The following is a 55587-nucleotide window of genomic DNA, read 5'->3' as shown; positions in this document are numbered from 1 at the left end:
CCCGGCGGCGACGCCTATTATGCCTTTGCGCTGAAAAGCCAGACGACCACCAGCCAGACCGCCGAGGAGATCCATCGCACCGGCTGGGAACAGAACCGCGCCATCGCCGCCGAAATGGACGCCATCCTGCGCGCCCAGGGGATGACCAGGGGCAGCGTCGGGGAACGGACCGCGGCGCTGACCGCCGACCCGCGGTTTCTGAAGCCCGACAGCGATGCCGGCCGCGCCGCGGTGCTGGCCTATTGCCAGGGCCGCATCGATGCGATCCGGCCGCTATTGCCCAAGGTTTCGAAGCTCGGGCTGAAGGCCGATGTGCTGGTCAAGCGGGTCCCGGTCGACATCCAGGATGGTGCCGCTCTGGGTTACATGAACTTTGCCAGTGCCGACGGGAAGCGCCCGGCGATCTATTACATCAACCTGAAGAACATGGGGGATTGGCCGACCTGGACGCTGGCGTCGCTGACCGCGCACGAGGCGATTCCCGGCCATGCCTGGCAGGGCGCCTATCTCGCCGAACATCCCGATATCGTGTCGCCGGTGGCGCAACTGGTCGGGTTCAACGCCTTTGTCGAAGGCTGGGCGCTGTATGCCGAACAGCTGGTCGACGAGTTCGGGCTTTATGCCGATGATCCCTATGGCCGGCTCGGCTATCTGCAGGCGCAGCGCTTCCGCGCGGTGCGGCTGATCGTCGATACCGGGCTGCACGCGATGAAGTGGAGCCGCGACAAGGCGATCGACACGATGGTCGCCGAAACCGGCCGGTCGCGCGCCGCCGTGACCAGCGAGATCGACCGCTATTGCGCCTCGCCCGGCCAGGCCTGTGGCTACAAGATCGGCCACAACGAGATCATCAAGCAGCGCATCCGCGCCAAGGCGGCGCTGGGGCCGAAATGGGATGTCCGCGACTTCAACGACGCGCTGGTGGAAACCGGCGGCGTGCCGCTGGCAGCGCTGCCGGGGGTGGTCGACCGGATGATCGTGAAGGTGCGGGGCTGACCCCGGCGGGTCAGACGAAGCTGTACGGGTCCACATCGACCACGACGCGGACATTGCCCGGCACCGGCACGCTGCCGAGCCAGTCGCGCAGGATGCGCTGCAGCGCCAGCGTCCGCGTCGCCTGGACCAGCAGCCGCTGGCGGTGGCGGCCGCGCAGCATGGCGAGCGGGGCGGCGGCGGGGCCGAGGACGCTGAGGCCTTCCGCCGCCGGTGCCGCTGCGCCGATGGCGCGCGCTGCCGCCAGCGCAGCGCCGGCGTCTTCGGACGAGACGATGATCGCGGCCAGCCGGCCGAACGGCGGCAGGCCGAGGTCGCGCCGGGTTTCGGTTTCGGCGGCGTAGAAGGCCCGCGGGTCGCCGGCGACCAGCGCCTGCATCACCCGCGCCTGCGGCTGGTGGGTCTGGATCAGCACGCGCCCGGGTTTCGCGCCGCGCCCGGCGCGGCCGGCGACCTGCGCAACCTGCTGGAAGGTGCGTTCGCCGGCGCGCAGGTCCCCGCCGGACAGGCCGAGGTCGGCATCGACGACGCCCACCAGGGTCAGTTCGGGAAAGTGATAGCCCTTGGTGACCATTTGCGTGCCGATCAGCACGTCGATCTCGCGCGCTTCCACCGCCGCCACCAGCGCCGCCGCGCGCGCCGGCGAATTGATCGTGTCCGATGTCACCAGCGCGACGTGGGCGGCGGGCCAGAGCCGGCCGACTTCCTCCGCAATGCGTTCCACGCCGGGGCCGCACGCCACCAGCGAATCGGCGTCGCCGCAGGCCGGGCACGCCGGCGGCACCGGCGTCACATGCCCGCAATGGTGGCAGGCCAGCCGCCGCGACAGGCGGTGTTCGACCATCCAGGCGGTGCAATTGGGGCATTGGATACGCTCGCCGCAGGTCCGGCACAGGGTCAGCGGGGCATAGCCGCGCCGGTTGAGGAACAGCAGCGCCTGTTCGCCCTTTTCCAGCGTCGCGGTGACGGCGGCGACCAGCGGCGGGCTGAGCCAATGGCCGCGCGCCGGCGGAAAGCGGCGCAGATCGACGGCAGCGATGTCGGGCATCCGGGCGCCGCCGAAGCGCGCCGGCAGCAGCAGATGGCGGTAGGTGCCGCGCGCCGCCTGCACCTGGGTTTCGATCGCCGGGGTGGCGGTGGCGAGGACCACCGTGGCGGCTTCCTCGCGCGCCCGCATCACGGCGACGTCGCGGGCGTGGTAATGGACGCCTTCTTCCTGCTTGAAGCTGGTTTCATGGGCTTCATCGACAATGGTGACGCGGAGATCCTTGAAAGGCAGGAACAAGGCCGAGCGGGCGCCGACGACGACCCGGGCGCGGCCGTCGGCAATCGCGGACCAGGCGGCGCGGCGCTCGCTGGCCTTGAGATCCGAATGCCAGGACACCGGCGCGCAGCCGAAGCGTGCCGCGAACCGCGCCAGCCAGGGCGCCGTCAGCGCGATTTCGGGGACCAGCACCAGCGCCTGGCCGCCGCTGCGCAGCGCCGCCGCGACCGCTTCGAAATAGACCTCGGTCTTGCCCGACCCGGTGACGCCTTCCAGCAGAAAGGGCGCAAAGCCGCCCGCCGTTACCGCGTCGGCAATGCTGCCGGCGGCGGCAGCCTGCGCGGCCTCCAGCAGCGGTGGGGCGAAACCGGGGTCGGGAACGGCAATCGGCCGGTCGGCGCCGACGACCACCGGCAGCAGCGTGCCGGCCTTGACCAGCCCGCGGATGACCGCGTCCGACACGCCGGCGATGCGCGTGAGGTCGCGGACGCTGCCCTGGCGATCGGCAAGCTTTTCGAGCGCCCGGGCGCGTTCGGGCGTCAGCCGTGTGGGCGCGTCGCCGCCGGCGCGATATTCGGTGGTTTCGCGGTCCCCCAGAAACGCCACCGACGGCCAGACCATGCGGATGACCCCGGCGAGCGGGGCGACATAATAGTCCGCCACCCATTCGCACAGACGGCGCAACGGTTCGGCGATCGGCGGCAGGTCGAGCCGTGCCGCGACCGGACGCAGGCGCTTAGGCTCGACGTCGCGGCCGTGCAGCCGGCCGGCGTCCCAGACGACGCCGGTGATGGTGCGCGGGCCGAGCGGAACGGTCACGGCATCCCCCGGGCCGAGGTCGAGCCCCGGCGGCACGGCATAGTCGAGCGCGCCCAGCCCGTGCTGGAAGACGACGACGCGAACGGAGGCGGTGGTCACCGGGGTGACTTAGGGGTCCGACGCCGCTTTCGCCACCGCTTTGCCAGCGCCCGCCCGCGTGCTAACGCCGCCGCAACAACGGAGCCGACCCCATGATCCCCCGCTATTCCCGCCCCGAGATGGTTGCCATCTGGGAACCCGAAGCCCGTTTCCAGATCTGGTTCGAGATCGAGGCGCACGCCATGGATGCGCTGGTCGAATTGGGCGTCGTGCCTGCCGATGCAGCGAAAGCCGTATGGGAGCGCGGCAAGTTCGAGGTCGCGCGCATCGACGAGATCGAGCGCGAAACGCGCCACGACGTCATCGCCTTCCTGACCAACCTTGCCGAACATGTCGGGCCGGAGGCGCGCTTCGTCCACCAGGGCATGACCAGTTCCGATGTGCTCGACACCTGCCTCAGCGTGCAGCTGGCCCGCGCCGCCGACATCCTGATCGCCGATACCGATGCCCTGCTCGCCGCGATCAAGCGCCGCGCGCTGGAGCACAAGCACACGCCGACGATGGGGCGCAGCCATGGCATCCATGCCGAACCGACGACCTTCGGGTTGAAGCTGGCACAGGCCTATGCCGAGTTCCGCCGCTGCCGGGCGCGGCTGGTGATGGCGCGCGAGGAAATCGCCACGGCGGCGATTTCGGGGGCGGTCGGCACCTTTGCCAACATCGATCCCGCCGTGGAAGCGCATGTCGCCAAGGCGATGGGGCTGGCGATCGAGCCGGTTTCCACCCAGGTCATCCCGCGCGACCGCCATGCGATGTTCTTTGCGACCCTGGGCGTCGTCGCCGGTTCCGTGGAGCGGCTGGCGACCGAGATCCGCCATCTGCAGCGCACCGAGGTCCTGGAGGCGGAAGAATATTTCGCGCCCGGGCAGAAGGGCAGCAGCGCCATGCCGCACAAGCGCAACCCGGTGCTGACCGAAAACCTGACCGGCCTCGCGCGGCTGGTGCGCGGTTATGTGACCCCGGCACTGGAAAATGTCGCGCTGTGGCATGAGCGCGATATTTCGCACTCGTCGGTCGAACGGATGATCGGCCCCGATGCGACGATCACGCTCGATTTCGCGCTGCACCGGCTGACCGGTGTCATCGACAAGCTGCTGATCTACCCCGATCGCATGCTGAAGAACCTCAACAAGATGGGCGGGCTGATCCATTCGCAGCGGATCCTGCTGGCGCTGACCCAGGCCGGGGCATCACGCGAGGACAGCTATCGGCTGGTCCAGCGCAACGCCATGAAGGTATGGGAATCGGACGGCCAGCTGCAGTTGTTCGACCTGCTGGTGGCGGACCCCGAAGTGACGGCGCTGCTGCCCCGCGACCAGCTCGAACCGCTGTTCGACCTTGGCTATCATCTGAAGCATGTCGACACGATTTTCGACCGGGTCTTCGACTGAGGTCGCGGTCAGCCCGTCCGGCAGGCGCCGGACGCAACCGCCGACGCCAGCACCGCCTTCAGGATCGCCTCCGACCGGCGCTGGCCATAGCCATGGCCATAGGCCGCGGAGGTGATGGCGACGACCAGATCGCAACGCGGCACGACATAGATCTTGTTGCCGCCGTTTCCGGACGCGAAGGAGACCGGGATCATGGTGCCGGCGATATCCTGCGTCTTGCGATACCAGAAATAGCCATAGGCATCCGCAAACGGGTCGTCGGCGGTGATGTCGACCCGTGGTGCCAGCATCGCCTCCACCCAGCGGGCGCTGACGATCTGCCGGCCGTTGGCCCGCCCGCCGTTGCGGACCATTTCGCCGATGCCCGCCATCCCGCGCGTGGTCAGCCACAGATTGCCCTGGCCCTTGGTCATGCCGGCGGCGTCGGCATCCCAGCGCCACGCGGTGATGCCGAGCGGCGTGAACAGCCGCTGCCCGGCGAGGTGGCGCATCGACTCACCGCTGGCCTTGGCGACCACCACGCCGGCCGTATAGGCCGTCGCCGAATTGTAGCGATAGCGGCTGCCGGGCGGGTCGGCTTTCGGAACCGCGAGGAGGAACGCCAGCGGGTCGGGGGCTGCGTCCATCCGGTCCTCGTTGCCGGGCGAGGCGGGATCCTCGTCGAATGCTGCGAGACCCGATTGCATTGTCAGCACGTTGCGCAGCGGCACGGCCCCGACGGGATGACCCGCGGATTGCGGCCAATAGGTTTCCACCGCATCGTCGACCGAAGCAATGGCATGGCGATCGACTGCAATGCCGACCATCAGCGCCGTCACGCTTTTGCCGGCGGATCGGATGTCGTGCAGCGCATCGGGGTCGGCGCCATTGTAATAGCGCTCGGCAACGCGGCGTCCGCGGTGCAACACCACGACGCCGCGCAGATCGGCATGGGCATCGCGATCCCATGTCGCCAATGCCGGTGCGAACGCGGCCGCCTGCGCCGACGTCGTGGTGCCGATCATCGCCAGTGCGGCGATGGCGGCCAGCGGTGCTGCCATTCGCATCAACGTGGCGGCGCCACCGCTGCCGGCAGGTCGCGGCCGACCTTCTGATAGGCGGCCTTCACATCGCCCCGGGCCTTCAGGGCGCGCATGCCGGCGCGGTAGCGGGTGTCGCGCGGGTTCGGGCGGTCGGTGATGAGGAAGGGTTGCAGGTTGAACAGCATCGCGGTGCGGTCGGCGGGGTCTTCGAGCCGCTTGATGATCGCGGCGGCGGCGTCATCCATGCGGCCAAGGCAGATGAGCGCGGCGAGCGTGGCTTCGCCATTGCCGTCGGGCTTGGCCAGGATGTCGGCCGCCGCTGTCACCGCGTCGGCCTTGCGGTCGAGGTCGGCGAGGGCGCAGGTCCGCGCCTGGGCGAGATAGAGCCGGCCGAAGTCGCTCGCCGCCGGGATTTTCGACGTTGCGGCGTCGGCGAGTTCCAGCGCCAGCTTCGGTCGGCCCAGGCTTTGTGCCAGCAGCGTTTCGCTGATGATCGTGCCGGTCAGGCCCGGCCGGCCCGCGATCGGCGTGGCGTTGAGCGCCGCGAGTCGGGCCAGTGCCTTGTCGACCTGACCCGCATCGCCGAGCAGTTCGGCGTGAAGATTGACCAGCCAGATTTCGCGGTCGGTCAGCGCCGCCAGCGCCTCGGGCGTCGTCGCCACATCGGCGACTGCCATCGCTTCGGGCTCGCGCGAGGCGATGTTGAGCGCTTCGGCATAGCCCAGCCGCGCAATCAGCGAATTGGGGGCGGCATCGAAGCGCGCCTTGGCGGCAGCGACATAGGCGGCGTCGGCGGTGTCGGCGCCGGGGCCGAGCCGGGCCTCGATCTCGGGCCAGAGTTTCTGGAACCGCCGGTCGATGCCCAGCCGGACGAGCACCACCGGGCTGAGGATCGACGCCACGATCGGCCGGGCGTCTTCGAGCCGATCGCGCGCCGCCAGCGCCGTCGCCAGCCGCAGCCGCAGCCAGTCGAGATCGGCAATCGTCGTGTCGGGCGGCGACCAGTTGGCAGCGACCAGCGCGTAATCGAGCTCGAACCCGCGGTCGCCGCCGGCCTTGCTCGCGTCCTGCGCGGCGCGCAGCACTTCGGTCACCACCTCGGTCGGCAACAGGCTGAGCCCCTTGGAATCGGTGGCGGCGATCAGCAGCAGCGTGTCGCCGGCGCCCTTGGGGTCGCCATCGAAGGCGCGCAGCAGGAACAGCTGGCGCAGCAGCAGCATGGTCGGTGCCGGCGTGTTGGCGACACTCGCCTCGATCGCCTGCCGCGCTTCCCGAACCTTGTTCTGCCGCGCCAGGGCAAAGCTGCGCAGCCCTTCGATCTGGCCGCGCTCGACCGGCAATTCGGAGGCGGCGCGCATCGCGTCGAGGATGACCAGCGCCTCGTCGGACTTGTTGGCATCGACAAGCGCGGCCGCCGCGGCGAGCTGCTTCTGGATGCTCGGCGGTTCCACCGGCGCCGCGGCCAGCAGCAGGGCAGCGAGCGGAGCCAACAGCGCCCTGGATTTTCCAATCTTCATCCGGCCATGGTAGCGGCAGATCGACGGCTGACAACAATCCATGGCCGCGCCGCGACGATTTGGGGAGAGCGATGATGGACCGGAAGGTGGAGTTTTTCTTCGATTGCAGCAGCCCCTGGACCTATCTGGGGTTCGAAACCCTGGTCGCTGCGGCGCGCGCGGACGGGTTCGGCGTCTGTTTCCGGCCATTCCTGGTGGGCGGCGTGTTCAACACCGTCAACACGTCGGTGTATGAAATGCGCGCGGCGGCGGCCAACCCCAAGACCGCCTATTTCTGGAAGGACCTCAACGACTGGATCACCCGGTCGGGCCTGGCCATCACATGGCCGCCGAGCATCTTCCCGATCAACAGCGCCCGCGCCATGCGCGCCTGCCTGGTTGCCGCCGACGCCGGCGCCTGCGAGGCCTTTGCGCGGCGGGTGTTCCAGCTTTACTGGGGGGAGGACCGCGACATTGCCGACCCGGCGGTGCTGGCCGAGGCGTGCGCTGCCGCCGGCCTCGACGCAGCGGCGACGCTGGAGGCTGCCGATTCGCCCGAGCTCAAGGCGCGGCTGCGCGCCAATACCGACGAAGTCATCGCCCGCGGCGGCTTCGGCACGCCGACCTTCTTCGTCGGCGGCAGCGACATGTATTTCGGGCAGGACCGGATCGTGCTGGTGCGCGCCGCAATGGCACGAGAGGGGGCAAAGGCTGGGGCGCGGGCGGAGTCGCGCTGACCGTCAGCCGGGAAGGGCGGCGATCGGGACGGGCGCGGCATGGCCCGGATTGACGATGCAAAGGCCAAGCGCGGCGCCGAAGACGAGGCCGGTGAGGACGCGCCAGAACCAGTAGTCGACCCGGGCGCGCATCAGCGCATCAGCAGGTCGCCGGGGCAACAAGCGGGGCGGTGGCATCGGTTCCATTTCCCATCTCCCATCCCCGCCGAACGTTCACGTTGTCGTCAGCATGGCCGAGCCGGCGATGGCCACCGAATCAATGTTTCTATCGGGTGCCGAAGTCCGGCTTGGGCCGCGGCGCACGGCGCTGCCTTGCGCATGACAAGACGTCGCCGCGGCGCTAGACTGGCGGAGACTTCAGGAGACCCGCCCGATGCTGAAAGCCCTTGGTGCCGCGATCATTCTCAGCCTGGCGATGCCGGTGGCGGCGCAGAGCGTCTATGGCGGCGGCGGCGCGGAATGTTCGGCCTGGACGGCCAATTTGCGCAAGCGCTGGCCGCACCTGGTCGATACCGACTGGCTGATGGGTTATCTCAGCGGCGTCAACCGCGGCCGCGGGCCGGGGGCGCGGCTGATGGTCGAAGCCGATGTCGCCAGTGCCACCGGCTTCGTGTCGCAGTTCTGCGCCGCCAACCCGCAGCGGCCGATCTTCGAAGCCGCCGACGCGCTGATCGCCCAGCTGGAGGGCGCGCCGCGCTGATGTGGCGGCAGCACGTTCAGCCTTCCGCCGCGATCCGCCGCAGCGCCTTTTCGAAGACGGCCACCGGCTGTCCGCCGGTAATGAGATATTTGCCGTCGATGACGACGGCCGGGACGGCGGCGATGCCCTGTTCGCGCCAGTGGCGTTCGTCCGCCCGGACCTCGGCGATATAGGCGCCCGACGTCAGCACGGCGCGCGCGGAATCGCCGTCCAGCCCTGCGGCGACGGCCGCTGCCACCAGCACATCGGGGTCGGCGAGGCTCTGCTGGTCGGTGAAATGGGTGGTGAACAGCGCTATCTTCAATTCGGCCTGCCGCCCCTCCAGCCCCGCCCAGTGCAGCAGCCGGTGGGCGTCGAAGCTGTTCCAGATCCGGCTGTCAGGGCCGCCGTTGATGGTGAAGCCGAATTCGGCGGCGCTGTCGCGGATGTGGTTGCGGGACCCCTTCACCCGCACGGGGTCGGCGCCGTATTTGCGCGCCAGATGCGCGCGGACATTCTCGCCGGCGAGGGGCATGTCGGGGTTGAGCTCGAACGGCTGGAAATGAACCTCGGCGGTCAGCACGTCGGCGGCGTTGGCGATGGCGGTTTGCAGCGACTTCAGCCCGACGACGCACCAGGGGCAGACGACGTCCGAGACAAAATCGATCCGCACCGCCCTGGTCATGCCCGTCTCCCCTGCGGCGAGCTTAGACGCTGTCGTTGGCGCCGACAAATCGTGTTGCATAGCGGCTGGTGATGCGATCGACCGGCATGATGACGAAAACGTCGACGGTGTTGAACTGGTGGTCGATGAAGCCGCCGTCGCCGACCATGGCGCCGACGCGCAGATAGCCCTTGATCAGGGGCGGCAAGGCGCGGGCGGCGGCGCGGCTGTCGATGGAGGCAGCGGGCAGCCGGTCCATCGGCACATGATGTGCCGGCAGCGCCGTGGCGCGCAGCTCCGCCGGCGCCAGATGGTGGTGGTAGAGATACGACAGTTCGGCGGTGTGGAGCACCGGATCGGCGCCGTGAAGCGACGCGCAGCCGAACATGTGGCCGATATTGTGGGTCTGGAGATAGGCGGCGATGCCGCGCCACAACAGCGAGATGGTGGCGTTGTTGCGCCACGCCGGTGCCACGCAGCTGCGCCCGAGCTCGAGCAGCTGGCCGCCGCTGGCCGAATGGGCGATCAGCCGCGACAGGTCATATTCGCCTGCCGAATAAAAGCCGCGATGCGCCGCCGCCACATCCTGGCGCAGCAGGCGATAGGTGCCGACGACGTGCGGGCGTGCCCCGGACACATTGGCGAGCCCATGATCGACGACGAGCAGGTGATCGCAGATCGCGTCATAATCATCGATGTCGCGGCGCGCCCTGGCCATTGCCGCGGTCGGTTCGGCGCCCATCTCCTCGTAGAAGATCTGGTAGCGCAGCGCCTGCGCGGCAGCGATTTCCGCCGGTGACACGGCCAGTCGCACATCGAGCTGGCCGACGCGGTGGATGAAGGGGGCCGCCGCCAGCAGATCGGGGGCAATGGCGGTGGCACGGCCGATGGCAAGACCCATGATCTTCACTCCCCCACTGGCACGCGCGGCACCAACGCACGCCCCATAGCGCGCGATTGTGACAGCGCCGGTGACGCCATATGTCAGGCAGATGACGCCGGCCGGTCGGGAATCGCGTCGTCCACAAGCCCGCTGCGCATCATGTAGACGAAGATGAGGATGCCGGGCAGCGCCAGCAGCGTCGTCAGCAGGTAGAAATTCACAAAGCCCATGGTTTCGACGAGCGCGCCCGACGTCGTGCCGGTGACGAAGCGCCCGGCGATCGACGATGCCGCCGACAGCAGCGCGAACTGGGTCGCGGTGAAGCGCAGGTCGCACAGTGCCGACAGATAGGCGACGACGGCGACGCCGCCGATGCCGCTGGTGAAGTTTTCAAAGCCGATTGCCGCTGCCATGCCGAAATTGGAATGGCCCGCCGCCGCAAGCGCGGCAAAGCTGAGGTTGGAAACCGCCATCAGCACCAGGCTGAGCAGCACCGCCGCCTTCATGCCGAGCCGGGTGAAGACGATGCCGCCGACAAAGACCCCGACCAGATAGGCGACCAGCCCCAGCTGTACGTCGTAAAACGCGATTTCGGGCTTGGTGAAGCCCAGGTCGTTGAACAGCAGCCGGAAGGTCAGATTGGCCATGGTGTCGCCGATCTTGTGGAACAGGATGAACAGCAGCGCCAGCACGGCGCCATCGCGGCGCAGGAAATCGGCCAGCGGCGCGATGACGGCGTCCTGCACCGCCGCCCATCCGGTCAGCAGGGCGCCGGGCGCTGGCGGGCGGCGCGGTTCGCCGAGCAGCAGCCCGGCGATGATCGCCGGCAGCGCGAACAGCGTGGCGGCGACATAGGCAAAGCTCCAGCCCCGGCTTTCGGCAAGCAGCAGCACGATGGCGCCGGCAGCGCTGGAACCGATGCGCCAGCCATATTGCGACATGCCCGACCCCACGCCCAATTGTTCCTGGCTGAGGTTTTCGATGCGGAAGGCGTCGATGACGATGTCGTAGGTGGCGCCGAAGAACGCCACTGTCAGCGTTGCGGCCACGACCATGCCCAGCCCCGCCTGCGGGTCGGCCAGCCCCAGCCACGCGACCGACGCCATGACGCAAAGGCCGATGACGAGCAGCCAGGCGCGGCGCTGGCCGATGCGATCGGCGAGCAGCGGCAACCGCACCCGATCAATCACCGGTGCCCACAGGAATTTGAAATTGTAGAGGAGGAACGCCAGGGCAAAGGCGGTGACCGCCTTCTTGTCGATGCCGGCTTCGGCCAGCCGCGTCGACAGTGTCGACGCGATCATCGCGAACGGAAAGCCCGAGGAAATGCCCAGCGCCAGCGCGCCGAGCGGCCCCGGTTCGAAATAGGGCCGGACAGCGGGCGGCAAGAGATGGCGCAAGCCGGCAAGGCCGCGCCGCAACGGGGCGCGCCAGTCAGGGGAAACGGCGTCTGTCATCGCGGCACCATAGCGGCGGTGCGGGGCGTGTCCATCGTGCAGCCCGCAGCGCCCGGCTGTGACCGATCGGCAACAATCGCGGTTATAAGCGCCGTCGCGCCGGCGTCGGTGCGGCAGTGACTTCGCGCCGCGAATTCAATGTGTAGCATGGCATCGGGGCGCGGCGGGGTGACGCCGCGCGAAGGGGGAAATCTCGAATGAAGCTTGCTGCCAATATCCTGCTGGCCACGACCGCACTGATCGCTGCCGCGCCTGCCCTGGCCGCCGCGAGCCCGGCGCTGAAGGCCGAAGTCGCCGCCGGCGTCGATGCCCGCGCCAAGCTGGCGCAGGTCATGGTCGACCAGGTCTTCAGCTATGCCGAGCCCGGCTTCCAGGAGGTCAAGACGTCGGAATATCTGACCGACATCCTGGAAAAGAACGGTTTCAAGGTGACGCGCGGCGTCGCCGGCATTCCCACCGCCTTCACCGCCACCTGGGGCGAAGGCGGGCCGCTGATCGCGCTGGGCAGCGACGTCGACGGGTTGCTCGGCCTGTCGCAATATCCGGGCGTCGCCAAGATCACGCCGATGGTGGAAGGCGCGCCGGGGCATGGCGAGGGCCATAACAGCGGCATGCCGCTGGTTGTCGTGGCGGCGCTGGCGCTGAAGGACACGATGCAGAAGAACGGCATCAAGGGCCGGCTGATGCTGTGGCCCGGCGTCGCCGAGGAACTGGTCGCGACCAAGGCCTATTATGTCCGCGCCGGGATGTTCAAGGACGTCGATGCGTCGATCTTCGTCCATGTCGGCAAGGACCTCAGCACCTCATGGGGCCCGGCCGGCAACAACGGCCTGGTCAGCGTCGAATATACGTTCAAGGGCAAGACCGCCCATGCCGCCGGCCAGCCCTGGGACGGCCGCAGCGCGCTCGACGGTGTCGAGATCATGGATGCCGCCTGGAATTTCCGCCGCGAACATCTGCCGATCACCCAGCGGTCGCATTATGTCATCACCAACGGCGGCAACCAGCCCAACATCGTCCCCGGCACCGCCTCGGTCTGGTATTATTTCCGCGAAAGCAGCTTCAAGGCGATCCGCGAGCTTTACGAGATCGGCAACACCATCTCCGAAGGCGCGGCGATGGCGACCGGCACGACTGTCAGCCGCAAGGTGCTGGGCTATGCCGCGCCCAATTTCGGCAACAAGCCGATGGCGGAGGCGGCGCAGGCCAACATGCTGCGCGTCGGCATGCCGAAATGGACCGCCGCCGACCAGGGCTTTGCCAAGGCGATGCAGACCGCCAACGGCATAAAGGTCGAGCCGCTGGCGACCACGGTCAAGCCGCTGTCCACGCCCGAGCTGCGCGGCGCGCCGACCGGCGGCGGGTCGGACGATATCGGCGACATCATGTGGACGGTGCCGACGATCACCATCCGCTATCCGTCGAACATCCCCAATGCCATCGGCCATAATGTCCAGTCGGCGATCGCCATGGCCACCCCCATTGCGCACAAGGGCGTGGTGGTGGGCGCCAAGGCGGTGGCGATGACGGTGCTCGACCTGATGATGACGCCCAAGCTCGTCGCCGATGCCAAGACCTATTTCAAGGATGTCCAGCTGAAGACCGACAAATATGACCCGGTGCTGGCCAAGGGCGACAGTCCGGCGATCTGGCTCAACGCCGACGCCATGACGCGGATGCGGCCGCAGATGGAAAAATTCTATTACGACCCGGCCAAGCACGACACCTATCTGGACCAGCTCGGCATCGATTATGAAAAGGCCGCGGGGGTGAAGAAATAGGCGCCGCGGCTCACGCAAGCGCCAGCTTGCCGGCGGCTGCCATCGGCCTAAGCTGACGGCCATGGATATCCATGTGCCATTTCGCCAGCCGACGCCGGGGCAACGGGCGCTGGCGCAGGCGATCCCGGCCGCGGCGCAGCGGCCGGCGCCGGCGCTGACCAGCACCATTGCCGCCAGCGCCTATACCTGCCCCGATCGCTTCGCCCGGGAGCGTGACCGGCTGTTCCACGCCATGCCGGTCGTCCTCGGCCCGTCGGCGCTGCTGCCGGGGCCGAATACCAGCGTTCCGCACGATGGTTTCGGCATCCCGCTGCTCCTTGCCCGCGACGGCAAGGGTGTGGCCCGGGTGTTCATGAACGTCTGCCGCCATCGCGGCACGCGGCTGGTCGAAGGCTGTGCGCTGGCGCACGGCCCGGTGCTGGTCTGCCCCTATCACGCCTGGAGCTATGGCCTCGATGGCCGGCTGAAGGGGCTGCCGCGTCCGGAAACCTTTCCGGGCCTCGACAAGGGCGCACATGGTCTTGTCGAACTGCCTAGCGTCGAGGCCGGCGGGCTGATCTGGGCCGGGCTCGATCGCGGCCGCAGCTATGATTTCGGGCTGGCGCAAGGCCCGCTGGCGGACGATTTCGACGCGCTCGATTTTGCCGGCCAGCATCTTTACGCGCGGGCCAGCCACGATGTCGCTGCCAATTGGAAGCTGATCGTCGACGCCTTCAGCGAAAGCTATCACGTCGTCCGCCTCCACGCCGCCACCATCGCGCCGTATTTCCAGGATGGCGTGACGGCGGGGGACCTGATCGGCCCGCACAGCCGTTCGCTGGTGGCGCGGCTGACGGCGCTGGATGGCGACATCGACATTGGCAGCATGGCCGAGCTGCGCCGCACGATGACCTTTGCCTATACGCTGGCACCGGCGACGATCATCGTCGCGTCGCCCGATTACATCAACATCATGACGCTGATGCCGCGTGCGGTGAATCGCACGATCGTCGATGATTTCATGCTGATCCCGGCGCCCCCGGCGACGCCCAAGGCGGAAGCGCATTGGGCGAAAAGCTGGAAGCTGCTCGACCAGGGCGTGTTTGCCGGCGAAGACTTCCGCGCCGCCACGCTCGGCCAGCAAGGGCTTGAATCGGGTGCTGTCGACCATGTCCTGCTCGGCGGGCTGGAGCAGGGGGTGAAACGCTTCCACGACACCGTCGATGCCCTGATCGCCTGATCCGCGTCGCGGCGGCGCACCACGTCACATTACCTCGTAATATTTCCCTGCCAGGCTGTAATTTGTGCGACACTTCACATGCGCCGGTGCGTTGCCATCGGCACTGCCCGACATCGTCCAAGCTGGAGTTCCCCTTGCGCCTCGAAGTCACGTCACGCCTGGCCTTTGAATTTCCCGAACCCACTGATACCATTGCCGTCATCCAAGCGGCGCACGCCACGGGACAGTTCATCGAGCGCGAGCATCTGGGCTTGCCCAACGGCGTCCGGCTGGCCGAATCGACCGATCCGGTCAGCGGCGGCAGGCTGCTGCGCGGTTGCCTTTCGGGCAGTGTCGAGATCGAATATCGCGCCACCATCCGCATATCGCCGCGGCTGACGCTGCCGGCCAATCTGACCGTCGCGCCCTGGTCGCAGCTGCCGGTGGCGGTGCTGCCCTATCTCCTGCCCAGCCGCTATTGCCCGGTCGACCAGTTCCTGCGCTTCGCCTCGCGCGAGTTCGGCCATATCAGCCCCGGCGGCGCGCGCGTGCTGGCGATCCTCGACTGGATCCACAGCAATGTCGATTATGTCCACGGCGTTTCCAACGGCACCACCAGCGCTGCCAACACCTTCATCGATCGCGCCGGCGTCTGCCGCGATTTCACCCACCTCGGCATGACCCTGTGCCGGGCGTCGGGCGTGCCGGCGCGCGCCGTCGCCGCCTATGCGCTGGCGCTCGATCCGCCGGATTTCCATGCCGTTTTCGAAGTGTTTCTCGATGGCGGCTGGTGGCTGGTCGACCCGACCCGGCTGGCCCCTGTGGCGGGCATGGTCCGCATCGCCCATGGCCGCGACGCCGCGGACATCGCCTTCCTGACAACCGCCGGTGCCGTGACCCAGACCGGGATGATGGTCAGCGTGGTCGATCTCGATGCCCCCCGGACCGACACACCCCTTGATAAACCGCCTTATAATCCTAACACAGTAGAGGAAGCGGCGCTGACCTGATAAAAGGCGCTGCCCCTGCTGGAAGGATGACGATGGCCGATAATCTGGCGCCGACCGAAACTGCGATCAAGCTCGAACCCCCGGTGGCAGTGGCCGCCATTGCCCCGGCGCGCGCGGCCGGGCTGGTGCCGCTGAAGGACGATCAGAAGACCGCGCTCGATACGCGGGTCGATGCCTTTATCGACGAACTTGTCGCCACCGACGCTGCCAGCCCCGAATTCGGCAAGAAGGTCGATGCCCTCGCCAATCTGGGCGCCAAGGAGATTGCCACGGCCGCCGGCCAGTCGAACCGCTTTCTTGATCGGCCGGCGCGGGCGATGAACAAGGATGACGGCATCGGCGCCGATCTCGTCAAGCTGCGCGGCATCGTCGAGGATCTCGACCCCGGCAAGCGCGGCAAAATGGTGAAGGGCCGCAAGCTGTTCGGCATCATCCCGGTCGGCGGCGGCAAGCTGCGCAATTATTTCGACAGTTACCAGTCCGCCCAGGGCAATATCAGCGCGATCCTCAACAGCCTGAAGAACGGCAAGGACGAACTGCTCAAGGACAATATCGCCGTCGAGGACGAGCGGGCGAAATTGTGGGACGCGATGGGCAAGCTCGAGCAGATGGTCCACATGTCGAAGTCGCTCGACGCCAAGCTCGAGGACAAGGCCAACGAACTCGACGTTTCGGACCCGGCCAAGGCCAAGGCGATCCGCGAAACCGCGCTGTTCTATGTGCGCCAGCGCACCACCGATCTCCTGACCCAGCTGGCGGTTTCGGTGCAGGGCTATCTGGCGCTCGACCTCGTCAAGAAGAACAATGTCGAGCTGATGAAGGGCGTCGATCGCGCATCGACCACCACGGTTGCGGCGTTGCGCACCGCAGTGACGGTGGCCGAGGCGATGACCAACCAGAAGCTGGTGCTGGCGCAGATCACCGAGCTGAACTCGACAACCGCCAGCATCATCGATTCCACCGGCGAATTGCTGCGCACCAGCACGGCGACGATCCACGAACAGGCGGCCAGCAGCACGGTTCCGGTCGAAACGCTGCAGCGCGCCTTCCAGAATGTCTATCAGACGATGGACGCCATCGACACCTACAAGCTGAAGGCGCTCGACGCGATGAAGACCACGGTCGACACATTGTCGGTCGAGGTCGAAAAGAGCCGGGGCTATGTGGCGCGTGCCCAGGGCCAGGCGCAGGCGCAGCTCGAAAACCGTAGCGGATCGCCGCTGGAAGCGCTCGGCTGATGGCCGATCCCGGCACCACCATCGATCGCAACGCGGAACGGCTGGCCCGCATGGCGCGCGGCGAAGCGCTGCAGCGGGCGCGCGCCCGCCGTGTCCAGCGCCAGGCGAAGCGTGCCGGCGGCCGGGCCGTGCGTGCCATCGGTGTCGTCGGCGCGATCATGCTGGCGCTGCTGCTGTGGGGGCTGATCGTCGGGCCGATCGGCACCACGGTGCTGGTGCTGGCGGTGCTGTTCGGGGCCATGGCGGCGATGGCGGCAGCGATCTGGGACGGGCCGGACGCCGAGCCCGAATGGCGCGAGGATGCGCCCCCGGCGGTGCTGCCCGCCGCCACCGACGTCTGGCTCGACCGGCAGCGCCGCAACCTGCCGGCGCTGGCGGCGCCGCAGGTCGATGCCATTTCGGCACGGCTGGCGACCCTGGAAACCCAGCTGGCGCGCGTGCCCGCCGGCGACCCGGTGGCGCAGGACCTGTCGCGCCTGCTCGGCAAGCATCTGCCCGAGCTGGTCGAACGCTATACGCGGGTGCCGAGCGAGCAGCGAGCGCGGACGATCGAAGCCGATGGGCGCAGCCTCGATACGACGCTGGTCGATGGCTTGCGCGTGGTGGAGGAAGAACTGGCCCGCGCCTCCGACAGCCTGGCGGCGGCGGATCGTGACGCGGTGCGGATCCAGGGCAAGTTTCTGGAAGCGCGTTACAAGGATGGCGACGGGGCGGTGAAGTAGGGGTCTTTGGCGGGTGGGATGCGCGAAATGGGTATTCAACGCACGACGATCGAACCTAGGCCGCCACTGGCGCGTGCAGCCGCAGGCGCCGGACCATCCGCGGATCGCCGTCTATGACTTCGAAGCGCCAGCCGCTCGGGTGATCGACTGTCTCGCCGAGCGCCGGCACGCGGCCGGCGAGCATGAACACCATGCCGCCGAGCGTATCGACCTCGTCGCCGATCTCTTCATTGGCGAAGCTGGTGCCGAGTTGTTCCTCCAGGTCGTCGAGCGGGATGCGGGCGTCGGCCTCCCATAGCCGGTCGTTGATTGCCTGCAGCAGCGCGGCTTCGTCCTCGTCGTGCTCGTCCTCTATGTCGCCGACGATTTCCTCGACCAGGTCCTCGATCGTCACCAGCCCGTCGGTGCCGCCATATTCATCGACGATGATCGCCATGTGCGTCCGCCCGGCGCGCATGCGGGCGAGCAGGTCGATGATCCGCATCGATGCCGGCACGAACAGCACCGGCCGCAGCAGCGGTTCGACGGGAAGATCGGCGAAGCGCGCCGACGAGACCGCGTCGTCGAAGGTTTCGGCGATATGGGCGTAGATATCCTTGATATGCGCCATGCCGATGATGTGGTCGCGGTCGCCGCGAAACACCGGCATCCGGCTGTGCCCGGCCTCGCGGAACAGCGCGACGAGCGCCGGAAAGCCATCGTCGACGTTGAACACCACCATGTCGCTGCGCGGCACGCCGATATCGCCGGCCTGACGCTCCCCGAAATGGAGCATGTTCTTGAGCATTGCACGTTCGACGGCGGACAGGTCGTCCTGCCCGGTTTCGGAATCGTGATGCTCGTCGATCGCCTCTTCCAGGCTTTCGCGCAGCGACGGCTCGTGGTCGCTGCCGGTGATGAGAAGGCGCAGCGATCGCCACAATCGGGACGCGAAATCGCTGCTACTGTCGGGGTCGGGCATCTCGGTCAGTCTTCAATCCGGGTAAGGGGCGGGCAAGCCGAGCCGCGCGCAGGCTGCCGTTTCAAGGGCCTCCATCGCGGTGGCCTGCGTGTCGCCGAGTTCATGATCATAGCCTAGCAGGTGCAGCAGGCCATGGACAATGAGGTGTTGCGCATAGTCGGGCAGGGTCCAGCCTTTCTCCGCCGCTTCCCGCGCGCAGGTTTCCACTGCGAGGATGATGTCGCCGAGCAGGATCTCGCCATCATCGGTATTGCCGAGCGCTTCGATCAGATCGGGCTGCACCATCGGGAAGGACAGCACGTTCGTCGGCTTGTCCTTGCCGCGATAGCTGTTGTTGAGGGCGTGGACCTCGGCATCGCCCGACAGGCGAACGCTGACTTCGACGCTGGCGCTGCTGTTGACCAGATGGCCATGCGGCGTCTGGTCGAGTGCCGCGGCAACCGCCGCCGTCGCCAGCGCCGGCCAGTCGGCATCGGGCCACAAGGGGCTGGCGACATCGGTTTCGGTGTTAAGCATCGGCGTCAACCATCCTGCGGCGCGCCTTCATAGGCATCGACGATCCGCCCGACGATCGGGTGGCGGACGACTTCGCGGCTGGAAAAGCGCAGCGCCGAAATGCCTTCGATGCCATCCAGTCGCCGCACCGCATCGGCCAGGCCCGAGGCGCCGGGGTTGGGCAGATCGACCTGGTTGGGATCGCCGCAGACGACCATGCGGCTGCGCTCGCCGAAGCGAGTCAGGAACATCTTCATCTGCAACGGCGTGGTGTTCTGCGCTTCATCGAGGATGATGAAGGCGTTGGCGAGGGTGCGGCCGCGCATGAACGCCAGCGGCGCGATCTCGATTTCGCCCGACGCCAGCCGGCGTTCGACCTGTTCGGCGGGCAGCATGTCGTAGAGGGCGTCGTACAGCGGCCGCAGATAGGGATCGACCTTGTCCTTCATGTCGCCGGGCAGGAAGCCGAGCCGTTCGCCGGCCTCGACCGCCGGGCGCGACAGCACCAGCCGGTCGACCGAACCGGCAATGAGCTGGCTGACCGCCTGCGCCACGGCGAGATAGGTCTTGCCGGTGCCCGCCGGCCCCAGCGCGAAGATGATGCTGTCGCGCGCCAGCGCCTCGATATAGCGCACCTGGGTCGGGCTGCGCGCGGCGATGGTCTTGCGACGGGTGCGGATGACGGCGGTGTTGGCCAGCCCCGAATCGGCCGACACCAGCCCATCGAGCGACGGGTCGGCGGCGATCGCCACGGCGCCGACGACATCGCCGGCGTCGATCGTTTCGCCATGGGCCAGACGATTGTAGAGGTTGGTCAGCACATCGCGAGCGCGGGCGGCGACTTCGGCTTCGCCTTCGACCTGCACCTTGTTGCCGCGCGCCGAGATATAGACGCCGAGCTGCCCTTCGAGCGTGATCAGATTCTGATCATGCTCCCCGAACAGCGCGCCGAGCAGATAGACTTTTTCGAATTCGATCTCGAGCCGGACGCGGTCGCTGGCGGCGACTGGGGTACGCGCAGGCTTCTTCGACATCAGGCGGCTGCTCTTTCTGCAGGGAGGGACGGGGCACGATCGACGGGACGGGCTTCGACGCTGTTCGGCTGGCCTTCGGTGATCTCGACAGCGATCAGGTCGCCGATCTTCGCGCCTGTAACGCTCACCACCGCCGATTGGAGCCATGGCGTCTTGCCGATCAGCTGGCCCGGCTTGCGACCGGGGCGTTCGAGCAGGATTTCGGTGTGCCGGCCGACGCTGGCAAGGTTGAAGGCGTGCGCACCGGCGGTGATGGCCGCCTGCAACCGTGCCAGCCGCTCCTCCTTCACCGCTTCGGGGACCTGGTCGGCCATGGTGGCGGCCGGCGTGCCGGGGCGCTGCGAATATTTGAAGCTATAGGCCTGGGCATAGCCGACTTCGGACACGATGCGCAGCGTATCGGCGAAATCGGCTTCGGTTTCGCCGGGAAAGCCGACGATGAAATCCCCCGACAGCGCAATATCGGGCCGCGCCGCGCGCAATTCCGCCAGCGTCGCCAGATAGGATTCGCGCGTATGGGCGCGGTTCATCGCCTTCAGGATGCGGCTGCTGCCGGACTGCACCGGAAGATGCAGATAGGGCATCAGCTTGGGGATTTCGGCATGGGCGTCGATCAACGCCCTGGTCATGTCGCGCGGGTGACTGGTGGTGTAGCGGATGCGCTTCAGCCCCTCCAGCTGCGCCAGTTCGGCGATCAGCGCCGGCAGCGTCGCGCCGCCGCCGAGCTCCAGCCCATAGGCGTTGACGTTCTGGCCGATCAGGGTGATTTCCACAGCACCGGCAGCGACCAGCGTTTCGGCCTCGCGCACCAGGTCGGCGAACGGCCGCGACACCTCGCCGCCGCGCGTATAGGGCACGACGCAGAAGGTGCAGAATTTGTCGCAACCTTCCTGGACGGTCAGAAATGCGCTGGCGCCCTGGTGGCGGCGCGCCGGCAGATGGTCGAACTTGGGGCTGGCCGGCATGTCGGTATCGATGGCGCGTCCCCAGCGCGCACCGCGGGCATCCGCCGGAATCGCCGCGGCCTCGCGCAGCAGTGCCGGCAGATTATGATAGGCGAGCGGCCCGACGATCACGTCGACTGCCGGCGCGCGGCGGCCGATCTCGGCGCCTTCGGCCTGGGCGACGCAGCCGGCGGCGACGATCACCGGGCGCGAGCCATCGGCACGCGGCTTCTTCAGCCGGCCGATATCGGAATAGAGTTTTTCGGCTGCCTTTTCGCGGATGTGGCAGGTGTTGAGGACGACAATGTCGGCAGCGTCGGCCGAATCGACGGCGACATGACCATCGGCGGCGAGCAGATCGCCCATGCGCTCGGAATCATAGACGTTCATCTGGCAGCCGAAGGATTTGACGTGGTAACGCGACACTGGCTGCGACGACTCCGATGAAAGCCTGCCGACCATAGCCGCTGACGCCGGGCAGGTCATCCCCGCATAAGGGCGCGATAGCCATCGGCGATGACGGTGTGGCAATGCCGCGCCAGTGCCTTGCGATCGGCGAAATCGGCGGCGCGCACCGGGGCGTGAAACCGGATTTCGGCGCGCACGCGGCCGAGCGCCATGAAGCCGACGGCGTGCGGCATCAATTCGGTATCCCCCACCCAGGCCAGATCGGGCAGCATCATGCGGGTTACCGGCATGCCGTTGACCCGGGTATAGGCGATGGTCACCGGCTGGATGAGGATGTCGGGCAGCGCGTCGGTGACGGCGAACAGTGCCGATTTGAACGGCAGCACGCCGGTGCCGTCGCTGTTGGTGCCTTCGGGAAACAGGATGATGTTCTCGCCGCCCGCCAGCCGCTCGGCGATGGCGTCGCGCTGCTCGCCGGTGCTGCTGCGCCGGCTGCGTTCGACATAGACGGTGCGGGCCAGCGTCGCCAGCCAGCCGACCAGCCCCCATTCGCCAACCTCGGACTTGGCGACGAACGCCGCCGGAATGCGCGCGCCGAGCACCGGAATATCGGCCCAGGAGACGTGATTGGAAACAAACAGCACCCCGCCGCGCCCGTCGCCGCGCCGGGCATTGCGCCGCGCCGGCACGCCATGGGTCAGGATGCGGATGCCAAGGGCGCGCGACAGGCTGCGATGGAACAGCCGGGGCAGATGCGATTTGCGCCCGCCGCTGAGGCCTTTCAAAACAAGTTCCGCCGGCACCAGCATCGATGCAGCGGCGAGCACGCCGGCGACCCCCTTGGCAGGGCCGAGGCGTTGGTGACGCCGGGGCCGCCGCGCCGCGGTCACGCCGCCGGCCATGTCATTCGCCGGCCTTGAGGGCGACTCCATAAAGCTCCATGCGGTGGTCGACGAGCCGGAAGCCCAGCCGCGCCGCGATCCGCGCCTGCAGCTCCTCGATCTCGGGATCGTGGAACTCGACGACATCGCCGGTTTCGACGTTGATCAAATGGTCGTGATGTTCGTCCTGCACCGTTTCATAGCGCGACCGGCCGCCCTGGAATTCGTGACGCTCGATGATGCCCGATTCCTCGAACAGCTTGACGGTGCGATAAACGGTGGCAATCGAAATGCGCGGATCGACCGCGGCAACGCGCCGGTGCAGCGCCTCGACATCGGGATGGTCGTCAACCTCCGACAACACCCGAGCGATGACGCGCCGCTGCTCGGTGATGCGCAGACCTTTTTTGAGGCAGAGCGCCTCGACGTCGATTGTCGTGCCCATCGCGTGTCTCCGTGCCCCCTAAGGACTAGATAGGCGGGCCGCGTCGCACGGGCAAGCCGGCTCCGACAGGCTCGCGCCTGCCGGAACCGGCTCAGACCCTTGCCCGCTGCCGGGCGCCGTATGTCAGGGGACGACCTTGCGCGGCCGGCCGCGGGGCTTGCCGCCGACCTTTGCGACACGCTTGGTGCCAAGACCGATCGATTTCGCCAATGTCCGCCGCTGTTCGGCGTAATTGGGGGCAACCATCGGATAATCCGCCGGCAGGCCCCATTTGGCGCGATACTGGTCGGGTGTCATGCTGTAGCGCGTCATCAGGTGACGCTTGAGCATCTTCAGCTTCTTTCCGTCTTCAAGGCAGACAATATAGTCGGGCTTGATCGAAGAACGTACCGAAACGGCTGGTTCCTGACGCACGGCAGCGACTTCAACAGGCGACCCAAGCCCGGCGAGCGTTGCATAGACATTCTGGATAATGCCGGCGACGTCGCCAGCCGCAACACTGTTGTTGGCAAAATGCGACGAGACAATGTCAGCGGTTAACGCCAACAACTCCGCATGGGCCTGTGAATTTTCCGTCATTTGATATCCTCGGCTCTCGATAGCGGATCCCTCCTCCGCTGCACCGCAATGACTGTATATCCATTGGAAATCAAGGCCGTTACGTATTTATTTCAATCCTGTATTTTTCGCCGCATCGTAATTGCGGCAAATCGTTCTCCATCTGATCCGGTATAATAGTTAATTCTGCGGCCGACATCGGCAAATCCGAGCGCTTTATACAGATGACGCGCGGCAAGGTTGTTCTCCCGAACTTCGAGATACATGTCCGTCGCACCGCGGCTATGCCCGTCTTTTTCGACCTGTTCGACCAACAAACGGCCGATTCCGCGCCCGCGCAGGCGCGGATCGACCGCAATCAGCAACAATTCGACTTCGTCGCTGACGGCGCGCGAAAGTGTAAATCCCACCGCCGTGCCATCGGCGTCGACAGCCTGGCGGGCGAAGCTTCCATCGAGCACCATCGTGCCTGCCAACTGGGCCGCCGACCACGCCTCGCCGAATTGCGGATCGAATCCGCCCGACATCAGTGTCATCAACGCATCGATGTCGCGCGTGTCGGCGGCGATGATGCGAAGCAGGAACGGAACGGGCATCCGGCGTGCTTATGGTTTTGTCGTCAAAGCGGCAATATGGCGTCTGGGGGCCGCACATAATGCGCCGCCGGCGCCAGGCTGCGACCGGCGGCGGGCAGGTGGAGCGCGAAACGCGCATCGGGCTGGCCATCGTGAATGGTGGCGGGACTGCCTGGCAGCAAGGCGGCGCCGGCACCGGCAACCGGCCCAGGCCCCGCTGCTGCCGCATGCGGCGCCAGCGTCGCGGTTGCCCCGGCCGCATAGTCGCGGTCGTAATCGCAAGCGAGCAACTGGCCGCGGCCGCCGTCGAGCAGGACGCGGACGCCGGCGAGGTCCGGGCGCAGTGCAAAGGCTGCCGCCGCGACCAGCGCCGCGCCGGAAAAGCCGGCAACCGGCACCTGCCAGGCCAGCCCCAGCGCCCGCGCCGCCGCGATGCCGATGCGGATCCCGGTGAAGCTGCCTGGCCCGATATCGACGAGGATGCGATCGGCCTGGCCATGCCCGGCCATCAGCGCGGCGATCGCCGGCAGCAAGGCTTCGGCATGGCCGCGACCGATGATGCGATGGTCGCTGGCAATACAGACGGCGCCATCGAACAGCGCCAGCGACAGCGCCGGCGAGGCGGTGGAAAGGGCCAGAGTGAGGTCGCTCACAGGATTGTGGCGGCGTCCTCGAAGGCCAGGCGCGGCGACCTCGGGAACAGTTTTTCGGTCGTGCCCTTGCCCAGCGAACAGATGAAATTGGTCTCGACATCGGTGCCGGCCCAGAATTGCGCATCGACGGCGGCCTTGTCGAAGCCCGACATCGGCCCGGTGTCCCAGCCCAGCGCCCGCGCGGCGAGGATGAAATAGGCGCCCTGCAGCGACGAATTGCGGAATGCCGTCTCGCGCGCCATCGCATCATCGCCGGTAAACCAGCTGCGGGCATCGGCGTGCGGGAACAATTGCGGCAGCTTGTCGTAGAATTTGCGATCGAAGCCGATGATCGCGGTCACCGGCGCGGCCAGGATCTTGGGGCCATTGGCTTCGCTGGCGGTGGCGGCGAGCCTGGCCCTGGCGTCGTCCGATGCGACGAACAGGAACCGCGCCGGGCAGCAGTTCGCCGATGTCGGACCCATTTTCACCAGATCGTACAAGGCGCGCAGGTCGGCCTCGCTGACCGGCGTGCTGTCCCAGCTGTAATAGGTGCGCGCCTCGCGGAACAACAGGTCGAGCGCTGCATCGTCAAGGGGTGTGCCGGACATCGATAAACTCCTGAAGGGAAAGCCGTGCATGTCATGCGCGGTGATGGGCGCGCAACCGAACCATTGGATTGCCCCGGACCATCCCAAGGGCGGTGCCGGCTAGACCGCGCGAACGTCGGTGACCTCGGGCACATAATATTTCAGCAGCGATTCGATGCCCATCTTCAACGTCGCCGTCGAGGACGGGCAGCCGGCGCAGGCGCCCTGCATTTCGAGGAACACCGTGCCCTTGTTGAAGCCGCGATAGACAATATCGCCGCCATCGCCGGCGACCTGGGGGCGGATGCGGGTATCGATCAGCTCGACGATCTGGCTGACAATCTCGGCATCTTCGGGATCGTCGTCGATCGCCGGGCCGGTGCTGGCGGCGGCGCTGAACAGCGGCGCGCCCGAACTGAAATGGTCGACCAGCACGCCGAGCACCTGGGTTTTCAGCGACGCCCAGTCCGCCGAGCCTTCGGCCTTGGTGACGCTGATGAAATCGGGGGCAAAGAACACGCCCGAAACATCGCCGAGCCCGAACAGTGCGGCGGCGAGCGGCGAGGCTTCCGCCGCCTCGGGCGTGGCGAAATCGGCGGTGGCACCATCGGTGACGCTGCGGCCGGGGCGGAACATCAATGTCGCAGGGTTGGGAGTGCGTTCGGTTTCGATGAACATCGGGCGGCCTTTTGCGAATGCGTTGCAGCCGATGTGGCGTGTCCGGCCGGCGGAATCAATCGCGCCGGCCGCGAATTGCGATAAAGTTCGTCGTGTATCGGCTCAGGTCAGCGATTCGAGCCGGTCCTGCGCCAGTCCGCCGGGGACGAGCATGACGACGCAGGGCAACTGGCCGGCGCGTTCGCCAGTGAAATAGCCGATCAGCGGCCCCGGCGTGCCCTTGGGCGCGGCGCCCAGCACCAGCGCCCGCACGCTGGGGTCGCCGCGGACATGGTCGAAGATCGTCGGCGCTGCGTCGCCGTTGAGGACGATGGCGCGCGGGCGGGTGCCCGACAGCGCCTCGGCTTCATCGGCGACGGCGGACAGCAGCTTGTCGGCTTCGGCGCGCGCCTCGGCCTCCATGGCTTCCTGCACCGCGCCCCATTGCATGAATTCGGGCGTCGGAATGACATGGATCATCGCCACCTTCGCCCCGACATGGCCGGCGCGCAGCGCCGCAAAACGCAGCGCCACACGGCTTTCGGCGCTGTCGTCGATGACGACGAGATAGGTGGGGGCGGTGTCCATCGCCGCACGATATGCCGCTTGCGCGCGGCGCACCAGTACCGGCGCATCGCGCGCAAAAGGGTGACGCGGCCCCCCATCCGGCGCTAAGGCTGGATGACGCCATGGACCTGTATCTTCCCATTGCCGAAATGTCGGTCAACGCTGCGGTCATCATCCTGCTCGGGGGTGTCGTCGGCTTCCTGTCGGGCATGTTCGGCGTCGGCGGCGGCTTTCTGACGACGCCGCTGCTGATCTTTTACGGCATTCCGCCGGCGATCGCCGTCGCGTCGTCGGCGACCCAGATCACCGGCGCCAGCGTGTCGGGGGCGCTGGCCTATTGGCGGCGCGGCCAGGTCGATGTGAAGATGGGGGCGGTGCTGGTCGCCGGCGGCGTCATCGGCGCGGGGCTGGGGCAGATCATCTTTCGCCGGCTGCAAAAGCTCGGCCAGATCGATGTGACGATCAACATCATCTATGTGGTGTTCCTGGGCGGCGTCGGCCTGCTGATGCTGCGCGAGGCGGTCGGCGCGCTGCGGCTGGAACGCGAAATCGCCGCCGGCGCCGAACGCCCGGCGGTGCGGCTGCGGCGCCATGTGCCGTGGATCGTGGCGCTGCCGGGGCGGACGCGCTTCTACAAATCGGGGCTGTTCATTTCGCCGCTGGCGCCGCTGCTGCTCGGTGCCGTCGTCGGCATCCTGACGGTCATCATGGGCATCGGCGGCGGCTTCATCATGGTGCCGGCGATGCTGTATTTGCTCGGCATGTCGGCGAGCGCGGTCGTCGGCACCTCGCTGTTCCAGATCATCTTCGTGACCGCGGTGACGACGCTGCTGCACGCCACATCGTCGAAATCGGTCGATATCGTGCTGGCGCTGCTGCTGTTGATCGGCGGTGTCGCCGGCGCGCAGTTCGGCGTGAACGCGGCGCAGCGGCTGCAACCCGAAAAGCTGCGGCTGGCGCTGGCGCTGCTGGTGCTGGCGGTGGCGGCGGGGCTGTTGTTCGGCCTGACGGTGAAGCCGCAGTCGCTGTTCACCCTGTACAGCCTGTGATGCGACCCTGGCTGCTGCTGCTCCTGCCGCTCTGGCTGTCGCTGGCGGCGGCGGCGCCCACGGTGCTGATCACCGATCTCAGCCAGGGGCGGATCGACATCAACACCCGCTTCAAGGGCGCCGACCTTCTCGTCTTCGGCGCCATTCAATATCCGGCCGGTGCAGTGCCCGATGCGCCCGCCGATATCGCCATTGTCGTGCGCGGCCCGGCGTCGCCGGTGACGGTGCGGGAAAAACAGCGTGTCGCCGGCATCTGGCTCAACACCGATGCCGTGCGCTTCGAAAGCGTGCCCGGCTTCTACGCCGTCGCGACCACCCGCCCGATCGATGCCCTGGCCGATGATCGCACCACCGCGATCTACGAAATCGGCGTCAACAACCTGCAGCTGTCCCCCGCCAGCGCGACGTCGGCGGCCGATATCAACCGCTTCGAAGCCGGGTTGATCCGGGTCAAGCGCGACGCCGGGCTGTTCGTCGAAACCCCGGGGGCGGTGGTGGTGACCCGCAACGTCCTCTACCGCGCCCGCATCGCCATTCCGGCGGCGGTGCCGGTCGGCGATTATGCAGCGGAGATTCACCTGATCCGCAAGGGCCGGGTGATCGCGAGTTCGACGACGCCGATCGTCATCGGCAAATCCGGCTTCGAACGCTGGGTCTATGTGATGGCGCACGAGCACAGCCTGGCCTATGGCCTTGCCGCGGTCGCGGCGGCATTGATCGCCGGCGGGATTGCAAGTGCGGTGACGCGTCGGCGCTGATACCGAAATAGTCGAAATTCGGCCCCAATATTGCCATGACTCGCGGGGCGATTAGCTATCGCCGACTCGGGGATTTTCCTGTACGTTGCAAATCGGAGCATTTCGGTTTCGACGCAATACACAATACCGCATCGCTGCCGGCGCGCACCATTCTACACTGACTATGGAAGACTTGGACAGAAAATGAGCTTTGATCGACGCGGACGTGGTTCCGGGCGTGGTGGTGGTTTCGACAAGCGCGAGCGCGGTTTCGACCAGTTTGAAGGCGGCGGCTACGGCGGCGGCGGCGGCGATCGTTTTGGCGGCGGTGGCGGCGGCGGTTACGCCGGCGGCGGTGATCGCTTCGGCGGCGGTGGCGGCAACCGCTTCGGCGGCGGTGGCGCTGGCGGCGGTGGCGGTTTCGGCGGTCGTCCCGGCGGCGGCGGCTTCGGTGGCCCGCGTCCCCCGCGCGACATGGGTCCCGGCGTCAACCTCGGCACGGCCAAGGGTGTCGTCAAGTTCTTCAACGGCCAGAAGGGCTTCGGCTTCGTCGTCCGCGATGACGGCGGCGAAGATGTTTTTGTCCATATCTCCGCAGTTGAAGCGGCCGGCCTGACCGGCCTCGCCGATGGCCAGCCGATGGAATTCACCCTCACCGAGCGCAACGGCCGCGTTTCGGCGACCGATCTCGTCATCGATGGCGAGCCGCTTCCGGTCACCGACCGGGCACCGCCGCGCGATCGCGATGCCGGTGGCTTCGGCGATCGCCCGGCACCGCGTCCCCGGGACCGCGATGCCGCGCCGGCCACCAACGGCCAGCGCGTCGAAGGCACGGTTAAGTTCTTCAACGGTCAGAAGGGCTTCGGTTTCATCCAGCGTGAAGACGGTGGTCCGGATGCGTTCGTCCACATTTCGGCCGTGGAACGCGCCGGCATGTCGAACCTCAACGAAGGCCAGCGCGTCTCGTTCGAGCTGGAGGAAGACCGGCGTGGCAAGCAGGCAGCCGTGAACCTCACGTCGCTCTGATCCTGCGTTAAGCAACATGAAAGGGCGGCTGTGCCACGGGTGCAGCCGCCCTTTTGCTGTCTGGAGCCGCCGATGCGCCTGTTCCCCGCTGTCGTAGTCCTGCTCGCCCCGGCGATCGCGGCCATGCCGGCTGCTGCCGCGACGCCGGCGGCGATGGCGCAGGGGTTCGCCGATGCCGCCGCCGCGTGTCGCACGGCATCGGACCTGCGCGATGCGGCCGTCGTCGGCGCGCCGATCCTGTTCAGCGATACGGCCGGCAAGACCGCCTTGCTGGTGACGGGCCGCTGGCGTCCGGCGCACATGAAGGGTGCACGCGCCACCATGCTGTGCCTTTACGACCGTACCAGCCGCCGCGCCGAAGCGCAGGAAGCGCCGGGCTGGACGGCGCGCACCCGGCGCTGAGCGTTCCCGGCCGGCTAAGTAGTTCCACGCGCGTCATATCGCGCAGCGCATTTGTCGCAGGCTTGCTCTAGGACGGCATCGAACGCTTCGCGTCGCTTGTTTCCAAAGGGTGATTATGTCCGGCTCTCTCATCATCAACGGTCTGATGATCTTCTTCTCGCTCACCACCGTCGCGGTGGTCGCCTATCCGCTCGTCAAGCTGTTGCCGTCGTGGCTCGAACGGTCGATCTATCGCAAGGTCGCCTATCATCGCGATGCCATCGCCGCGCTGCAGGTGGCCATCGATCGCAACCAGACCGACATCGAGCACCGCGACCGGTTGCTGGCGCAGATGGCGTTTCATCGCCGCTCGCTCGCCGACCTGGCCCCCGGCGACGCCGCGGACGCACCGAAGACCTCGGCTCGCATCGACGCCGCGGCCTGACGCCTTAGAGGGTGGACAGGCGGCGGCGGCAGTCGCACCGTAGCGGCATGACCTGCTTCGACTTTCCAGCCGCCATCCTCGCCCATGCCACCGATCGCCCCGACCATCCGGCGGTGATCTGCGGCGACAACCGCATCGGCTGGGGGGATTTTTCCGCCCGCGTCGACGGCGTTGCCGCCACGCTGGCCAAGCTCGGCACGCGGCCGGGCGATGTCGTCGGGGCCGTGGCGGCGTCGTCGGTCGACTATGCCGTACTCTGGGCCGCGGTGTTGCGGTTGCGCGCCACCATCGCGCCGCTGGCGCCGTCGTCGACACCGGATCAGATCGCCGCGATGGTCGGCGATTCGGGCGCGCGGCTGGTGTTCACCGATGCAGCGGCGCGCCGGGATTTCGGCGCCGCGCTGGCCCGGGTCCAGATCGTCGATCTCGATGCGCTCGACGCCTGGATCGACCCGACCGCCGAACTGCCGCCGCTGGCGCCGCTCGATCCCGATGCCGCCTTCAACATCATCTATTCGTCGGGGACGACCGGAACGCCGAAGGGCATCGTCCAGTCGGCAGCGATGCGGTCGCTCCACATCACCGGTGCCAAGGCGCTGGGCTATGACGCGAACAGCATCACCCTGTTGTCGACGCCGCTTTATTCCAACACCACCCTGGTCAGTTTTCTTCCCACCCTGGCGTGGGGCGGCACGGTGGTGCTGCAGCCCAAGTTCGACAGCAGCGAATGGCTGAAGCTGGCCGAACGCCATGAAGCGACCCACACGATGCTGGTGCCGGTGCAATATCGCCGCCTGCTTGCCGACCCGGCGTTCGACAACCACCGACTGTCGCTGCAGATGAAATTCTGCACCTCGGCGCCCTTTCCCGGCGAGTTGAAGGCCGAAGTGCTGCGGCGCATGCCCGGCGGTCTGGTGGAATTCTTTGGCATGACGGAGGGCGGTGTCAGCTTCGTCTTCCCGGCGCATCTTCATCCCGACAAGCTCCACACCGTCGGCCGCGCGTCCGAAGGCCATGCCGTGCGCATCATCGATGAAGACGGCAACGACGTGCCGGCGGGCACCCCGGGTGAAATCGTCGGCCAGTCGCCGGCGACGATGAATGGCTACAAGAACCGCCCCGACCTGACCGACAAGGCGTTCTGGACGGCCCCCGACGGGTCGCGCTGGCTGCGCACCGGCGATATCGGCCGGATCGATGCGGACGGCTTTCTGACGCTGATGGACCGCGCCAAGGACATGATCATCTCGGGCGGCTTCAACATCTACCCGAGCGATATCGAGGCGGTGCTGGTCGCGCAGCCGGGGGTCGTGGAGGCCGCCGTCGTCGGCATCGCGTCGGATCGCTGGGGCGAAACCCCGGTGGCCTTTGTCGTCGCGCCCGGTGCCGACGCCGAAGCCTTGCGCACCGCAGTCAACGCGCAGCTTGGCAAGACCCAGCGGCTGGCAGCGCTGGTGCTGCTCGATGAACTGCCGCGGAGTCATATCGGCAAGGTGCTGAAGCGCGAATTGCGCGACGGGTTCGCCGGCAGCGTGGCGTGACGCGCCCCGACGTGCTGATGACGGCGCCGATGCGCCCCGTCATTGGCGACACGCTCGCCCCGCATGTCACCGTGCATCGCCTTTGGGAGGCCCCCGACCAGCCCGCGACGATCCGCGCCCTGGCCCCGCGCATCCGCGGCGTTGCCACCAGCACCTTGTTCGGCCGCGTCGATGCGGCGCTGTTCGACGCGCTGCCGCAGTTGGAGATCGTCGCCAGCTTCGGCGTCGGCTACGACAATGTCGATGTCGCCGCGGCGGCGGCGCGCGGCATCATCGTCACCCACACCCCCGGCGTGCTGGACGACGAAGTTGCGGACCTGACGGTCGGACTGCTGCTCGCCACCATCCGCCGGATTCCGCAGGCCGATCGCTATCTGCGGGACGGGCGGTGGCCGGAGGCGAATTTTCCGCTGTCGCCGACGCTGCGCGGGCGCCGCATCGGCATCGTCGGGCTGGGCCGCATCGGCAAGGCGGTGGCGCGGCGGCTGGCGGCGTTCGATGTCGCCATCGCCTATCATGGCCGGTCACGACAGCCGGTCGACTATCCTTATTTTCCGACCATCGTCGGTCTTGCGGCAGCGTGCGACGTGCTGATCATCCTGGCGCCCGGCGGCGACGGCACGCGCCATCTTGTCGATGCGGCCGTGCTCGCCGCGCTTGGCGCCGACGGCATTCTCGTCAACGTCGCGCGCGGCAGCCTGGTCGACGAAGCCGCGCTGGTCGCGGCGCTGGCGTCGGGCACGATCCTCGCCGCCGGGCTCGACGTCTATGCCGATGAACCGCGCGTGCCGGCGGATCTGGCGGCGCTGCCCAACACCGTCTTGCTGCCGCACATCGCCTCCGGATCGGCGGCGACGCGCGATGCGATGGGACGGCTGGTGGCCGACAATCTGATCGCCTGGTTTAAAACCGGCCGGCCGCTGACCAGCGTCCCGGAAACGGCACGCCTGGTGCGCTAGCGCCGGCCGCCCACTGGTCAGCCGCGCCGCGACGCGCTAGTTCGTGCGCGCACCGCAAGAGGCCGATCGATGCCGAACAAGCTCTACCCTGATGCCGTTGCCGCCCTCGCCGGGGTGACCTTCGATGGCATGACGATCATGTCCGGCGGCTTCGGCCTGTGCGGCATTCCGGAAAAGCTGATCGCGGCGCTGCGCGACAGCGGCACGCGCGACATCACGGCGATTTCCAACAATGCCGGGGTCGATGGCTTCGGGCTCGGCGAGCTGCTCGGCACGCGGCAGATTTCGCGGATGATCGCCAGCTATGTCGGCGAGAACAAGGAGTTCGAGCGCCAGTATCTGGCCGGCGAACTGCAGCTGGAGTTCAACCCGCAGGGGACGCTGGCGGAACGCATTCGCGCCGGCGGTGCCGGCATTCCGGGCTTCTACACGAAAACCGGCGTCGGCACGCTGGTGGCCGAGGGCAAGGAACACAAGGATTTCAACGGCGAAACCTATATCCTGGAAACCGGGCTGGTGGCCGATGTGGCGCTGGTCAAGGCGTGGAAGGCCGACCCCTATGGCAACCTCGTCTACCGAAAGACGGCGCGCAATTTCAATCCGATGATGGCGACGGCGGGCCGCGTGACGATCGCCGAGGTCGAGGAACTCGTCGGCCCTGGCGAGCTCGACCCGGACCACATCCATACGCCCGGCATCTATGTCCAGCGGCTGATTGTCGGGACGGACTATGAAAAGCGCATCGAACAGCGGACGGTGCGGGTTCGGGCGCCGGCATGACGCCCGGCGTGCCGGCTCTGCTCGCTGCAGCGCTTGTGCTTGGCGGCTGCGTCACGACGCGTCCGGCAGCTGTCACGGCCGCCGCGCCGGCCCAGCAACCATCGCTTTATGCGACCACCTGGACCTATGGCAGCGCCGAAGCGGCGGCGCTCGGCCTCCAGGCCTATTCGGCCTTGACCAACTATGTGGCGGGTCGCCTGCCGGCGCTGCAGGGTGCGGCGCCGTTTGAAAGTGCGCTGGTCACCGGCATCGATGGTGCCGGGCGGCCGCAGCGCGCGCTGTGCACGGCCGCGATGCGGGCGCATCCGGCGGTTGTCCTGGACATCGATGAAACCGGGCTGCTGAACAGCGGTGCGCAATATTATGCCGCGCAAGGCCATCCCTATGACGAGGCCGAATGGGCCCGGTGGCTCGACGATCGCGCGGCGCAGCCGACGCCGGTGCCGGGCGCGGTGGCGGCCATCGCGGCGCTTCGCCGGCTCGGCGTGACGCCGATCTGGATCAGCAACGCCACCAACAGCCGCCGCGATGCGACCGTAAGGGCGCTGGCCGGTGCCGGCTTGGGCGACGCCGTCCCGCTCGAAACCCTGTTCCTGCGCGACGACATCGCCCCCGGATCGGACAAGCAGCCGCGCCGGCTGAACGTCGCCGAGCGGCATTGCATCATCGCCATGGTCGGCGACCAGGTCGGGGATTTCACCAGCCTGATCGATGCCGGCAAGCCGCCATTGGCCAGTCGCCGTGCCGCGGCGGCCGGTGCCTATGCGCCGCTTTGGGGGCAGGGCTGGTTCATGCTGCCCAATCCCGTCTATGGCGCCTGGAATACCCCCGAAGCCACGCTCGAGGATGCCGTGCCGCAATCGCTGCGCTGGCACCCCAAACCGCAGTGAAGGACTGACAATGGCCTGGAATCGCGACGAACAAGCCGCGCGTGCGGCGCGGGAACTGCAGGACGGCTTCTATGTCAACCTGGGCATCGGCATGCCGACCCTGGTCGCCAACCATATCGCGCCGGGCATCGACATCACGCTGCAATCCGAAAACGGCATGCTGGGCATGGGGCCGTTTCCTCATGAGGATGAAATCGACGCCGACCTGATCAACGCCGGCAAGCAGACGATCACCGAGCTACGCCGATCGTCCTATTTCAGCAGCGCCGACAGCTTTGCGATGATCCGCGGCGGCCATATCGACCTGTCGATCCTCGGCGCCATGGAAGTGGCCGAAAACGGCGATCTCGCCAACTGGATGATCCCGGGCAAGATGGTCAAGGGCATGGGCGGCGCCATGGATCTCGTCGCCGGCGTCAAGAAGATCATCGTGCTGATGGAGCACAACAGCAAGTCCGGCGAGGCTAAGTTCAAGACTGCCTGCACCCTGCCACTGACCGGCAAGGCGGTCGTCGACATGGTGATTTCCGATCTCTGCGTGCTGGCGCGGCCGGCAAAGGGCGAGGCATTTCGCCTGGTCGAACTGGCCCCCGGCGTCACTGTCGAGGAACTGCGGGCGAAGACCGAAGGCGCATTTGTCGCCTGAGCCGAAGGCGGCGCGGGCCGGACATGAAAAAGGGGCGGGCCCAGGGCCCGCCCCCATCATTCCTGTCCAGCCGGCGCTTAGAAGCGCAGGTTGAGACCGGCCGTCACGGCGTGACGGGTGTAGTCGAGCTCGGCCTGGTTGCCGAACGACGCGCCCAGCTCTTCCTTGCCGAACTTCGAGAAGCCGTACTCGACCCGCGCCGACACGTTGCGGGCGACCATCTGCTCGTAACCGGCACCGACGGTGTAGCCGTCGCGGTTTTCCGAAACGCGGCTCAGACCATCGTCGAGCGTGTAGCGCGCATTGGCATAGCCGCCGCGGACATAGACAAGGCCGGCCGGGCCGACGAGCGTGCCGAGACGCGCGGTGGCGCCGATGGTGCGGCCCTGGCTGAGCTGGAAGGTGTTGAAGTCATTCTCGCCCGAGCGGCCGGTCAGGGCAACTTCGGCGCCGAGGACAACCGACGGCGACAGGCGGAAGTCATAACCGATCTGGCCACCATAAGCGAAGCCGTCACCCTTGACGGTCGACCTGGTTTCGACCGCACCATTGGTCGTGCGCAGGTTCTGACGATCCTGCTGCCAGCCACCCTGGACGCCGACGAACGGGCCGTTGAAGGGGATGGGCGCGTCCTGGGCGAGGACCGGTGCCGCGGCGGCCATAGCGGCAAACGCGAAAGCATATTTGAACATAAACACTCCAGATGACTGCCGGCGGGGAGGGGATGGTCAACGCGGCCACCCAAACCGGACGCCCCCGTATAGGCCTGCCAACCTAAATCCACTGTGAACCAATTGTGACGATGGTGCCACAATGCCTTGAAACTGAACCACATTTTGGACATGCTGTGGTATCGCCGAGCGCATGGCTGCCCTGCGCCCCGGGCATGGCCCGCGGCGTCAAAGGCGTGGCGATCGTATCCTTGAAGCGGTCAGGCCGCCTTCTTCAGGTGGCGGCGGCCGAGCAGTTCGGCGATCTGCACGGCGTTGAGCGCGGCGCCCTTGCGCAGATTGTCCGACACGCACCACAGCACCAGGCCGTTTTCCACGGTCGGGTCGCGGCGGACACGGCTGACATAGGTGGCATATTCGCCGACGCATTCGATCGGCGTGATATAGCCGCCGTCCTCCCGCTTGTCGTAGAGCATGATGCCAGGCGCCTCGCGCAGCAGCGCTTGCGCTTCCTTGACCGAAATCGGCTTTTCGAACTCGATGTTGATCGCTTCGCTATGGCCGACGAACACCGGCACGCGGACGCAGGTGGCAGTGACGAGGATATCGGGATCGAGGATCTTGTTGGTCTCCTGCGCCATCTTCAGCTCTTCCTTGGTGTACCCGTCATAGTCGGTGTCGGGGCCCACGAAGCTGTCGATGTGCGGGATGACGTTGAAGGCGATCTGCTTGGTGAACTTCTTGGCTTCGCTCGAATCGCCGACGAAGATGCCGCGCGACTGTTCGAACAGCTCGTCCATGCCTTCCTTGCCGGCGCCCGAGACCGACTGGTAGGTCGAAACCACGACGCGCTTGATGATGGCGGCATCGTGGAGCGGCTTCAGCGCCACGACCATCTGCGCCGTCGAGCAATTGGGGTTGGCGATGATGTTGCGCTTGGCATAGCCGTCGATGTCGTGCGGGTTCACTTCCGGCACGATCAGCGGCACATCGGCGTCCATGCGGAACAGGCTGGAATTGTCGATGACGGTGCAGCCGGCGGCCGCGGCCTTGGGCGCGTAGATCTTCGCCGGACCCGAGCCGGCTGCAAACAGCGCGATGTCCCAGCCGGCGAAATCGAAATGCTCGATGTTCTGGACTTTCAATTCGCGCCCGGTGTCGCCGAAATCGATGATGTCACCGGTCGATCGCGGGCTGGCGACCGCGGCGATATCGTCGAGCGGAAACTGGCGCTCGGCGAGAATGTTCAGCATCTCGCGCCCGACATTGCCGGTGGCACCCACGACGACGACCTTGTAACCCATTGCACTCTCCTGGAAGGCACAGGCGCTTAGACCGGAGCGGGGGCGCTTTCAAGTTTCAGGCGTTTCGACAGGATCGACGTGACGGCAAGATCGGCAGTGACATTGCCCAGTGTGCGGAAGATGTCGGGCAGCAGCTCGACCGCGAGCAGCAACGGCAGCGCCGCCACCGGCACCCCCATCGCGTTGGCGATCGGCACCGTGGCAGCCAGAAAGGTGATCGATCCGGGCAGGCCGCCGGTGCTGACCGCTGCCGCCAGTGCAGCGATCACCCCCGCCGCCAGCGCCAGGGGGCCGGGTGCTATGCCGTTGAGATGCCCGACATACAGGACCACGGCGATGTTGGCGCACGGTGAAGTGATGCGGAAGATCGACACCGCCAGCGGCAGCACCACCCGCGACACACTTTCGGGCAGCGCCAGCCTTTCGGCGCCTTCGTAGATCGCGGGCAGCGCCGCGATCGACGATTGCGTGCTGACCGCCACCGCCTGTGCCGGCAGCACCGCGCGGGCAAAGCGCCCCATGCCGGCAATGCCGCCGCCGCCGAACAGCGCCATCAGTCCGTAGACCAGCAGGATCAGCGTCACCTGCACGAGCACCAGCACGGCGACATAATGGGCGAGCACACCGAAAGCGCCGATGCCGGCCTTCAGCCCCACCGTCAGCGCCAGCGCGAAAACGCCGATCGGCGCCGCGACGAAGATCCAGCCGACCAGCACGAGCATGGCATCCTTCAGCGCGTCGAAAAAGGCCAGCAGCGGCGCCTGCTGGCGGGCCGGCAGCTGGCCGGCGGCAAGCGCGAACGCCGCCACGAACACCACCACCGGCAGCATGTCGCCGGCGGCCAGCACCTTGAAGACATTGGCCGGTACCAGCGACAGCAGCCAGTCGCCGACGTTGATCGGCCCCGCCGCCACGGCCCCCGGGGCGGCGCCGGTGAGCGCGGCCGCAGCCTGGAGCGGCGCCGGCCAATATTCCAGCAGCGCCGGCACGAACAGGATCGCCCAGGTGGCGCTGAACAGCAGCAGCACCAGAAAACTGAACAGTGCTGCGGCTGCGACCTTGCCGCCGCCGGCGGTGCCGATCGATTCGGCAATGCCGGTGAACAACAGCCCGGCGATAAGCGGGATGATCGTCATCTGCAACGCTTGCAGCCACAAATTGCCCAGCGGTTCGGCGATCGCCAGCACCGCGTCGCTGCCGCCGACATCGGGAAGCACCGCCCCCACCGCCAGCCCGGCGACAAGAGCGAGAAAGATCTTCGCGGTCAGGTTCATGCAGCGACCAGCCCGGCGGGGGCGACGGTGCCCATCGAGACATAGAATTTGGCCAGGTCATCGACTCCGATCCCGGGGACGGCGCGCACGCGCGACACCTCCACGAAGATCATGGCGCCGCCGACCGGCACCGGCGCCGTTGGGCAGACGACGAGGTGACGCGGACCTTCCCCGAGATCAAAGACCTGCGGAGTCGCCAGCAGGCCGAGCACCTCGGTATCGGTACCGAAGCGCACCGCGACGACGCGCATGCCCTGCAGTTCGCCACCAGGAGCGCCGCCGATCATCCGGATGATCTGCGCCAGCGGGCGATAGAAGCCGCCGAGCACCGGCACCCGGCCGAGCAAGCCATCGAGGCCGCCTTCCAGCCGTGCCCGCCATTGCGTCTGGACCAGAAGCCCGATCCCCCAGACGATCAGCGCGGCGATGCCCAGCCCGGCCCAGAAGGCCAGGAAACGGCTTTTCGTCACCAGCATGCCGCCGCTCGCCAGCACGCCGCCGATCACAGTTCCCGGGCCGAGCGCGGCGGTGACATAGCCGGCCACCCATTGCAGCAGGATCACCGTCAGGAACACCGGCGCCAGGAAGACCATCCCGGTGACGAATGGCCCGGCGATCCGGCGCATCATCGGCGCGGTTTCATGTCAGTTGCGCCAGGATCGCGTCGCCCATCTGCGCCGTGGTCAGGTTGCCACCCAGGTCGGCGGTGCGGGCGCCGGCGTTCAGCGCGGCTTCCACCGCTGCCTCGACGCGGGCCGCCAATTCCGGTTCGCCCAGGCTGTGGCGCAGCGCCATCGCCAGGCTGAGGATCGACGCGCAGGGGTTGGCGACGCCGCGGCCGGCGATATCGGGCGCCGAGCCGTGGATCGGTTCGTACAGCCCCGGCATTCCGGCGGCACCGATCGCCGCCGATGGCAACATGCCGAGCGAGCCGGTCAGCATGGCCGCTTCGTCGGAAAGCATGTCGCCGAACAGATTGTCGGTCAGAATGACGTCGAACTGCTTGGGGTTCTTGACCAGCTGCATCGCCATATTGTCGGCGAGCATGTGGGTCAGCGTGATATCGGGATATTCGGCATCGCGCAGTGCCTCGACGACCTGGCGCCAGAGCAGCCCGGCTTCCATGACGTTCGACTTTTCGGCCGAAACCACCTCGCCCTTGCGGCCGCGCGCCAGTTCAAAGGCGGTGCGGGCGACGCGCTCGATCTCGCTCGTGGTGTAGACATGGGTGTTGACGCCGCGCTTCTCGCCATTGGCGAGTGTTTCGATACCGCGCGGTTCGCCGAAATAGACGCCGCCGGTCAGTTCGCGGACGAACAGGATGTCGAGGCCTTCGACATGGATGCGTTTCAGCGTCGAGGCGTCGGCGAGTGCTGCGAAGCAGATGGCGGGGCGCAGATTGGCATAGACGTTCATGCCGGACCGCAGCGCCAGCAGCCCGGCTTCGGGGCGCTTGTCATAGGGCTGGCCCGCCCATTGCGGGCCGCCGACTGCGCCCATCAGCACGGCGTCTGCCGCCTTGGCCGCGGCCAATGTTTCGTCGGTCAGCGGCACCCCATCGGCATCGATGGCGACGCCGCCGAACCGCGCTTCGGTGATGGAGAGGTCGAGGCCCTGGCTGATCAGCCGGCCGGCAACGCGGCGCGCGACGGCAGTGACTTCGGGGCCGATGCCGTCACCGGGCAGGAGCAGGAGGGTCTGGGTCATCCCCAAGGCTTAAAGGGGATTCGCAGCGATGCCAACGCCCCCCGGCCACGATGCCGTGGCCGGGTCAGGCGTTCGGCTCAGCGACCGACGAGCGCTGATTGGCGCGTGGCCAGTGCGGCCTGACGGTCGCCGGTGGCGCGCGCCACGGCTTCGGCACGGCATTCATCGGCGGCACGGCGCTGCCAGACGGGGCCGATTGAGCCGACACCGCAGAGCTGGCGGGCAGCACGGTCGATGCGGCGGTCGAGTTCGGCGATGCCCGCGGGGCGGTTGAGGTCGAGATCGGCAACGCGGACGCTGCGGGTTTCGACAGTCGCAGCCTGGGCGGCAACGGGTGCCACGACGGCAAACAGGGTGGCGATGATCAAATGGCGCATGGGTTTCTCCATGGCGGGTGCATTCCCGCGCTGGCGTTCGTTTAGCAGCGCCCGATGAACAAGAATTGAGCCAAGGATGACATTTGCGTGAAATGTACCGTTCTGGCACGCATGGCAGGCCTGCGCCTGGCGCATGGCTGGCTCAGGCAGCGGCAATCCAGGGCCGGTCGGCAACCAGCCGCGCTTCATAAGCCGCGATATCGCTGTCCATCGCCACCGTCAGGCCGATCTCGTCGAGCCCGTTGATCAGGCAATGCTTGCGAAACGGATCGATCGGAAAGGCGAAGCGGTCCTGGAACGGCGTCGTGACAACCTGGTTCTCGAGGTCGACCGTGATCGGTTCGCTGGCGGCAATCGCCATCAGCCGGTCGATCTGGTCCTGCGGCAACACCACCAGCAACATGCCGTTCTTGAAGGCGTTGCCCGAAAAGATATCGGCGAACGACGGCGCGATGACGACGCGGATGCCCATGTCGGCCAAGGCCCAGGGCGCATGTTCGCGGCTCGACCCGCAGCCGAAATTGTCGCCGGCGATAAGGATCGGCGCGCCACTGTTGCGCGGCGCATCGAAGATATTGTCCGGATCCTGCCGGATGACGAAGAACGCCGATTTGCCGAGGCCGGTGCGGGTGATCGTCTTCAGGAACCGTGCCGGAATGATGACATCGGTATCGACATTCTCGGCGCCGAACGGGATGGCGGTGCCGGTCAGGGTGGTGAATGCGTCCATGGCCCCGTCTATGCGCGCGCAGTGGCCGAATTGCTACTGCGGCAACCCCGGCTGCCATTTGAAGCCGCTGCCGGCGCGCACGACACGGCCGACACCGGGATAGGGGAAGTGCGGCGAAAACACCGGCTCGCGACTGTCGGCGAGCCGGCCGAGCACTGTGGCGCGGTTGGCGGCACCGACCGCTGCATCCTTGTCATAGCCCATGACCCAGTCCGGCCGGGCCAGCGAGACGATATAGCTGTGGGCCGAATCGCCGATCGCCATGAGGCGGGCCTTGCCCGACACAATTTCATAGCCGCTGTGGCCGGCGGTGTGGCCGTGCAGATCGACCGCGGTGATGCCCGGCAACAATTTGGCGCCGGGGGTGAAGGGTTTGACCTTGGTGCCGATCGCGGCGACGAGCTTGGCGTTGTTCGGCTGGCTCTTGATCGCGTCCCATTCCGGCGCGCTGAGGTGGACGACGGCGTTGGCAAAGGCCGGCTTGCCATCGGGTCCGACGAGGCCGCCGACATGGTCGCCATGGCCATGGGTGATCATGATGTCGGTGACGGCGTCGGCGCGCGTGCCGGCTTTCTCCAGGCTGGCGAGGAGCGTGCCGCGCGGCATGCCGTAGCCGGTGTCGATCAGCGCGACATGCCCGGGCAGGCGAATGAGCAGCGCGTTGACCGACAGTTCGATCTGGCCCTGGGTGGCGCCGGCGGCAACGAGCACCTTGTCGACTTCGGCGATTCCGGCATCGACGCCGAAGACCTTGGCATCATTGGGGGCAATGTTGCCGGCGTCGCGCAGTGAACTGAGCTGATAGGCGCCGATCCTGAAGTCCGTGGCTTCGGGCTGGACGGTTACCGGACCGACCTGGGCGAAGGCCGGGGCATCAAGGGCCGGGGCAACAAGGGCCGGGGCTGCGAGGGCGAGGGCGAACAGAGCGGGGATGCGCATGGTGACGGCTCCGTGAAAGGACAGCGCGTTATTCCGCGCCGCTGCCGACAACACAAGCCCGCGCTCGCCGCCGCCCCGAAGCCCTGCTAAGAACCGGCACACATGAGCAAGCAACATCTCTATCTTGTCGACGGCTCCGGCTATATCTTCCGCGCCTACCACCGGCTGCCGCCGCTGACCGACCCTGCCGGCACGCCGGTCGGTGCCGTCTACGGCTTTACCGCGATGCTGTGGAAGCTGATCACAGAGCTCGCCAACGCCGAGGCGCCGACGCATCTGGCGGTCATCTTCGACGCCGGCAGCCACACGTTCCGCAACGACATGTATGCGCAATACAAGGCGCACCGGCCGCCGCCGCCCGAAGACCTGGTGCCGCAGTTCCCGCTGATCCGCGATGCGGTGCGGGCGTTCAGCGTGCCGTGCATCGAGCAGGAAGGCGTCGAAGCCGATGACATCATCGCCAGTTATGCGCTGGCGGCGCTGAAGGCCGATTACAACGTCACCATCGTCAGTTCCGACAAGGACCTGATGCAGCTGATCCAGCCGGGCCTCGATTGCCTCGACACGATGAAGAACCAGCGCATCGACCGCGCCGAGGTCATCGAGAAATTCGGCGTGCCGCCCGAACAGGTCGGCGAGGTGCTGGCACTGATGGGCGACACCGCCGACAATGTGCCCGGCGTGCGCGGCGTCGGGCCCAAGACAGCGGCCGAGCTGATCGTCGCCTATGGCAGTGTCGAAGGCGTCATCGCTAATATCGACGCGATCAAGAAGCCCAAGCTGCGCGAGACGCTCGCCGCGTCGATCGCCGACGCGCGGCTGTCGCGCGAACTGGTGCGGTTGAAGGACGATATTCCGCTCGCCGAGCCGCTCGACACGCTGACGCTGCGCCACCCTCCGCACGAACCGCTTGCCAAATTCCTCGCCAAACATGGCTTTCGCGCGCTGTTGTCGAAGCTGGGCCGCGAAGTCGAAGCCGCACACGCCGCCCCGGTCAAGCCGACCGATGTGGCGGAAAAGCCCTTCGTCCACGCCGATTATGAGACCATCACCAGCCTCGATCGGCTCGACTGGTGGATCGCCGAAGCGACGCGGCGCGGCGCCGTGGCCGTCGACACCGAAACCACCGGCGTCGACCAGTGCCGTGCCGACCTGCTGGGCATCAGCCTGGGGCTGGCGCCGGGGCTCGCCTGCTACATCCCGCTCGGCCATCGGTCGGGGGAGGGGCTGCTGATGGAGAAAGTCCCGCAGCTTGCCGAGGCCGATGTCATCGCCCGGCTCAACACGTTGTTCGCCGACCCCGGCGTGCTCAAGATCGCGCAGAATCTCAAATACGACATGATCGTCCTGCGCCGCCACGGCGTGCCGGTGCTGGCGCCGTTCGATGACACGATGATCCTGTCCTATGCGCTCGATGCCGGCCGCTGGAACCATGGCCTCGACGATCTTAGCACCCGCCACCTCGGCCACACGCCGATTGCGTTCAAGGACGTGACCGGCGGTGCCAAGGGGAAATGGGATTTTGCCCAGGTCGATCTGCGCAAGGCGACCGATTATGCCGCCGAAGACGCCGATGTCACCATCCGTCTCCACGCCAGGTTCCGCGACCGGCTGTGGCGCGAGCAGGTGACGACGATCTACGAAAATGTTGATCGCCCGCTGATTCCGGTTGTCGCCGCCATGGAGATGACCGGCATCCGTGTCGATCGGGCTGCGCTCGTCGGCCTGTCGGCGGCGTATGAAGCCGAAATTGCGCGGCTGGAGGGCGAAATTCACACCCTCGCCGGCCACGCGTTCAGCATCGGCAGCCCCAAGCAGCTGGGCGAAGTGCTGTTCGAACGGCTGGGCCACAAGTCCGGCAAGAAAAGCAGCAAGACGGGGGCGTGGGCAACCGATGTCACCGAGCTGGAACGCCTGTCCGCCGACGGCGTTGAAATCGCCGGCAAGGTGCTCGAATGGCGACAGAATTCGAAGCTGAAGTCGACCTATACCGATGCCCTGCAGGCGCAGATCAACCCGGCCACCGACCGCGTCCACACCAACTATGCGCTCGCTGCCACGTCGACGGGCCGGTTGTCGTCGAACGACCCCAATCTGCAGAACATTCCGATCCGCACCGAGCTTGGCCGCCGTATCCGCCATGCCTTTGTCGCGGCGCCGGGCCATGTGCTTATGGCCGCCGACTATAACCAGATCGAGTTGCGGCTGGTCGCGCACATCGCCGATGTGCCCGAATTGAAGGCGGTCTATTCCGAAGGCGGCGACGTCCACGCCCTGACGGCGCAGGAGGTGTTCGGCGAGGTCACACGCGACACCCGCGCCCGCGCCAAGACGATCAACTTCTCGATCATCTACGGCATTTCGGCGTTCGGCCTTGCGCAGCGGCTGGGCATCGATCGCGGCGAGGCGGCACGCTACATCGACCTGTATTTCAGCCGCTTCCCGGGCATCCGGAACTATATGGCGGAAACCATCGCGGCAGCGAAGGAGCAGGGGTTCGTCACCACCCTGTTCGGCCGCAAGGCGCATGTGCCGCTGATCTTTTCCAAGAACATGGGCGAACGCCAGTTCGCCGAACGCGCCGCGGTCAACGCCCGGGTGCAGGGCACCGCCGCCGACATCATCAAGCGCGCGATGGTGCAAATGCCCGGCGCGCTGTCAGCAGCCGGCCTCGAATCGACGCGCATGCTGCTCCAGGTCCACGACGAACTGGTGCTGGAGGTCCCCGAGGGCGATGTGGATGCGGTCACCGATGTCGTGCGCGCGGTCATGGCCAATGCCCACCGGCCGCTGATTGAACTTTCGGTGCCGCTCGGTGTTGAGATCGGCTCCGGAACCAGCTGGGGCGACGCGCATTGACGACCGACGAGCAAGACATCGCGCCGCAGGCCGGCACGGTGAACAACCGCGTGGGCCACGGTCCCCAGGCCGATGACCGTGCCAGCGGCCGGCTGTTCCGCCGCACCATGGTCGTCCTTGCCGCCATCGCCACCGGGCTGGTGTCGTGGCTGCTGCTGCAACTGATCCTGCTGCTCTTCGCCAGCATGCTGGTCGGCGTCATGCTTTATGACTTCGCCCGGGCGCTGATGCGCTGGACGCGGCTGCCCTTTTACGGCGCGCTGACGCTCGCCGTCATCCTGCCGCTGATCACCCTGATCATCGTTTTCGGGTTGTTCGGATCGATCATGTACGACCAGTTCGCCAGTCTGGCGGCGGATTTCCCGCGGCAGCTCAAGTCGGCGACGGAGTGGCTGCAATCCTCGGGGCCGGGGCGCGAGGCGATCAAGCTGGCCAACAGCTATGCCCCCAAGATGGAATCGATCTTCGGCTTTGCCCAATATGCGTTGCTCAACATCGGCTCGGCCGCGTCGGGGCTGGCGATCATCCTTGTCGCCGGCGTCTATCTGGCGGCGCAACCGGCGCTGTACGTCGATGGCCTTGTTGCGATGATGACGCCGGCGCGCGAAATCCAGGTGCGCCGGGCGCTCGATGCGTCGCACGGCGCGCTGACGGCCTGGCTGAAGGGCCAGGCAATCGGCATGGCCTTTGTTGCGCTGGGAACCAGCATCGGCTTGTCGGTCATCGGCATGCCGTCTGGATTGGCCCTCGGGCTCGTCGCCGGGCTGTGCGAATTCGTGCCCTATCTGGGGGTCATTCTGGTCAGCGTGCCCGCGATCATCATCGGTTTCGGCATCGATGCGCAGACCGGATGGCTGACGGTCGCGGTGCTGGTCGTCGTCCAGCAGCTGCAGGGCAATGTCGTGCAGCCGCTCGCCCAGCGCCGGCTGTCGGATCTGCCGCCGGCGCTGACGATCTTCAGCCTGATCGGGTTCGGCATGTTGTGCGGCCCGATGGGCGTCGTGCTTGCGGTGCCGCTGACTGTCGTCGCCCTTGCGCTGGTGAAAGGCAGTCAGCCCGCCGGACGGATGTGATTTCGCGCGCGTTACAGGAACCCCGCGCCGCCGCCCGCGTTGGACGCCCGAACGAACATAGTCTCCGGAGACCAACAATGAAGAACCCGACCAAGTCCAAGGGCGTCGACGCCAAGGGCACCGAACCCAAGAATCTTGAAGCCAAGCCGGTGGCTGCCAAGGGCGCACAGGCACCGGGCGCTGCGCCGACCACCGTCGTCGGACGCGGTGCCACTGATCAGGAAGCGCTTTCGACCAGCATCGACGCCGATGGGCGCAACGCCGTAGCCGACGCGCTCAAGGTCGCGCTGGCCGACAGCTATGCGATGTATGTGAAGACGCTCGGCGTCCACTGGAACGTCACGGGGCCAAGCTTTTTCGGCCTGCACACGCTGACCGACGCCCAGTACAAGGAACTGCACACGGCGGCCGATGTCATTGCCGAGCGTATTCGTGCGCTGGGTCATGTCGCGCCGGCAAGCTTTTCGGAATTCCGCGCCGCTTCGTGCGTCGATGTCGAAACGCCGCACAAGTCGACGCCGGAAATGCTCAAGGAGCTGGTCGCCGACAACGAGGCCGTGGCACGCCGGATGCTCGAGGCGAGCAATATCGCCGAGGACAATGACGACAAGTTCACCGAGGACATGCTGATCGCCCGTATCGGCGTCCATGAAGAGAACGCCTGGATGCTGCGCGCCAGCCTGGGCTAATCCAACGTCGGCGAACCTCGCCCTGGTATCCTGACCGGTGCCGGGGCGGGTGTCGACCCCCAGCCATGTGGCTTGCTCCTCCCGATCCGGTGCCGCCTTTCGACGGCATCCCGCAGCGTTTTCACGTGGCGCTCGCAATCCCGGCCCGCAACGAGGCGGCTTCAATCGCGACCGCGTTGACGGCGCTCGACACCGCGGCAGCCAGTGCTGCGGATTGGATCGCATCGCTTCGCGTCGTGGTGTCCGCCAACAATTGTGGCGATGAAACGGCCGAAGTCGCGGCCGGCTACCGTCCGCGCAATTTTACACTTTTCGTCGAATCGGTCGATCTGCCCTTGGCCGTCGCCCATGCCGGGGGCGCCCGACGCGCGGCGCTCGACCGCGCCGCGCGCTTCCTGCCGCAGGACGGCGTCCTCGCCACAACCGACGCCGACAGCGCCGTCGCCCCCGACTGGCTGGCGGCGATGCTGGGCGAATTTGCACGCGGCGTCGATGCCGTCGCAGGGGCCATCACCCTCGATCCCCAGGAACGGGCGAGGCTGCCACGGTTGCCGGGCCGCGACGCCGAGTGGCACTATGCGGGGCTTCTGGCGCAACTCGAGGATCTGATCGATCCATGCCCGCACGATCCGGCGCCGCGCCATATCTGGGCCTGGGGTGCCAATTTCGCCGTGACGCGCCGTGCCTATGACCTTGTCGGCGGGTTGCCGCTTGTGCCGCTGGCCGAGGATCGGGCGCTTGCCGAGCAGCTGTCGCGGCACGATTTCAAGCTCCGGCGGAGCACTGCGCCGCTTGTCTACACATCGGCGCGCGTCGATGGCCGCGCTCCGGGCGGCTTTGCCGACTTGATCCGCGGCTTTGCCGATGACAGCAACCAGCCGTGCGATGCGGCGCTCGAGCCGATTGCGGTGTTCGTTCGCCGTGTCTGCTGGCGCGCGCGGCTTCGCGCCATCTACGAAAACAATGGCAGCCACGCCGTGACGGCCGCCGCTCGACCGCTGATCGGCGCTGCCATCCTGCCGCCGTGCCGTTATTTCGGCATGTTATGGGCGGAAATCGAGCAGGCGGCACCGCAACTGCGGCGGCAGCGGCTCTATCCGGCGCAGCTGGCGGGCGAAATCGCTGCGGCGCAGGAGTGGGTCGACAGGCTCAGGCGATCCGCAGTCGATCCAGCCGATACTCGGCTTCGCGCCGCTGGAAGGTAATCACGGCCCGTTCGCCGAGCGCATTCAGAAAGGCCGTCACGGCCTCGTCGCCGTTTAGGGGATAGTCGGGCGTCGGGCCCAGCCAGTGGACGAGCATGATGTCGGCCCCGGACCCCGCCATCGCCAGGACGGCGTCTGCCATGGCCGCCACGGTCGGCCGGTCGAAATAATACAGCACTTCCGATAGCAGGATGAGGTCGAAGGGCCCCGCCGGGTGCTCGGCGGGCATATAGGCCTGAACGAACCGCACATGGGTGAGCGCAGCGCAGCGCTGCCGCGCCTGAACCAGCGCCGCTTCGGCGACGTCGATGCCGAGCACCGCGTCGCACCGTGCCGCCAGCCGTTCGGTCAGCACGCCGATCGAACAGCCGACCTCGATCGCCGACCGGTAGCGGGCCCGTGGCAGGGCGCGCAGGGTCGCTGCATATTTGGCGTCTTCATAGGCGCTGGTTTCGAACCGCCAGGGATCGGCGTCGGCGGCATAGAGCCGGTCGAAGTAACCGGCGTCGAGCGATGTGGCGGCCATGTCAGCATGCCTCCTTGGCGAGCAGGTGAAGCGCGTAGCTGTCGCGCGATACATCGAGAAAAGGCTGTCGCAGATAGGTTTCCAGGTCGCGCAACACCCGGTCGATGGGGTTGGGCGCCACAAAGCTCGACAGCCCGACATTGCGGCGCGTGGCGGCGATGATGCCGAGCGCCAGGCGCTCGAACGCCGTCCGTGCCATGTTGACGTAGTTTTCGGCATCGGCCGGCGCGGCGCTCCGGTCTTCGGCGTGCGCGGCTGCCGCCACGACCAGCAGCCGCGCCAGTTCGGCGTCGGCGGCGGCGTCGGCGAAGCGACTGCGCAACACCGGTTCACGCTCCCGCCCCGACCGGCGCAGGAACGCCGCGTGCAGCTTGATCACCCGCTGCAGCGCGCCCAGCTGCACGGCCAGCACGCGCCATGCACCGGCGGCAAAGGCCGGCGCCTGATAATAGGTGCCTTCGCTGCCGAGCACGGCATCGTCGGGCACGACGACCGCGCGGAAGGCGACCGAGCCGGTCATGCTGCCATGCATGCCGGCAGCGCGCCACGCCGAAAGGTCGACGGTGACCCCCGGCGTCGTCATGTCGGGTACCAGCATCAGCGGCGGCGCTCCGGCTTCACGCGCAGCGGTAACGACCGGCCGTCGGATCGTGCCGGCGCCCGAGCAGTAGATTTTCTGGCCGTCGATCTGCCAGCCATTGTCGCAGCGCGACAGGCGCAGCCCGGCTTGCGGCTCGGCGTTCCACACACCCGACAATCGGCCGGCGCGCGCTTCGGCTGCCAGCTCGGCCAGAATTGCTTCGCCGCCGTGGCGCGTTGCGAGAATGATGGCGTTGACATGGCCTTCGTACAATCGGCCGACCGCCTGGCTGGCGTTGCCCAGCATCGTCAGCACGTCGCGCAATACCGCAATGCTGTCCTCGCGCGACCCCAAGGCCGACCCGCCCATGTGGACCGGGAACGGCGCGATCAGCAGCCCCGCGTCGGCGAGCAGTGCGACACTGTCATGCGGAAAACCGCCGATGGCATCGGTCCGTTCGTCCTGCACGAAAATGGCATCGGCACAGCGCGCCATGGCGGCGACCGGATCGAAGGCGGGAACCGGCAGGATCGGTTGAGGATTGGTCATGGACAATGAACACATGTCCCGTGCCGGCGTTCCGCCGCCTCCTGCTGTCGCGTCGGTTTGCCGTGCGGCTTGCCGCCGGCGCGTCGGTGGTCATCCTTGCGCCCCATCCGGACGACGAAACGCTCGGCTGCGGGCTGCTGATCGCACGGCTGGTACGTGCCGGCGTGCCGGTTACCGTCGTCGCGCTGTCGGACGGCGATGCCTCGCACCCCGGGTCGCGGCGATGGCCGCCGGCGGACCTGGCGCGGCTGCGGCGCAGCGAATTGCGCCGGGCGCTGCACCGTCTCGGCGCCGGTGCCGCAAGGCTGCGCTTCATGGGATGGCCCGATGGCGCGGTGGCGGCATCGGCGCGGCCGGCGCGGCTTGCCGCTGTCTGTCATGCTGCGAGGGCGGGACTGGTGCTGGCGACGTCGCCCGATGACCACCACCCCGACCACAAGGCCTGTTTCGCAGTGGGCGCAGCGGTCGCACGGCGGCTTGCCATGCCCCTGGTGACCTATGCCGTCTGGTCGCGGCTTGCCGATCCCGGACAGGCGCGTGATTTCGACCGGCATCGCGGCGCCAAGACCTGGGCGATGGCGGCGCATCGCAGCCAGGTGTCAGACTATATCGCCGACGCCCCCGACGGATTTCGGCTGTCGTCGCGCGCTTTGCGCCAGTTCATCCGGCAACCCGAACGCTATCGTCCGGCGGCGTGCATTGTCCGCCGCACGCATGGTCCGCTCGGCGCAACCGGCGGAACCTGAATGAAGGATTAGCGTTATCTCTGTCACCGCCCGGCAGACGCGCAGGATGATCTCCGCGACCCTGATGCCCGGCCGAGGGAATGATTGACATGCACAAGATGATGACGTCGTTCGACCTGCCGACCGGTGGTAACACCGCGCCCCGCCCACTGCTGCTGGTGTTGTCGCATCTGCGGTGGGATTTCGTCTTTCAGCGCCCGCAGCATCTGCTCACCCGTGCCGCGCGATCCTGCGATGTCTTCTTCCTCGAAGAGCCGATTTTCGAAGGCGAGATCCTGTCGCAGCGCGCGTTCACGCGAGAAAACGGCGTGACCGTCGTCCAGCCGCTGGTGCCAAACGGCACGCCTGAAGACAAAGTCACCGGTCACCTCGGCGACCTTGCCGAAAGCATCGCCGATGCCGCCACCGGCCGCCCGGTCTATCTCTGGTATTATACCCCCATGGCCTATGCTTTCGGGTCTCGGGTCGATGCCGATGTCGTCATCTTCGACAAGATGGACGAGCTTTCGGCCTTCGATTTTGCTTCGCCGCAGCTGCGTGCCCTTGAAGCCGAGCTGCTCGGTCAGGCCGATGTCGTGTTCACCGGCGGCGCCTCGCTGCAGCGTGCGGCGGCGCATCGCCACGGCAATATCCATTGCTTTCCGTCCAGCATCGACGTTGCGCACTTCGGCAGCGCCCGGGGCGGGTTCCCCGACCCTGACGATCAGGCCGATATCGCCCATCCCCGCGTCGGCTTCTTCGGCGTCATCGATGAACGGCTCGACCTTTCGCTTATCGCCGAAATGGCAGCGCTGCGTCCCCATTGGCAGTTCGTCATGGTCGGCCCGGTGGTGAAGATCGACCCGGCAAGCCTGCCGCAGGCGGCCAATATTCATTGGCTCGGCGGCAAGAGCTATGCCGACCTGCCGCGCTATCTCGCGCATTGGGACCTGGGTTTCATGCCTTTTGCGCGCAATGCCGCCACACGGTTCATCTCGCCGACCAAGACGCCGGAATTCCTGGCCGCCGGCGTCCGCTTGTTGTCGACGCCGATCGACGATGTCGTCGACCCCTATGGCACGCTGGGCCTGGTCGAGATCGCCGCGACGGCGGAGGCACTGGTGGCCGCAGGCGACCGGGCGCTGGCGGGTGCGTCCGATCCCGCTGCCGAGAGCGCGCGGCTGGCGGAGGTCGACGCATTCCTGGCCGGCAGTTCCTGGGACCGTACCTGGGCCGACATGTACGCCCATATCCGCCGCGCCGCCGCGCCGGTGCGCATCAGCGACTATATCGTCGATCGCGCCACCGTGACCCTTCAGGAGGCCGCAAATGTTTGATTGGATGATCGTTGGCGCGGGCTTTGCGGGTTCGGTGCTTGCCGAACGGCTGGCCTCGCAGCGCGGCGACACCGTCCTGGTTGTCGATCGCCGCAACCATATCGGTGGCAACGCCTTCGACCGCTACAATGAGCACGGCCTGTTGGTGCACCAATATGGTCCCCACATCTTCCACACCAATGCCCAGCGCATCTTCGATCATCTGTCGCAGTTCACCGAATGGCGCCCCTATGAACACCGCGTGCTGGCCTCGGTCGATGGCATGCTCGTGCCGATCCCGATCAACCTCGACACCGTCAATCGCCTCTATGGGCTCAGTCTGACCAGCGAGGAACTGCCTGCGTGGTTCGCGGCGCGCGCCGAACCGGTCGAAGTCATCAAGACGTCCGAAGACGTTGTCGTGTCGGTCGTCGGTCGCGAACTCTACGAAAAATTCTTCCAGGGCTATACGCGCAAGCAATGGGGTCTTGACCCGTCGCAGCTCGACAAGTCGATCACCGCGCGCGTTCCGGTGCGGACCGACCGCGACGACCGCTATTTTACCGACACGCACCAGTTCATGCCGCGCGACGGCTATACCCGCATGTTCGAGCGCATGCTTGCCCACCCCAATATCTCGGTCATGACCAGTACCGATTATCGCAGCATCCGTGATTTCGTCCCGCATCGCCGTGTGATCTACACAGGCCCGATCGACGAATATTTCGATCATCGCTATGGCAAGCTTCCGTATCGCTCGCTGCAGTTCGCGCATGAAACGCACGACGTCGAACAGATGCTGCCGACCGGCACGGTCAACTATCCGCAGACCGAGGATTACACCCGCGTCAGCGAATACAAGCACATGACCGGACAGGTCCACCCGAAGACTGCCATCACCTATGAATATCCATCGGCCGACGGCGACCCCTATTATCCGATCCTGCGCCCCGAAAACGCGGCCTTGTACAAACAGTATGAAGCGCTGGCGCAGGCGACTCCGGATGTCTGGTTCGTCGGGCGGCTGGCGACCTATCGCTATTACAATATGGACCAGGTGACGGGTCAGGCGCTCGCGACGTTCGAGCGTATCGAAGCGCAGGTGCCGCGCAGCGGCGTCGGCGATCCGGTCAACGACGTCGCCGTTTCCGACGCGGTCGCGAGTGCCGCGTGAGATCGACCGGCCTGCTCGCCAGTGATCTGCTGGGCGGCTTCGAATGTGCATCCCAGAAACGCCGGGACGGGATCAGGCTCGATATCCAGGCATCGACCGGCCATGACCGACACGCGCTGGCGGATTACAGGCTGCTGCAATCGCACGGGATGATGGCGTGCCGCGACGGTTTGCGGTGGCACCGGATCGAAGCGCGCCCGCGTCGCTATGACTGGTCCGAAGTCATCCCGATGCTGGCAGCGGCCGAAGCCAGCGGCATGCAGGTGATCTGGGACCTGCTGCATTATGGCCTGCCCAACGGCCTCGACATCTGGTCGCGGGACTTTGTCGAACGCTTCGCCGCATTTGCCGGCGCTGCAGCGCAGATCGTCAAGGACAATAGCAGCCGGGTGCCATGGTACACGCCGATCAACGAAATCAGCTTCTGGTCGTGGTGCGGCGGTGATACCGGCGGCATCAACCCGTTCATGCGCGGCCGCGGGCCGGCGCTGAAGTTGCAGCTTGTCCGCGCCGCGATTGCCGCCACTGCCGCCATTCGCACCGTCGACCCCCGCGCTCGCATCGCTTGCGCCGAACCGCTTATCCACATCCTGCCCAATGCCCCGACCGAGGTCGCCATTGTGCGCGCGCGCCAACATAATGCGGCGCAATTCGAAGCCATCGACATGCTGCTCGGGAAACAGGCGCCGGAACTTGGCGGCGACGCCGGGATGATCGACCTGATCGGCCTCAACTTCTATTACAACAACCAGTGGATCGACGAGGGCCGGACCGTCTTTCTTGGCGACTGGCTATACCGCCCGCTCGCCGACCTTCTTGTCGACGCCGCGGCGCGATACGAACACCCGCTGTATATCGCCGAAACCGGAACCGAGGGCGTGTTCCGACCGGACTGGCTGCGGCATATCTGCGACCAGGTCCGCGATGCGCGCGGCCGCGGCATCGCCGTGGAAGGCATCTGCCTGTATCCGGTGCTCAGCCACCTCGGCTGGGACGACAGTCGGCTCTGCCAGAATGGACTGTTCGACGCCCATGCGCCCGACGCGCCGCGCACCCCGTTTGTGCCCTTGGCTGCCGAAGTGCGCGCCCAGGCGGCGCGCTTTGCGGCGGAGGTGCCGGCGGCAGCTGGCGTGATCGCCCCGGAATAAATTTTTGCGACACGTCGGTCGGCGGCTCCCAAGTTCGGCGACGCGCGTTACCGGATCAAGCGCCACAAAAGGACCGTCTCATGGCCAGTACCAACAAAAGCGACAAATCCAGTCAGAACGAGAATGCCGGCGCTGCGCCGGCCCGCCATGTCGGCGTCGGCGGGGAACTGCACCAGGTTGCAGCGCCGGGTGGCGACGTGCTGACCACCAATTTCGGCACGCCGATTTCGGATGACCACAACAGCTTGCGCGCCGGCCCGCGCGGCGCGCTGTTGCTCGAAGATTTCGTGCTGCGCGAAAAAATCTTCCATTTCGACCATGAACGCATTCCGGAGCGCGTCGTCCATGCCCGCGGTCTCGCCGCCCATGGCTTTTTCGAACTGACGGACAGCCTGTCGGACCTGACGACGGCGCTCGTGCTCGGCGAAGTCGGTGAAAAGACGCCGGTGTTCACCCGCTTTTCGACCGTCGCCGGCAATCGCGGGTCGGCCGACCTGGCGCGCGACGTGCGCGGTTTCGCCGTCAAATTCTACACCAAACAGGGCAATTGGGATCTTGTCGGCAACAACATTCCGGTGTTCTTCATCCAGGACGCGATGAAGTTCCCCGACTTGGCCCATGCGGTGAAGGAGGAGCCCGATCGCGGCTTCCCCCAGGCCCAGTCGGCACACGATACCTTCTGGGACTGGATCGCGATGACGCCTGAAGCCATGCACATGGTGATGTGGCAGATGTCGGACCGCACCATCCCGCGCTCGATGCGGATGATGCAGGGGTTCGGGGTGCACAGCTTCCGGCTGGTGAATGCGGAGGGAAAATCGACCTTCGTCAAGTTCCACTGGACGCCCAAGCTCGGCATGCAGTCGGTGGTCTGGGACGAGGCCGTCAAGATCAACGGCGCCGACCCCGATTTCCACCGCCGCGACCTTTACAACGCCATCGAGGCGGGTGACTTCCCCGAATGGGAACTGGGTGTCCAGCTGTTCAGCGAGGACGATGCTGCCGGTTTCGACTTCGATCACCTCGATTCGACCAAGCTGATCCCCGAGGAAGTCGTGCCGCTGCGCGTCATCGGGCGCTTGGTGCTCGATCGCAACCCGGCGAACGTGTTCGATGAAACCGAACAGGTGGCGTTCTGCACGCAGAACCTGGTTCCCGGCATCGATTTTTCGGACGACCCGCTGCTCCACGGGCGCAATTTCTCCTATCTCGACACGCAGTTGAGCCGGCTCGGATCGACCAATTTCAACCAGATCCCGATCAACGCGCCGAAATGCCCGTTCGCCAACATGCAGCGCGACGGTCACATGCAGACGCGCGTTCATCCGCAGCGCGTCACCTATACCCCCAGCCTGCTCGATCCGTCGGGCCCGCGCGAAAGCCATGACAAGGGTTTCCGCAGCTTCCCGACCCCCCTCGACGGCGCCAAGCAGCGCGAACGGTCGGCGACCTTTGCCGACCATTACAGCCAGGCGCGGCAGTTCTTCCTCAGCCAGACCGAGCCCGAGCAGGACCATATCGTTGCCGCGCTGGTGTTCGAACTGTCCAAGGTCGAAACGGAGATCGTCCGAACCACCATGCTCGGCCACCTTGTCGTCGTCGACGAAGACCTTGGCGACCGTGTCGCTGCAGGCTTGGGTCATAGCGATCCGATCACGCCGGCGACGCCTGCGGTTGCGGTGCGCGCGGACATTGCACTGGCGCCCAGCGTTTCGATGCTCGCCCGCGGCGTGCCGCCGCTCACCGGCCGCAAGTTCGGCGCGCTGGTGACGGATGGCGCCAGCGCCGCGCTCGTAACGTCGTTGCGCAAGGCGGTTGCTGCCGAAGGTGCCATGCTGCAGATCATCTGCCCGACGATCGGCGGCGTCAGCCTCGATGACGGCAGCAAGCTCAAGGCCGATCATCAGCTTGCCGGTGGCCCGTCGGTGCTGTTCGATGCCGTCGCCGTCGTGGCGTCGGAGGACGGCACCTCGGCGCTGCTCGCCGAGTCGGCCGCGGTCGCCTGGGTCCATGATGCCTTTGCGCATCTCAAGGTGATCGGCGCGACCCCCGAAGCCGGTCCGTTGCTCGATGCCGCCGGCGTCGAA

Annotated in this window: 57 protein-coding genes (2 of these 57 only partly in view); 28 read left to right on the top strand and 29 right to left on the bottom strand. The window is 66.9% G+C overall.

The features are described 5' to 3' along the window. A protein-coding gene (locus tag GGQ62_RS08625) for a DUF885 domain-containing protein (RefSeq protein WP_152577685.1) crosses the window boundary here: on the top strand, nt 1–996 show its 3' portion. The gene continues 861 nt to the left of window position 1, outside the view; only the last 996 of its 1857 coding nucleotides appear in the window; the start codon falls outside the window, past its left edge; it ends in the stop codon at nt 994–996. A 10-nt stretch (nt 997–1006) separates the two neighbouring features. Here GGQ62_RS08625 and GGQ62_RS08620 read toward each other — a convergent pair whose 3' ends face one another. Continuing rightward, on the bottom strand, nt 1007–3175 hold the full coding sequence (locus GGQ62_RS08620; protein WP_152577686.1) for a primosomal protein N': 2169 nt from the start codon (nt 3173–3175) through the stop codon (nt 1007–1009). 92 nt (nt 3176–3267) lie between these two features. On the opposite strand from GGQ62_RS08620, the gene purB reads away from it, so the two are divergent. After that, the gene (gene purB, locus GGQ62_RS08615) at nt 3268–4566 is read left to right on the top strand and encodes an adenylosuccinate lyase (protein WP_152577687.1); all 1299 of its coding nucleotides are present in this window, start codon (nt 3268–3270) and stop codon (nt 4564–4566) included. A gap of 8 nt (nt 4567–4574) precedes the next feature. Here purB and GGQ62_RS08610 read toward each other — a convergent pair whose 3' ends face one another. Together GGQ62_RS08610 and GGQ62_RS08605 are read right to left on the bottom strand one after the other, a co-directional pair. After that, nucleotides 4575–5606, bottom strand: coding sequence for a serine hydrolase domain-containing protein (locus GGQ62_RS08610; RefSeq protein WP_207790495.1), 1032 nt, complete (start codon nt 5604–5606; stop codon nt 4575–4577). 5 nt (nt 5607–5611) lie between these two features. Continuing rightward, a complete protein-coding gene (locus tag GGQ62_RS08605) occupies nt 5612–7078 on the bottom strand; it encodes a hypothetical protein (protein WP_152577688.1) in 1467 nt (488 codons plus the stop codon). 113 nt (nt 7079–7191) lie between these two features. Between GGQ62_RS08605 and GGQ62_RS08600 the strand changes: the two genes are divergently transcribed. Then, on the top strand, nt 7192–7821 hold the full coding sequence (locus GGQ62_RS08600; protein WP_341534273.1) for a 2-hydroxychromene-2-carboxylate isomerase: 630 nt from the start codon (nt 7192–7194) through the stop codon (nt 7819–7821). 3 nt (nt 7822–7824) lie between these two features. Here GGQ62_RS08600 and GGQ62_RS08595 read toward each other — a convergent pair whose 3' ends face one another. Continuing rightward, nucleotides 7825–8007, bottom strand: coding sequence for a hypothetical protein (locus GGQ62_RS08595; protein WP_152577689.1), 183 nt, complete (start codon nt 8005–8007; stop codon nt 7825–7827). A 187-nt stretch (nt 8008–8194) separates the two neighbouring features. On the opposite strand from GGQ62_RS08595, the gene GGQ62_RS08590 reads away from it, so the two are divergent. Further along, a complete protein-coding gene (locus GGQ62_RS08590; RefSeq protein ID WP_152579218.1) occupies nt 8195–8521 on the top strand; it encodes a hypothetical protein in 327 nt (108 codons plus the stop codon). 16 nt (nt 8522–8537) lie between these two features. On the opposite strand, the gene GGQ62_RS08585 is transcribed toward GGQ62_RS08590, so the two are convergent. The 3 genes from GGQ62_RS08585 to GGQ62_RS08575 all read right to left on the bottom strand — a co-directional run bounded on the left by GGQ62_RS08585 (nt 8538) and on the right by GGQ62_RS08575 (nt 11504). Beyond that, entirely contained in the window at nt 8538–9185 is a 648-nt protein-coding gene (locus GGQ62_RS08585) for a DsbA family oxidoreductase (protein ID WP_167649543.1), read from the bottom strand. Between the two features lie 22 nt (nt 9186–9207). After that, nucleotides 9208–10065: a l-ornithine N(alpha)-acyltransferase gene (gene olsB / locus GGQ62_RS08580; RefSeq protein WP_152578521.1), complete on the bottom strand. Its 858-nt coding sequence runs from the start codon at nt 10063–10065 to the stop codon at nt 9208–9210. Between the two features lie 83 nt (nt 10066–10148). Beyond that, nucleotides 10149–11504: an AmpG family muropeptide MFS transporter gene (locus GGQ62_RS08575; protein ID WP_152578520.1), complete on the bottom strand. Its 1356-nt coding sequence runs from the start codon at nt 11502–11504 to the stop codon at nt 10149–10151. A gap of 197 nt (nt 11505–11701) precedes the next feature. Between GGQ62_RS08575 and GGQ62_RS08570 the strand changes: the two genes are divergently transcribed. The 5 genes from GGQ62_RS08570 (at nt 11702) to GGQ62_RS08550 (ending at nt 17453) form a co-directional block, all read left to right on the top strand. After that, nucleotides 11702–13285 carry an amidohydrolase gene (locus GGQ62_RS08570; RefSeq protein WP_152578519.1) on the top strand — a complete coding sequence of 528 codons (1584 nt, stop codon included), beginning with the start codon at nt 11702–11704 and terminating at the stop codon, nt 13283–13285. 61 nt (nt 13286–13346) lie between these two features. After that, nucleotides 13347–14504 carry an aromatic ring-hydroxylating oxygenase subunit alpha gene (locus GGQ62_RS08565; RefSeq protein ID WP_152578518.1) on the top strand — a complete coding sequence of 386 codons (1158 nt, stop codon included), beginning with the start codon at nt 13347–13349 and terminating at the stop codon, nt 14502–14504. 134 nt (nt 14505–14638) lie between these two features. Next, entirely contained in the window at nt 14639–15493 is an 855-nt protein-coding gene (locus GGQ62_RS08560) for a transglutaminase-like domain-containing protein (RefSeq protein ID WP_152578517.1), read from the top strand. A 32-nt stretch (nt 15494–15525) separates the two neighbouring features. Continuing rightward, nucleotides 15526–16731 carry a toxic anion resistance protein gene (locus GGQ62_RS08555; RefSeq protein WP_152578516.1) on the top strand — a complete coding sequence of 402 codons (1206 nt, stop codon included), beginning with the start codon at nt 15526–15528 and terminating at the stop codon, nt 16729–16731. Beyond that, nucleotides 16731–17453 carry a hypothetical protein gene (locus GGQ62_RS08550; RefSeq protein ID WP_152578515.1) on the top strand — a complete coding sequence of 241 codons (723 nt, stop codon included), beginning with the start codon at nt 16731–16733 and terminating at the stop codon, nt 17451–17453. The genes GGQ62_RS08555 and GGQ62_RS08550 overlap by 1 nt, the downstream gene beginning before the upstream one ends. 55 nt (nt 17454–17508) lie before the next feature. On the opposite strand, the gene GGQ62_RS08545 is transcribed toward GGQ62_RS08550, so the two are convergent. From GGQ62_RS08545 to GGQ62_RS08490, 12 genes are all read right to left on the bottom strand, one after another. Then, nucleotides 17509–18414: a hemolysin family protein gene (locus GGQ62_RS08545; protein ID WP_152578514.1), complete on the bottom strand. Its 906-nt coding sequence runs from the start codon at nt 18412–18414 to the stop codon at nt 17509–17511. Nucleotides 18415–18426: 12 nt separating this feature from the next. Next, nucleotides 18427–18930, bottom strand: coding sequence for an rRNA maturation RNase YbeY (gene ybeY / locus GGQ62_RS08540; protein ID WP_152578513.1), 504 nt, complete (start codon nt 18928–18930; stop codon nt 18427–18429). A 5-nt stretch (nt 18931–18935) separates the two neighbouring features. Next, the gene (locus tag GGQ62_RS08535) at nt 18936–19943 is read right to left on the bottom strand and encodes a PhoH family protein (protein ID WP_167649542.1); all 1008 of its coding nucleotides are present in this window, start codon (nt 19941–19943) and stop codon (nt 18936–18938) included. After that, nucleotides 19943–21349: a tRNA (N6-isopentenyl adenosine(37)-C2)-methylthiotransferase MiaB gene (gene miaB, locus GGQ62_RS08530; RefSeq protein ID WP_152578511.1), complete on the bottom strand. Its 1407-nt coding sequence runs from the start codon at nt 21347–21349 to the stop codon at nt 19943–19945. The genes GGQ62_RS08535 and miaB overlap by 1 nt, the downstream gene beginning before the upstream one ends. A 20-nt stretch (nt 21350–21369) precedes the next feature. Beyond that, nucleotides 21370–22197: a lysophospholipid acyltransferase family protein gene (locus GGQ62_RS08525; protein WP_167649541.1), complete on the bottom strand. Its 828-nt coding sequence runs from the start codon at nt 22195–22197 to the stop codon at nt 21370–21372. A gap of 1 nt (nt 22198) precedes the next feature. Beyond that, nucleotides 22199–22621, bottom strand: coding sequence for a Fur family transcriptional regulator (locus GGQ62_RS08520; RefSeq protein ID WP_152578509.1), 423 nt, complete (start codon nt 22619–22621; stop codon nt 22199–22201). A gap of 123 nt (nt 22622–22744) precedes the next feature. Beyond that, on the bottom strand, nt 22745–23200 hold the full coding sequence (locus tag GGQ62_RS08515) for a Ros/MucR family transcriptional regulator (RefSeq protein WP_152578508.1): 456 nt from the start codon (nt 23198–23200) through the stop codon (nt 22745–22747). A 92-nt stretch (nt 23201–23292) separates the two neighbouring features. After that, nucleotides 23293–23775 carry a GNAT family N-acetyltransferase gene (locus GGQ62_RS08510; protein ID WP_152578507.1) on the bottom strand — a complete coding sequence of 161 codons (483 nt, stop codon included), beginning with the start codon at nt 23773–23775 and terminating at the stop codon, nt 23293–23295. Between the two features lie 23 nt (nt 23776–23798). Next, nucleotides 23799–24407, bottom strand: a complete 609-nt coding sequence (gene tsaB / locus GGQ62_RS08505) for a tRNA (adenosine(37)-N6)-threonylcarbamoyltransferase complex dimerization subunit type 1 TsaB (protein WP_152578506.1) — start codon at nt 24405–24407, stop codon at nt 23799–23801. Further along, entirely contained in the window at nt 24404–24997 is a 594-nt protein-coding gene (locus tag GGQ62_RS08500) for a malonic semialdehyde reductase (protein ID WP_152578505.1), read from the bottom strand. The genes tsaB and GGQ62_RS08500 overlap by 4 nt, the downstream gene beginning before the upstream one ends. Before the next feature lie 99 nt (nt 24998–25096). Then, nucleotides 25097–25654 carry a NifU family protein gene (locus tag GGQ62_RS08495; RefSeq protein ID WP_152578504.1) on the bottom strand — a complete coding sequence of 186 codons (558 nt, stop codon included), beginning with the start codon at nt 25652–25654 and terminating at the stop codon, nt 25097–25099. Nucleotides 25655–25756: 102 nt separating this feature from the next. After that, complete coding sequence (locus GGQ62_RS08490) at nt 25757–26221, bottom strand: universal stress protein (protein WP_152578503.1); 465 nt, start codon at nt 26219–26221, stop codon at nt 25757–25759. Between the two features lie 101 nt (nt 26222–26322). On the opposite strand from GGQ62_RS08490, the gene GGQ62_RS08485 reads away from it, so the two are divergent. The 10 genes from GGQ62_RS08485 (at nt 26323) to GGQ62_RS08440 (ending at nt 34654) form a co-directional block, all read left to right on the top strand. Next, nucleotides 26323–27249 (top strand): sulfite exporter TauE/SafE family protein, encoded by a 927-nt coding sequence (locus GGQ62_RS08485; protein WP_152578502.1) that lies wholly within the window; start codon nt 26323–26325, stop codon nt 27247–27249. Then, complete coding sequence (locus tag GGQ62_RS08480) at nt 27249–28007, top strand: TIGR02186 family protein (RefSeq protein WP_152578501.1); 759 nt, start codon at nt 27249–27251, stop codon at nt 28005–28007. The genes GGQ62_RS08485 and GGQ62_RS08480 overlap by 1 nt, the downstream gene beginning before the upstream one ends. Nucleotides 28008–28190: 183 nt before the next feature. Beyond that, on the top strand, nt 28191–29012 hold the full coding sequence (locus GGQ62_RS16610) for a cold-shock protein (protein ID WP_167649540.1): 822 nt from the start codon (nt 28191–28193) through the stop codon (nt 29010–29012). Between the two features lie 72 nt (nt 29013–29084). Continuing rightward, nucleotides 29085–29414 carry a hypothetical protein gene (locus tag GGQ62_RS08470; RefSeq protein ID WP_152578499.1) on the top strand — a complete coding sequence of 110 codons (330 nt, stop codon included), beginning with the start codon at nt 29085–29087 and terminating at the stop codon, nt 29412–29414. 115 nt (nt 29415–29529) lie between these two features. Continuing rightward, on the top strand, nt 29530–29838 hold the full coding sequence (locus GGQ62_RS08465; protein ID WP_152578498.1) for a hypothetical protein: 309 nt from the start codon (nt 29530–29532) through the stop codon (nt 29836–29838). Nucleotides 29839–29885: 47 nt separating this feature from the next. Beyond that, entirely contained in the window at nt 29886–31379 is a 1494-nt protein-coding gene (locus tag GGQ62_RS08460) for a class I adenylate-forming enzyme family protein (RefSeq protein WP_152578497.1), read from the top strand. After that, entirely contained in the window at nt 31376–32338 is a 963-nt protein-coding gene (locus GGQ62_RS08455; RefSeq protein WP_243446678.1) for a 2-hydroxyacid dehydrogenase, read from the top strand. Before GGQ62_RS08460 ends, GGQ62_RS08455 begins: the two co-directional genes overlap by 4 nt. Before the next feature lie 69 nt (nt 32339–32407). Beyond that, a complete protein-coding gene (locus tag GGQ62_RS08450; protein WP_152578496.1) occupies nt 32408–33118 on the top strand; it encodes a CoA transferase subunit A in 711 nt (236 codons plus the stop codon). Then, a complete protein-coding gene (locus GGQ62_RS08445; protein ID WP_152578495.1) occupies nt 33115–34008 on the top strand; it encodes an HAD family acid phosphatase in 894 nt (297 codons plus the stop codon). Before GGQ62_RS08450 ends, GGQ62_RS08445 begins: the two co-directional genes overlap by 4 nt. A gap of 10 nt (nt 34009–34018) precedes the next feature. Continuing rightward, nucleotides 34019–34654 carry a 3-oxoacid CoA-transferase subunit B gene (locus tag GGQ62_RS08440; RefSeq protein ID WP_152578494.1) on the top strand — a complete coding sequence of 212 codons (636 nt, stop codon included), beginning with the start codon at nt 34019–34021 and terminating at the stop codon, nt 34652–34654. A 77-nt stretch (nt 34655–34731) separates the two neighbouring features. On the opposite strand, the gene GGQ62_RS08435 is transcribed toward GGQ62_RS08440, so the two are convergent. The 8 genes from GGQ62_RS08435 to GGQ62_RS08400 all read right to left on the bottom strand — a co-directional run bounded on the left by GGQ62_RS08435 (nt 34732) and on the right by GGQ62_RS08400 (nt 41656). Beyond that, a complete protein-coding gene (locus GGQ62_RS08435; RefSeq protein WP_152578493.1) occupies nt 34732–35346 on the bottom strand; it encodes an outer membrane protein in 615 nt (204 codons plus the stop codon). Between the two features lie 239 nt (nt 35347–35585). After that, complete coding sequence (locus tag GGQ62_RS08430) at nt 35586–36629, bottom strand: aspartate-semialdehyde dehydrogenase (protein ID WP_152578492.1); 1044 nt, start codon at nt 36627–36629, stop codon at nt 35586–35588. Nucleotides 36630–36655: 26 nt separating this feature from the next. Next, a complete protein-coding gene (locus tag GGQ62_RS08425) occupies nt 36656–37903 on the bottom strand; it encodes a dicarboxylate/amino acid:cation symporter (protein WP_152578491.1) in 1248 nt (415 codons plus the stop codon). Continuing rightward, on the bottom strand, nt 37900–38532 hold the full coding sequence (locus tag GGQ62_RS08420) for a DUF502 domain-containing protein (RefSeq protein ID WP_152578490.1): 633 nt from the start codon (nt 38530–38532) through the stop codon (nt 37900–37902). The genes GGQ62_RS08425 and GGQ62_RS08420 overlap by 4 nt, the downstream gene beginning before the upstream one ends. 10 nt (nt 38533–38542) lie before the next feature. Continuing rightward, nucleotides 38543–39610 (bottom strand): 3-isopropylmalate dehydrogenase, encoded by a 1068-nt coding sequence (leuB, locus tag GGQ62_RS08415; protein ID WP_167649539.1) that lies wholly within the window; start codon nt 39608–39610, stop codon nt 38543–38545. A 77-nt stretch (nt 39611–39687) separates the two neighbouring features. Then, nucleotides 39688–39987 (bottom strand): UrcA family protein, encoded by a 300-nt coding sequence (locus tag GGQ62_RS08410; protein ID WP_167649538.1) that lies wholly within the window; start codon nt 39985–39987, stop codon nt 39688–39690. A 142-nt stretch (nt 39988–40129) separates the two neighbouring features. Beyond that, nucleotides 40130–40717 carry a 3-isopropylmalate dehydratase small subunit gene (gene leuD, locus GGQ62_RS08405; protein WP_152578487.1) on the bottom strand — a complete coding sequence of 196 codons (588 nt, stop codon included), beginning with the start codon at nt 40715–40717 and terminating at the stop codon, nt 40130–40132. A 33-nt stretch (nt 40718–40750) separates the two neighbouring features. Next, nucleotides 40751–41656, bottom strand: a complete 906-nt coding sequence (locus GGQ62_RS08400) for an MBL fold metallo-hydrolase (protein WP_152578486.1) — start codon at nt 41654–41656, stop codon at nt 40751–40753. A gap of 102 nt (nt 41657–41758) precedes the next feature. Here GGQ62_RS08400 and polA point away from each other — a divergent pair, with 102 nt between their 5' ends. The 4 genes from polA (at nt 41759) to GGQ62_RS08380 (ending at nt 47482) form a co-directional block, all read left to right on the top strand. Continuing rightward, nucleotides 41759–44515, top strand: a complete 2757-nt coding sequence (polA, locus tag GGQ62_RS08395) for a DNA polymerase I (RefSeq protein WP_152578485.1) — start codon at nt 41759–41761, stop codon at nt 44513–44515. Further along, nucleotides 44512–45588 (top strand): AI-2E family transporter, encoded by a 1077-nt coding sequence (locus tag GGQ62_RS08390; RefSeq protein WP_152578484.1) that lies wholly within the window; start codon nt 44512–44514, stop codon nt 45586–45588. Before polA ends, GGQ62_RS08390 begins: the two co-directional genes overlap by 4 nt. A gap of 77 nt (nt 45589–45665) precedes the next feature. After that, nucleotides 45666–46277: a Dps family protein gene (locus GGQ62_RS08385; RefSeq protein ID WP_152578483.1), complete on the top strand. Its 612-nt coding sequence runs from the start codon at nt 45666–45668 to the stop codon at nt 46275–46277. A 65-nt stretch (nt 46278–46342) separates the two neighbouring features. Next, the gene (locus tag GGQ62_RS08380; RefSeq protein ID WP_152578482.1) at nt 46343–47482 is read left to right on the top strand and encodes a glycosyltransferase family 2 protein; all 1140 of its coding nucleotides are present in this window, start codon (nt 46343–46345) and stop codon (nt 47480–47482) included. Here GGQ62_RS08380 and GGQ62_RS08375 read toward each other — a convergent pair. Beyond that, a complete protein-coding gene (locus tag GGQ62_RS08375) occupies nt 47427–48008 on the bottom strand; it encodes an SAM-dependent methyltransferase (protein ID WP_152578481.1) in 582 nt (193 codons plus the stop codon). The genes GGQ62_RS08380 and GGQ62_RS08375 overlap by 56 nt on opposite strands. A gap of 1 nt (nt 48009) precedes the next feature. Beyond that, on the bottom strand, nt 48010–49137 hold the full coding sequence (locus GGQ62_RS08370) for an acyl-CoA dehydrogenase family protein (protein ID WP_167649537.1): 1128 nt from the start codon (nt 49135–49137) through the stop codon (nt 48010–48012). A gap of 5 nt (nt 49138–49142) precedes the next feature. On the opposite strand from GGQ62_RS08370, the gene GGQ62_RS08365 reads away from it, so the two are divergent. From GGQ62_RS08365 to GGQ62_RS08345, 5 genes are all read left to right on the top strand, one after another. Beyond that, a complete protein-coding gene (locus GGQ62_RS08365) occupies nt 49143–49883 on the top strand; it encodes a PIG-L deacetylase family protein (RefSeq protein WP_152578479.1) in 741 nt (246 codons plus the stop codon). An 89-nt stretch (nt 49884–49972) separates the two neighbouring features. Next, nucleotides 49973–51199: a glycosyltransferase family protein gene (locus tag GGQ62_RS16365; protein ID WP_194163391.1), complete on the top strand. Its 1227-nt coding sequence runs from the start codon at nt 49973–49975 to the stop codon at nt 51197–51199. Continuing rightward, nucleotides 51192–52352 (top strand): UDP-galactopyranose mutase, encoded by a 1161-nt coding sequence (glf, locus tag GGQ62_RS16360; protein ID WP_152578478.1) that lies wholly within the window; start codon nt 51192–51194, stop codon nt 52350–52352. Before GGQ62_RS16365 ends, glf begins: the two co-directional genes overlap by 8 nt. After that, nucleotides 52349–53500, top strand: a complete 1152-nt coding sequence (locus tag GGQ62_RS08350) for a beta-glucosidase (protein ID WP_152578477.1) — start codon at nt 52349–52351, stop codon at nt 53498–53500. Before glf ends, GGQ62_RS08350 begins: the two co-directional genes overlap by 4 nt. Before the next feature lie 80 nt (nt 53501–53580). Then, nucleotides 53581–55587, top strand: the 5' portion of a protein-coding gene (locus GGQ62_RS08345) for a catalase (RefSeq protein ID WP_152578476.1). The gene runs 108 nt beyond the window's last position; 2007 of the gene's 2115 nt are visible here — the first part of the coding sequence; its start codon is at nt 53581–53583; its stop codon lies beyond the right edge, outside the window.

It is taken from the genome of Polymorphobacter fuscus (genome assembly GCF_011927825.1).
GTDB lineage: Bacteria > Pseudomonadota > Alphaproteobacteria > Sphingomonadales > Sphingomonadaceae > Sandarakinorhabdus > Sandarakinorhabdus fusca.
This window is presented reverse-complemented; position numbering and strand designations above follow the sequence as displayed.

What these genes read in the sequence shown, in the direction of transcription:
- GGQ62_RS08435 (WP_152578493.1), bottom strand. Translation starts at nt 35,346, where the DNA reads ATGTTCAAATATGCTTTCGCGTTTGCCGCTATGGCCGCCGCGGCACCG.
- GGQ62_RS08425 (WP_152578491.1), bottom strand. Translation starts at nt 37,903, where the DNA reads ATGAACCTGACCGCGAAGATCTTTCTCGCTCTTGTCGCCGGGCTGGCG.
- GGQ62_RS08595 (WP_152577689.1), bottom strand. Translation starts at nt 8,007, where the DNA reads ATGGAACCGATGCCACCGCCCCGCTTGTTGCCCCGGCGACCTGCTGAT.
- ybeY (WP_152578513.1), bottom strand. Translation starts at nt 18,930, where the DNA reads ATGCTTAACACCGAAACCGATGTCGCCAGCCCCTTGTGGCCCGATGCC.
- GGQ62_RS08585 (WP_167649543.1), bottom strand. Translation starts at nt 9,185, where the DNA reads ATGACCAGGGCGGTGCGGATCGATTTTGTCTCGGACGTCGTCTGCCCC.
- GGQ62_RS08565 (WP_152578518.1), top strand. Translation starts at nt 13,347, where the DNA reads ATGGATATCCATGTGCCATTTCGCCAGCCGACGCCGGGGCAACGGGCG.
- GGQ62_RS08375 (WP_152578481.1), bottom strand. Translation starts at nt 48,008, where the DNA reads ATGGCCGCCACATCGCTCGACGCCGGTTACTTCGACCGGCTCTATGCC.
- GGQ62_RS08570 (WP_152578519.1), top strand. Translation starts at nt 11,702, where the DNA reads ATGAAGCTTGCTGCCAATATCCTGCTGGCCACGACCGCACTGATCGCT.
- GGQ62_RS08545 (WP_152578514.1), bottom strand. Translation starts at nt 18,414, where the DNA reads ATGCCCGACCCCGACAGTAGCAGCGATTTCGCGTCCCGATTGTGGCGA.
- GGQ62_RS08550 (WP_152578515.1), top strand. Translation starts at nt 16,731, where the DNA reads ATGGCCGATCCCGGCACCACCATCGATCGCAACGCGGAACGGCTGGCC.
- GGQ62_RS08575 (WP_152578520.1), bottom strand. Translation starts at nt 11,504, where the DNA reads ATGACAGACGCCGTTTCCCCTGACTGGCGCGCCCCGTTGCGGCGCGGC.
- GGQ62_RS08610 (WP_207790495.1), bottom strand. Translation starts at nt 5,606, where the DNA reads ATGGCAGCACCGCTGGCCGCCATCGCCGCACTGGCGATGATCGGCACC.
- GGQ62_RS08385 (WP_152578483.1), top strand. Translation starts at nt 45,666, where the DNA reads ATGAAGAACCCGACCAAGTCCAAGGGCGTCGACGCCAAGGGCACCGAA.
- GGQ62_RS08480 (WP_152578501.1), top strand. Translation starts at nt 27,249, where the DNA reads ATGCGACCCTGGCTGCTGCTGCTCCTGCCGCTCTGGCTGTCGCTGGCG.
- miaB (WP_152578511.1), bottom strand. Translation starts at nt 21,349, where the DNA reads ATGGTCGGCAGGCTTTCATCGGAGTCGTCGCAGCCAGTGTCGCGTTAC.
- GGQ62_RS08445 (WP_152578495.1), top strand. Translation starts at nt 33,115, where the DNA reads ATGACGCCCGGCGTGCCGGCTCTGCTCGCTGCAGCGCTTGTGCTTGGC.
- GGQ62_RS16610 (WP_167649540.1), top strand. Translation starts at nt 28,191, where the DNA reads ATGAGCTTTGATCGACGCGGACGTGGTTCCGGGCGTGGTGGTGGTTTC.
- GGQ62_RS08380 (WP_152578482.1), top strand. Translation starts at nt 46,343, where the DNA reads ATGTGGCTTGCTCCTCCCGATCCGGTGCCGCCTTTCGACGGCATCCCG.
- GGQ62_RS08485 (WP_152578502.1), top strand. Translation starts at nt 26,323, where the DNA reads ATGGACCTGTATCTTCCCATTGCCGAAATGTCGGTCAACGCTGCGGTC.
- glf (WP_152578478.1), top strand. Translation starts at nt 51,192, where the DNA reads ATGTTTGATTGGATGATCGTTGGCGCGGGCTTTGCGGGTTCGGTGCTT.
- leuB (WP_167649539.1), bottom strand. Translation starts at nt 39,610, where the DNA reads ATGACCCAGACCCTCCTGCTCCTGCCCGGTGACGGCATCGGCCCCGAA.
- GGQ62_RS08555 (WP_152578516.1), top strand. Translation starts at nt 15,526, where the DNA reads ATGGCCGATAATCTGGCGCCGACCGAAACTGCGATCAAGCTCGAACCC.
- GGQ62_RS08535 (WP_167649542.1), bottom strand. Translation starts at nt 19,943, where the DNA reads ATGTCGAAGAAGCCTGCGCGTACCCCAGTCGCCGCCAGCGACCGCGTC.
- GGQ62_RS08440 (WP_152578494.1), top strand. Translation starts at nt 34,019, where the DNA reads ATGGCCTGGAATCGCGACGAACAAGCCGCGCGTGCGGCGCGGGAACTG.
- GGQ62_RS08465 (WP_152578498.1), top strand. Translation starts at nt 29,530, where the DNA reads ATGTCCGGCTCTCTCATCATCAACGGTCTGATGATCTTCTTCTCGCTC.
- GGQ62_RS08515 (WP_152578508.1), bottom strand. Translation starts at nt 23,200, where the DNA reads ATGACGGAAAATTCACAGGCCCATGCGGAGTTGTTGGCGTTAACCGCT.
- leuD (WP_152578487.1), bottom strand. Translation starts at nt 40,717, where the DNA reads ATGGACGCATTCACCACCCTGACCGGCACCGCCATCCCGTTCGGCGCC.
- GGQ62_RS08400 (WP_152578486.1), bottom strand. Translation starts at nt 41,656, where the DNA reads ATGCGCATCCCCGCTCTGTTCGCCCTCGCCCTCGCAGCCCCGGCCCTT.
- GGQ62_RS08590 (WP_152579218.1), top strand. Translation starts at nt 8,195, where the DNA reads ATGCTGAAAGCCCTTGGTGCCGCGATCATTCTCAGCCTGGCGATGCCG.
- GGQ62_RS08520 (WP_152578509.1), bottom strand. Translation starts at nt 22,621, where the DNA reads ATGGGCACGACAATCGACGTCGAGGCGCTCTGCCTCAAAAAAGGTCTG.
- GGQ62_RS08420 (WP_152578490.1), bottom strand. Translation starts at nt 38,532, where the DNA reads ATGATGCGCCGGATCGCCGGGCCATTCGTCACCGGGATGGTCTTCCTG.
- GGQ62_RS08370 (WP_167649537.1), bottom strand. Translation starts at nt 49,137, where the DNA reads ATGACCAATCCTCAACCGATCCTGCCGGTTCCCGCCTTCGATCCGGTC.
- GGQ62_RS08430 (WP_152578492.1), bottom strand. Translation starts at nt 36,629, where the DNA reads ATGGGTTACAAGGTCGTCGTCGTGGGTGCCACCGGCAATGTCGGGCGC.
- GGQ62_RS08490 (WP_152578503.1), bottom strand. Translation starts at nt 26,221, where the DNA reads ATGGACACCGCCCCCACCTATCTCGTCGTCATCGACGACAGCGCCGAA.
- purB (WP_152577687.1), top strand. Translation starts at nt 3,268, where the DNA reads ATGATCCCCCGCTATTCCCGCCCCGAGATGGTTGCCATCTGGGAACCC.
- GGQ62_RS08460 (WP_152578497.1), top strand. Translation starts at nt 29,886, where the DNA reads ATGACCTGCTTCGACTTTCCAGCCGCCATCCTCGCCCATGCCACCGAT.
- olsB (WP_152578521.1), bottom strand. Translation starts at nt 10,065, where the DNA reads ATGGGTCTTGCCATCGGCCGTGCCACCGCCATTGCCCCCGATCTGCTG.
- GGQ62_RS08410 (WP_167649538.1), bottom strand. Translation starts at nt 39,987, where the DNA reads ATGCGCCATTTGATCATCGCCACCCTGTTTGCCGTCGTGGCACCCGTT.
- GGQ62_RS08470 (WP_152578499.1), top strand. Translation starts at nt 29,085, where the DNA reads ATGCGCCTGTTCCCCGCTGTCGTAGTCCTGCTCGCCCCGGCGATCGCG.
- GGQ62_RS08525 (WP_167649541.1), bottom strand. Translation starts at nt 22,197, where the DNA reads ATGGCCGGCGGCGTGACCGCGGCGCGGCGGCCCCGGCGTCACCAACGC.
- GGQ62_RS08500 (WP_152578505.1), bottom strand. Translation starts at nt 24,997, where the DNA reads ATGTCCGGCACACCCCTTGACGATGCAGCGCTCGACCTGTTGTTCCGC.
- GGQ62_RS08510 (WP_152578507.1), bottom strand. Translation starts at nt 23,775, where the DNA reads ATGCCCGTTCCGTTCCTGCTTCGCATCATCGCCGCCGACACGCGCGAC.
- polA (WP_152578485.1), top strand. Translation starts at nt 41,759, where the DNA reads ATGAGCAAGCAACATCTCTATCTTGTCGACGGCTCCGGCTATATCTTC.
- GGQ62_RS16365 (WP_194163391.1), top strand. Translation starts at nt 49,973, where the DNA reads ATGCACAAGATGATGACGTCGTTCGACCTGCCGACCGGTGGTAACACC.
- GGQ62_RS08365 (WP_152578479.1), top strand. Translation starts at nt 49,143, where the DNA reads ATGAACACATGTCCCGTGCCGGCGTTCCGCCGCCTCCTGCTGTCGCGT.
- GGQ62_RS08495 (WP_152578504.1), bottom strand. Translation starts at nt 25,654, where the DNA reads ATGTTCATCGAAACCGAACGCACTCCCAACCCTGCGACATTGATGTTC.
- GGQ62_RS08450 (WP_152578496.1), top strand. Translation starts at nt 32,408, where the DNA reads ATGCCGAACAAGCTCTACCCTGATGCCGTTGCCGCCCTCGCCGGGGTG.